Genomic DNA, 57,671 nt, shown 5'->3' with positions numbered 1-57,671 from the left:
GTAGAGGTTGTGCAGCTCGGCGCCCGAGCGCTCCAGGAACCGGTCCTGCAGGTCGCGGGGCAGCGCCTCGCCGCTGCAGATGACCCGGCGCAGCCCGGTGCACTGCGCCACGTCCGGCTCCCGCAGGAACACCTGCAGCATCGAGGGGACGAAGTGCAGGGTGGTGATGCCCTGGTCGCGGATCGTCTCGACGAGGTAGCGGCTGTCCCGGTGCCCGTCCGGCCGGGCCACGACCAGCGTGGCACCGGTCATGAGCGGCCAGAAGAACTCCCAGACCGAGACGTCGAAGGAGAAGGGGGTCTTCTGCAGGACGCGGTCGGCGGTGTCCAGGCCGTAGGCGTCCTGCATCCACAGCAGCCGGTTGCGGATCGCGGCGTGCACGTTCATCACGCCCTTCGGCCTTCCGGTCGACCCCGAGGTGTAGATGACGTAGGCGAGGTCCTCGCCGCCCACGGCGACGCCGGGATCGTGGTCCGGCTCGGCGCGCAGCTCCTGCTGGAGTTCCTCGACGCAGAGCGTCTCGGCGCGCACCGGCGGCAGCCGGTCCAGGACGGCGCGTTGGGTGAGCAGCACCGGGACGGCCGCGTCCTCGAGCATGTACCGCAGGCGTTCCCGCGGATAGCCGGGGTCGAGCGGGACGTAGGCCCCGCCGGNCTTGAGGATCGCGAGCAGGCCGACGACGAGTTCCGGGGACCGTTCCATGGCGACGCCCACCAGGACGTCGCGCCCCACTCCGAGCCGCCGCAGCCGGTGCGCCAGCCGGTTCGCGCGACGGTTCAGCTCCGCGTAGTCCAGGCTCTGTCCCTCGAAGACCAGGGCCGTTGCCCGTGGAGTTCTGCCGACCTGTTCCTCGAAGCACTCGTGGATCAGGCCCGCGCCGGGCCAGTCCCGCCCGGTGTCGTTGAGATGGACGAGAAGGTGCCGTCGCTCGTCGTCGTCCAGCAGCTCGAGGTCGTCGACGGGCGTCTGCGGACGGGCCGCCACCTGCTCCACGACGCGGCGCAGGTGCCCGGCCATCCGGACGATGGTGGCCTCGTCGAACAGATCGCGGTCGTACTCGAACCAACCGCGCAGACCGCCGGCGTTGTCGAAGAACTGCAGTTCCAGGTCGAAGCGGGCGCCCCGAGCCTGCAGCGGGACCCGGGCGAACTCGACCCCGGCGACGGCGAGCCGCGGCATCGGGTCGCTCTGGTACGACAGGCCCACCTGGAAGATCGGCGGCCTGCTCAGGTCCCGGGGCGGCCGCAGGTCCGACACGATCTTCTCGAACGGGATCGCCTGGTGGGCGTACGCGCCGAGGCAGGCGTCCCTGACCCGCTCCAGCGCTGCCACGAACGCCGGGTTCCCGCCCAGGTCCGCCCGGACCGGAAGGGTGTTCACGAAGAACCCGATCAGTGGCTCGACCTCCGCGCGTTCCCGGCCGGCCATCGGGACGCCGACGACGATGTCGTCCTGATCGCTGTAACGGTGCAGCAGGACCTGGAAACAGGCCAGGAGCACCATGTAGACGGTGGCGCCATGGCGTCTGCCGAGCTCGCCGAGCCCGCGCATCAGGGGTTCCGGCAGCTCGAAGGGCACCGACGCGCCGTCGAATCCCTGCACGGCGGGCCGCGGGCGGTCGGTCGCCAGCGCCAGGAAGTCCGGCGCGCCCGCCAGCTGACCACGCCAGTACTCCAGGTCGGCTTCCAGGTTCTCCGCGCGCGTCTCCTGCTGCTGCCAGACGGCGAAGTCCCCGTACTGGATCTCCAGGTCCACAAGCGGGGACGGACGGCCCGCGACGAACGCCGCGTAGAGCACGGACAGTTCGGACAGCAGAATGCCCACCGACCAGCCGTCGGCGACGAGATGGTGCAGCGCCGCCGCGAGCACGTACTCCTCGGGCCCGATCCGCAGCAGCCTCAGCCGCAACAGCGGTCCGGTGGCCAGATCGAACGGCCCGGCGAGCTCCTCGGCGATCCGCGCTTCCAGCGGATCGTCCCCCAGCTCCACCTCGGGCAGGTCGATGGACATCCGCGGGTGGACGATCTGCGCCGGCCTGCCGTCGCGCAGTCCGAACGTGGTCCGCAGGGCCTCGTGCCGCCGGACGGTCTCGGCCAGCGCGTCGCGCAGGGCCCGGACGTCGAGCGGGCCGCGGAGGTGCGCGGCGGCGGGGACGACGTAGGCGGGGTTGCCCGGCCTGATCTGTTCCAGGAACCAGATCCCCTGCTGCAGCACCGACAGCGGGAAGGTGTTCTCGGACCTTCCGCTCTGGGCGAGCAGTTCCTCGAACCGGGCCCGCTTCTCGGGCGACAGGGCGGCGAGCCGCTCGGAAAGCCCGGCCGCATCGGTCAGGTCCGCCAGGTCGGCCATGTCACCGCTCCCCGTCCGTCCCGGTGCCTGCCTCGCCCGCGGGCGTCTGCTCGAGCTGCGCCAGCAGGTCGCTCGCGAGGTCCTGGACCCGCCTGACCCGCCGGATGGCCGTGGTCGCACCGGCCACCGCGCCGTCCGGCCCGGCGGCAGCGTCCCCGGCGGGGGTGTCACCGGTGGCTGGGTCCGCGGCGGCTGCGTCCCCGGTGGGTGCGTCCCCGGTGGGTGCGTCCCCGGTGGGTGCATCGTCTGGGAGGGCGTCCACGATCCGCTCTGCCAGCGCCTGGACGGTCGCTCCCCGGAGGAAGACCGAGATCGGCAGGGAGACGCCGAGCCGTCCCTCCAGTTCGTTGCGCAGCTCCACCGCCATCAGGGAGTCCAGACCGAGTTCGATCAGCGGGCGGTCGAGCCCGACCGCCGACGGTTCCGACCGCAGCGTGACCGCGGTGGCCAGCAGGAGCCTGGTGGCCAGCGCGTCCGCTCGCTGCTGCGCCGGCAGCGCGAGCAGGTCCGCGCGTGCGGGCAGCCGCCGGCCGGGGGCTGCGGTCGCGGCGGCCGCCGGCGCCCCGGCCGGGGCGTCCAGCAGCTCGCTCAGCAAGGCCGACAGGGAGACCGCCTGGTAACGGTGGCCCCATTCCGACCAGTCGACCGGCACGACGGCGACCTGCGCCTCGTCATGTCCCGGCAGGTCATGGCCCAGCAGCCGGTGCAGGACGCGCAGCGCCTGGTCCGGCCGCAGGACACCCATGCCGCGGCTGTGGCCGGGCGTGGCCTGCGCTCCACGGGCGGCCATCCCGGTCCGCTCCCAGATCCCCCAGTTGATGCTGAGGCCGGGTCTACCGGCGTTGCGTCGCTGCAGCGCCAGCGCGTCCAGGAACGCGTTGGCGGCCGCGTAGGCGGCGACGAACGGAGAGCTGAGGATGGAGCTGGTCGAGGAGAACAGGACGAAGAAGTCCAGCGGCCGGTCCGCGAAGAGCCGGTCCAGCACCCAGGCGCCCATCGCCTTGGGCCGCAGGCACCACTCCAGGTCGTCCGGCTCCAGGTCGGTCAGGGGCGCGACGTCCCCGGCCCCGGCGGCGTGAACGACGCCGAGGATCGCCGGCCGGCACTCCCGCTCGTGACGTTCCAGAAAGGCGCGGGCCGCGGCCTCGTCCGACACGTCGAACGACTCGACGGTGACGCTCGCGCCCAGGGACTCCAGTTCGCGCACCGCCGCCACGCGGCGGCCCGGCTCGCCCGCCGGGTCGAGCCCGGCCCACTGCTCGCGCGGCGGGACCGGGGTACGCCCGACCAGGATCAGGCGGCGGGCTCCCCGGCGCGCCAGGGATCGCGCCACCTCGAGCCCGAGACCGCCGAAACCACCGGTGATGAGGTAGCTGCCCTCCCTGCGCAGGACGGCGGGCCGGGGCGGGGCCTGCGGCAGGCGGGTGTGGACGAGTCGCGCGACGTAGCGCCTCCCCTCCCGCAGGGCGATCTGGTCCTCGGCCCGGTGGTCGGCCGCTTCGAGCTCGGCCAGCAGCGATGCCGCGACCGCGGCGGGTTCGGCCGCCGGGTCCAGATCGATGAGCCCGCCCCAGACGGCGGCGGCCTCCTGCTGCAGGGACCGGCCCAGGCCCCACAGGGTCGCCTGACCGACCGCGAGCGGGGTCGTACCCGGCTCGGTCGGCTGGACCGCCCCCCGGGTCACCAGCCACAGCCGCGTCGGCATGGTGCTCCTGGCCTCGACGAGGGCCTGCACGACGCGTACCGCGCTCATGCAGCCGGCGTTCTGCGCGCGCAGCGCGGCCTCGACGGAGTCCGGCTCCGTCGCGGCGCCGGTGAGGCTCCACAGGTGCACTACCTGAAGCTCCTCGCCGACGTCCAGCCCCAGGTCGTCCACGAGCCTGACGAGGTCGGCGCGGTCGGCGAGGCGGACACCGGCCGAGGCCGTGCCGTCGAAGCGGTACTCGGCGGCCCGGACGACCCGCACGACGCGTGCACCGCGGTCGACGAGGGACGCGGTCACCTGGTCGCCGACCTCCCCGTCGTCGGCCAGCACCAGCCAGGTTCGCGGGACGTCCGGTGCGGCCGAGGCCGGGGCGGGCTCGGCGGGCCGCCAGGCGAGCCGGTAGAGCAGCTCGTCGTCCTCGAAGCCGGGCAGCTCCCCTTCGCCGGGCAGCTCCGTGTCACTGGACAGCTCCGTGTCACCGGGCGCAGCGTCGTCGTACTCCGACGGCGACGGCTCGTCGGCGGTGCGGCGGCGCGGCGGCGGGCCGCACCTCGTCCGGTCGAAGGGATAGGTGGGGACGGGGACCTTCGCGCGCGGCCAGCCGCGGTCGAAACCGCGCCAGTCGATGTCCGTACCGTGCGCGTAGAGCAGCGCGACGGTGGACAGCAGGACCTCCCAGTCGTCGTGCTGCGACCGCAGGCTGGGTGCGAGCAGGGCGTCCCGGCCGCCGGGCAGCCCGTCTTTGATCAGGCCCAGCAGGATGGGCGCCGGGCCGAGTTCGACGAAGGTGCGGTAGCCCCCGGCCAGCAGGGTGCCGATCCCCGCGGCGAAGCGCACCGGCTCGCGGGCGTGCCGGCACCAGTAGTCCGCGTCGGGTGCCTTGTCCCACGGCCACAGTGCCCCGTCCACGTTCGACACCAGGGGGATGCGGGGCGGGCTGAACCGCACCCGCTCGGCCGCCCGGCGCAGCGGTTCCAGGATGGGCTCGATCAGCGGGGAGTGCGACGAGGTCGTGATGTGCAGCCGCTTGGTCTCCACCCCGAGCCGCTCGAAGCTCGCGCACAGCGACGCAACGGCCTCACGGTCACCGGAGATCACAATGTTGGCCGGCCCGTTGACGGCCGCGATCGAGACCAGGCCCTCGTGGTCGGCGACCTCCATGGCGACGTCCAGCTCCGGTGCGAACACCGCGGCCATCGCGCCGCGGTCCGCCAGCGTGTTCATCAGCCGGGCGCGTTCGACCACCAGGGTCAGCGCGTCTTCCAGGGACATCGCGCCCGCGACGCAGGCGGCGACGTACTCCCCGAAGCTGTGGCCGAGCACCGCGACCGGCTCGACCCCCCACGACCGCCACATCTGCGCCATGGCGTACTCGACCGAGAACAGCGCCGGCTGGGCGTACGTCGTCACGTTGACCAGGTCCGACCCGGGGTCGCCAGGGTCGAGGAGGTCGGGGTGGAGGACGGCGAGCAGCGGCACCTGCAGCATCGGGCGCAGCAGCTCGTCGCAACGGTCGATCACCTCGCGGAACACCGGCTGCGCCTCGTAGAGCCCGCGGGCCATCCCGGCACGCTGCGGTCCCTGCCCGGTGAAAAGGAAGACGACGTCCGAGTCGCCCGCCTCGCCCACGGCGACCTCGTGATCGGGCCCGCCCCTGACGAAGTCGCCGAGGCGGTCCGCGATCTGCTGACGGGTCGCTCCTTCGACGGCGAGCCGGTGGCGGAAGTGAGTCCGGCCGGTGTTGGCGGAGTAGCACAGGTCCTCCACCGTCTCGGGGCCGTCCCCGTCGAGCCGCTCCTGGTACCGCCGGGCGAGTTCGGTCAGCGCGGTCTGGCTCTTCGCCGACAGCGCCAGGAGCGACCTGGGACGGTGACAGCCGGCAGCCGGTTCCCCGATCTCGCCGGCGGCGGCGGGCTCGGCGGCGGCGGGCTCGGCGGCGGCGGGCTCGGCCCGGGACGGGCCCTCCGCCACGATGAGGTGGGCGTTCGTCCCGCTGAACCCGAACGCGCTCACCCCGGCGATCCGCCGTCCCGCCGCAACCGGCCAGTCCGTCAGTTCTGCGGGCACCGCGAACGTCGTCCCGGCGAAGGACAGATGCGGATTGAGTCGTTCGAAGTGCACGTTGCGCGGGATGGCGCCCCGGCCGAGGGACAGCACCACCTTGATCAGCGCGGCGATCCCGGCGGCGGCCTCGGCGTGCCCGATGTTGGTCTTCGACGAGCCGAGGTAGACGGGCGTCCCGTCCGGCCGCCCGTAGACCTCGGCCAGCGCGTCCACCTCGATCGGGTCGCCGAGCCGGGTCCCGGTGCCGTGCGCCTCGATGTAGGAGACCTCGTGCGGCCCGACGCCGCTCGCGGCGAGGGCGCGGCGCAGGACGTCGCGCTGCGCGTCCCCGTTGGGCGCGGTGATCCCGGAGCTGCGCCCGTCCTGGTTCACGGCGCCGCCCCGGATCACGGCCAGGACCCGGTCGCCGTCCCGGACGGCGTCCGACAGCCGTTTCAGCACGACGACACCGCACCCCTCACCGCGCACGTAGCCGTTCGCGGCCGCGTCGAACGCCTTGCACCGGCCGTCCTCGGAGACCATTCCGGGAAACTGGGAGAAGGCGATGTTGGGCAGCGGCGAGATCACGGCGTTGACGCCNCCGCCCAACGCCAGGTCGCACTCGCCCGAGCGCAGGCCCTGGCAGGCATGGTGGACGGCGACGAGAGACGAGGAGCAGGCGGTGTCGATCGCCTCGCTGGGTCCCCTGAGATCCAGCGTGTAGGAGATCCGGCCGGTGACCATGCTGTGCGCGGTTCCGGTGCTGGCGTAGGCCGTGATGTCACGTGGCAGCCGGAAGGTCTCGGTGCCGAAATCGTTGCTGCAGACCCCCATGAACACGCCTGTGCGGCTGCCGGCCAGCTCACCCGGTGCCTGTCCGGCGTTCTCCAGCGCCTCCCAGGCGACCTCCAGAGACAGCCGCTGCTGGGGATCCATGGCGACGGCCTCGCGCCGGGAGATACCGAAGAACTCGTGGTCGAACTCGTCGATGCGATCGAGGAAGCCGCCCCACCTGGTGTTCATCCGGCCCGGCCGGCGAGGCTCCTTCGAGTAGAACGCATCGGCGTCCCACCGGTCCGGCGGGACCTCGCCGACCGCGTCGATCCCGTCGCGAAGAACCCCCCAGTAGGTCTCGGCGTCGACGGCCCCACCGGGGAACCGGCAGGCGAGGCCGATGATCGCGATGGGTTCGGCGTGACGCCGCTCGGCCGCCTCGAGCTCGGAGACCCGGCGTTGCAGCCGCCCCATCGTGCGGTAGGCACGCCGCAGCGTGTCGGCCGAGGAAGGCGCCTCGTTCACGGAGGTCATGATCATTTTCCTTCGTCGATCTGCGTGAGCTTGGCCAGCAGCAGCGCCTCGACGTCGCCGTCGGGGACGTCGTCGAGATCGGGGACACCGTCGAGATCGGGGACATCGTCGAGATCGGGCTCGTCGTAGAGAGCGAGCCCGGGGCCGGGGGCCCTTCCCGCGGTGGCGGGCGGGGCGGTGACCTCCGGTCCGGCCGCCAGGTCGATCTCCAGGCGGTCGGCCAGGAACGGCACCAGAGCGTCGATGGTCGGGAACCGCCAGGCGACGGTGGCGGGCAGCTCGATCTGCAGCGACGTCTCCAGCCGTCGGCGCAGTTCGAGCGACATCAGCGAGTCGAAGCCCATGGCCGCCAGCGGCGCGGTGACATCGACGCGCGCCGCGTCGAGCCTGAGCACCTGGGCCGCCACCTCGGTGCAGTGCGCCACGAGGACCGCGCGGCGGAATCGTCCGGGCGGAGCCGCCAGCAGCCTCCGGCGGATCTCGCCCGACCGCTGCGGGCCACCCGCCGTCCCGGCCGAGGCGCCGATGACGCCGGCGAGCAGACCTGGCAGCGAACCGTCCTCGGCGGCCGCCCGGAGCCGTCCGCGGTCCAACGGCAGGACGCAGACCTGGGGGACGGGGACGCCCAGCAGCCGGTCGAGGGCGTCGATGCCGTCCCGGGGGCTGATACTGAGCAGGCCCTGGCCCGCGAGCGCGCCGCCGCGGTCGGGTCGGGCCGCGAGCCCGATGTCCGACCAGGGACCCCAGTCGATGCTCAGCGCCGGCAGCCCCCGTGCGTGGCGGTACTGCGCGAGGGAGTCCAGGAAGGCGTTGGCCGCGGCGTAGTTGCCCTGGCCCGGCGAGCCGAGCAGCGCGGCGGCGGAGGAGAACAGGACGAAGAAGTCCAGGTCCCGGTCGGCGGTGAGGCGGTGCAGGTGCCAGGCGCCGGCCGCCTTCGCCGCCGTCACCGTGCGGAACCTCTCCCGGTCCAGGTGGATCAGCAGTCCGTCGTCGAGCACGCCGGCCGCGTGCACGACTCCGGCCGGCGGCGGCATCGAGGCGTCGATCTCCTTCAGGACCGCGGCGAGGTCGCCGGGGTCCGCGACGTCGACGGCGCGGGTCTCGACCGTGGCCCCCCGGGCGGCGAGGTCCTCGATCACCCGCTGGGCCGCCGCCGACGGCACGCTGCGGCCCAGCAGCATCAGCTGGCGGGCGCCCTGTGCCACCAGATACTTCGCGGTCTCCAGGCCGAGCGCCCCGAGCCCACCGGTGATCAGGTAGGTCGCGTCGCTGCGGATCGCGCGGCGGCCGGGCGGGACGGCGACCGTCTCGGTCCCCTCCGGGCGGAGCACGACCTTGCCGATGTGCCGGGCCTGCGCCATGTGGGCGAAGGCGTCCGGGGCCTGCGCATAGCCGAAGATGGTCACCGGGAGCGCGTCGAACTCGCCGCCCTCGAAGCCCCGGACGATCTCGGCGAGCAGTTCGGCGATCAGCTCCCGCTGCTCGGCGAAGGACCGTTCGAGGTCGAGGGCGAAGAAGAAACGGTTGTGGCGGAGCAGGCCGAGCCCCAGGTGGTTGTCCTGGTAGATGTCCTGCTTGCCGATCTCGACGAACCGGCCGTTCGGCGCGAGCAGACCCAGGCTTCGGGTCAGCGCCTCCCCGGTCAGCGAGTTGAGCACGACATCGACGCCCCGGCCGGCGGTCGCGTCCATGACCTCGTCGGCGAACCGGAGCGAGCGCGAGTCCATCACGTGCTCGACGCCGAGGGAACGCAGCAGCTCCCGTTTCTCCGGCGTGCCCGCCGTCGCGAGGACCTCCGCGCCGCGCCGCCGGGCCACCTGCAGGGCGGCCAGGCCGACGCCGCCGGTCGCCGAGTGGATGAGCACCTTCTCGCCCGCGCGGAGCCTGGCCAGATACTCCAGCCCGTAGACGGCGGTCAGGAAGGCGATCNGAATCGCGGCGGCCTCGGCGTCACGCAGGTCCGCCGGGCTGGGCGCCACCAGCTCGGCCCTGGTCGTCACGAAGGCCGCCATGCTGGACGGCGCGACCGCCATCACCCGGTCGCCGACCCGGCAGGTGCCGACGCCCTCCCCGACGGAGACCACCGTGCCCGCACACTCGCCGCCGAGCGGGGCGATGCCGGGTGGCACCCCGGGGCAGATGTCCATGGCCTTGAGGACGTCGTTGAAATTGAGACCGGCCGCGCTGACCTCGATCTCCACCTCCCCGGGGCCGGGCGGGGTGCGTTCGGACAGCGTGGGTCTCAGGCTGCCGAGAATCCCTGGGCGCGTCGCCAGAACCCGCAGGTTGGCGTCCCGGGCCGGGACATACGGCCGCTCCCGCCAGGTCAGGTCCGTCTCGGCCGGCGGGCTGGCGGGCCGCAGTTCCGGCGCGTACCGTCTGCCCGCGCGCAGCGCGAGCTGCCCGATGCCGTCCTGCCGCGACAGCTCGGCGAGCAGCGCGGTGGACTCGGCGGCGTCCGCCGCGCTGGCCGGATCCAGATCGACGATCAGGGGACGGAGCTCGCCGTGCTCCAGCGCGATCACCCTGGACAGGCCCCAGACCTGCGCCTGGCCGAGCGCCGCAGCCGCCTCCTCCCGTCCCACCCGCTGCGCCCCGCGCGTCACCACCACGAGCCGTGGCGCCGTCGCGCCGGGCCGGTCCTGCTGGACGAGCGCCTGCACGAGGTGCAGCAGCGAGATCGCCCTCGGCTCCTCGCCGCCCCGAGTCAGCGCCACGCCATCCAGTGCGCCGCCGCCAGCCAGCACGTCGCCGCCAGCCAGCACGTCGCCGCCCTCGGCGGGCGGGGCGTCGAGGCTCCACGCGTACAGCACTCCGGCGCAGGGCACCGGCCTGGTGCCGCGCAGGTCCGCGAGGAGGGCGGCGAAGTCCTCCGGGGCGAGCGGATCGATCTCGTACCGGTCGTCGGCCGGCCTGCGCCAGCCGTCGGCGGCGGTGACGGTCACGCACTCGACGCCGCGGGCACGCAGCGCGCCGCGAAGCGATTCGCCCGTTCCGGTCTCGTCGGTGAACAGCAGCCACCAGCCGGCCACGTCGGCTCCGGCGGGGTCGGCGAGGTCGGTGTTCTCAGGCAGCTCGCGCCAGCCGACCTCGAACAGCGCGTCACCGACCGGGTCCGGCGCGGCGCCGCCCAGCCGGCGCAGAGCGATCTCGTCGACCTTCCCCACCGGCTCGCCGGACTCGCCGAAGAGCGCGACGCTGCCGCGCAGCTCGCCCGCGCCGGTCTGCGGCCCGTCCGCGCAGACCGTGGCATGCGCCCAGCGGGGAACCGTACGTTCGGCGTAGAGGGTGACCTGGCCGGCGGCGACCGGCAGGTAGGTGGCCTCGTCCGGCTGCGCCCCGACCGTGGCCGCCAGGACCTGCAGGCAACTGTCGAGCAGCGCGGGGTGCACCAGGTACGGATCGGGGTCCGCGGCCAGGTCGGCCAGGTCGGCCAGGTCCCGCAAGCGCGCGACAGCCTCCCGTTCCCCCTGCCACATCTGTTGGATCCCCTGGAACGCCGGGCCGTACTGCAGGCCGGCCCGGTTCAGCGCCGCGTAGTGCTCGTCGCAGTCCACCGGCCGCGTGCAGCGCCGCCGGATCTCCGCCGGCGTCTCCTGCGGCCGGCCGGCGGACGCGGCCGGGCCGCTGCCGCCGTCCGGGCCGCTGCCGCCGTCCGGGTCGCGGTATCTGCCGTCGGCGACCTGAGTCCAGTCGGTGTCACCGGGTCCGCCGCCACGGGTGAAGATCTGGAACGTGCCCGCGGTGGCGGCCTGCGGAAAGAGCACGAGCTGGAGCGTCGCCTCCGCGGCGGTCTCGGGGACCACCGTCATCCGCTCGAACCTGACGTCCGCCAGGACCGTCCGGCTCTGCGCGAGCACCTCCCTCGATGCCGCCAGCGCCGCGTCCAGCAGCATCGCGGCGGGCAGGACGACGCTTCCCGCCACGCGGTGGTCGGCGAGGTAGGGGAACCCGGCCAGGTCGACGGTCGCGGACCAGTGGTGGGCACCCGCCCCGGTGGCGGACCGCAGGTGCGTTTCGAGCACCGGGTGGCCGGCGTGCGCGGAACGGCGCCGGCGACGGCGCCCGTCGTCGAACCAGTACCGCTCCCGCTGCCATGCATAGGTCGGAAGGGTGACCATCGGCGCCGCCGCGCCATGGATTCTCCTCCAGTCGACCGGGAATCCCGCCGTGTAGAGCCGGCCGAGTTCGGCGAGCATGCTCTCGCGGCCCGGGGTGCCGGGCCGCAGCGACGCCGCCACCACGCCGTCCGCCCGCTGGTGCGACATGCGCTCGGACACCGCGGCGCCGAGCATCGGCTGCGGGGAGATCTCCACGAACACGTCGTGACCGACGTCCACCAGGCCGGTGATCGCGCGGTCGAACAGCACCGGGCGGCGCAGGTTCGCCGCCCAGTACCCGGCGTCGAGTTCGGTGCCTCCGACGCGCTCCCCGGTGACGGTCGAGATCATCGGGATCGCGGCCGGAACGGCTTCGAGGCCCGCCAGCAGGCGCCGGAACTCGTCCGCCAGCGGATCCATCAGCGGGCAGTGTGAGGCGAAGTCGACCGCTTCGAGAACCCGGCAGAACACGCCGGCCGCGTCGAGGGCCGCCGCCGTCCTCTCGACCGCAGTGGCCTCCCCGGACAGCACCGTGGAGTCCGGCCCGTTGCTCGAGGCCACCCACACCGGTCCCGAGTCCAGCTCGGCGAGCAACCGTCGCGCCTCGGTGTCGGAGACCCCGGCCATGGCCATCCGGCCCCGGCCGGCCGCGCCGCGCAGCACCTCACCACGGCGCAGCGTGATCCGCAGAGCGTCGGTGAGGGTCAGCACCCCGGCGACATGGGCGGCCGCGATCTCGCCGACACTGTGGCCGACGACCGCGGCCGGCTCGACGCCCCACGACCNCCACAGCGCCGCCAGCCCCACCTGGACGGCGCACAGCGCCGGCTGGCCGACGGCCGCGTCACCGAGCCGGGACTGTCCGGCGCCGGCCGTCAGCTGTTCGAGCAGGGACCAGTCCGTGTACGGCCGAAGGGCCGCGTCACAGCGTTCCAGCACCTCGCGGAAGACGGGTTCGCCGTCGAGGAGGTCGGGGGCCAGCGGCCACCAGCGGGGGCCCTGGCCGGAGAACACGAACACCGGCTTCGGGTTGCCGCCGACGTGCCGTCCGCCCCACGACAGGCCGGGCCGCTGCGCACCGTCCCGGAACGCGGCGAGGGCCTCGCCCAGGTGCGCCCACGTCGTGCCGACGCCGGCCATCCGGAACTCGTGGTGCGATCGCCGTAGGGCCGCGGCCGAGCAGAAGGCTGGCAGGGAAAGGCCCTCGTCCCGCCGGGCGATCAGTTCTTCGTACCGTCCGGCGAGTTCCCGCAGCGCCTGCGCACTGCGGGCCGAGACGGTCAGCACCTGCGGCTGGCTGTCCGCCGACCGCTCGTCCGGGACGGCGGCCGCAGCCTGGGCAGGTTCGGGCCTCGGTGCCTGCTCGACCACGACGTGCGCGTTGGTGCCGCCGAAACCGAAGGAGCTCACGCCGGCCAGGGCCGGGTCCGGTGACGGCCACGGCCGTATCGTGTCGGCCACTCGCAGGCCCAGGTCGTCGAAGGGGATGTGCGGGTTCGGCCGCTCGTAGTGCAGGCTCGGCGGGACGGTCCGCTCCCGGACCATCAGCGCTACCTTGATCAGCCCCGCGACGCCGGCCGCCGCCTCCAGATGCCCGAGGTTCGTCTTGGCCGACCCGATGAGGCAGGGCAGACCCGGGTCGCGGTCGGCGCGCAGGACCGCGGAGAGCGCCTTGGCCTCGATGGGGTCGCCGAGCAGCGTCCCGGTGCCGTGCGCCTCGACATAGTGCACCCGCCCGGGCGCCACCCCGGCGTCGGCGTAGGCGGCGCGCAGCACCGCCTCCTGGGCCTGGGGGTTGGGCGCCATGATGCCGTTGCTGCGGCCGTCCTGGTTGACGGCGCCGCCGCGGACGACCGCGTAGATCCGGTCCCCCTCCGCGATCGCCCGGCGCAGCGGCTTGAGGACGACGATGCCCGCGCCTTCCGAGCGCACGTAGCCGTCGGCTCGCTCGTCGAAGGCCTTGCACCGGCCGTCGGCCGCCATGGCGCCGGCCTTGCTGAAATTGATGGCGATCGCCGGTGACAGGATGGCGTTCACCCCGCCGGCGAGTGCCAGCGAGCACTCCCCCCTCGCCAGGCTCGCGCACGCCTGCAGGACGGCGACGAGAGAGGAGGAGCAGGCGGTGTCGACGGCCAGGCTCGGCCCGCGCAGGTCGAACAGATACGACAACCGGTTCGCCGCGATGCTCAGCGCGCTTCCCGTGCCCGCATGGGCATCGATCCCCGCCAGATCATCGAACTGGAGCCGCCCGTAGTCGTTCGTCGCGACGCCGACGAAGACCCCGGTCGAGGAGCCTGCCAGCTGGTCGGCGACGACGCCTGCGTCCTCCAGGGCCTCCCAGGCGACCTCGGCCAGCAGCCGTTGCTGCGGGTCCATCCGCGCCGCCTCCTGCGGGGAGATCCCGAAGAAGTGCGGGTCGAACCGGTCGATGCCGTCGACGAAACCGCCCCAGCGCGTGGTGATCTTCTCGAAGGCCGTCGCGTCCCATCGGTCCGCGGGGACCTCGGTCACCGCGTCTCGTCCCTCGCGCAGCAGCCGCCAGAAGGATTCGGGGCCGTCAGCGCCGCCGGGGAAGCGGCAACCGATCCCGACGATCGCGATCGGCTCCCGGGACACGCCCCAGCGCGCGCGGGCGTCGCCCGCGTCGTCCGCCGGGTCCGTCTCGCCCGCCGGGTCTGCCGGGTCCGTCTCGCCCGCCGGGTCCGCCGTGGGGACGTGCTCGTCGGCTCCCCCTGCCGGGGCGGTGAGAGAGCCGACGTGGTCCGCCAGCGCGGCGATCGTCGGATGCTCCCACGCGAGGGTCGCCTCCAGGTCAGCCCCGAGCAGGTCCTCGAGTCCACCGAGCAAACCGATCAGATCCGCCGAGTCCAGGCCGAAGTCCACCATGGGGACGTTCGCGTCCACCGACTCGGGCGGCCGTTGAAGGCGATCGGCGATCTCGTCGGTCAGCCACCGTACGATCTGCGCCTTGTGAGCCGCGCCGCCGGCCGCGCCGGGCATCGCCTCGCTCTTTCCGCCGTCAGGCATCAACGGTCCCGGGAGGAGCCGGCTCCACCAGCTCGATAAGCACGCCGCCGACATCCTTCGGGAACACGAAATTCACCCGTGCGCCCGCCGTGCCGCGCCGGGGCGTGTTGTAGAGCAACCGGACGCCCCGCGAACGCAGCTCGGCGCTTGCCGCCTCGATGTCGTCGACTGTGTACGCGACCTGCTGAATACCAGGTCCGGAGCGGTCCAGGAACCGCGCGATCGTCGAATCCGGCGATAGCGGGGCGAGAAGCTGCACGCACCCGTCCGTCGGGCCGGGGCCGACCGCCAGCATCGCTTCGCGCACGCCCTGCTCGGGGTTGTCCTCAATGTGCAGACAACGCATGCCGAAAACGCGCTCGTACAATTCGATGGACTCGTCGAGGTCGGCGACCGCCACACCGACGTGGTCGATGCGGCGCAGACCTATTCCCTTCACCCGGGCTCCGTTCATATCCGAGACGGCGGAATGGACATCGACAGAGGGCGCGTTTTCCGCTGCCGCGCCCTCGACGTCAGGGAGTCGTGCCCTCGGCGGCCGCCAGCGCCTTCTCACCGCTCCGGTCGTCGCCGGGCGCCCGCAGCGCGCGCAGCGCCGGGTCGATCTGCTCGTGCAGCGCCGGCAGCGCGCCCGGTGTCATGAAGAGGGTTCTCATCAGCCGACGCTGCACCTTGCCGCTGGTCGTGCGCCGAACCTTGCCGCGGCCGGTCAGCAGCACGCTCGGCGCCGCGATCTCGAAGGAGCGGGAGACCGCCACCCGGATCCGGGCCGCCAGCTCCGGCAGCGTGGTCTCGCCCAGCAGGCTGCTCTGGACCTCGTGGACGACCACGATGTGCTCAAAACCGAGGTCGACGGAGAAGACCGCTCCGGTGCCCCCGCCCCCGGCGAGAGCGGGATGCAGCTCGCGAACAACGTGTTCGATGTCCTGCGGATAGATGTTGCGGCCGTTGATGATCAGCACGTCCTTGAGCCGGCCGGTCACGAACAGCTCTCCGTCGAGGGAGAACCCGAGATCACCGGTCCGCAGGAAGGGGCCCGTGCCGTCCGAGGTGTGGGCGCCGAACGTCTCCGCCGTCTCCTGCGGACGGTTCCAGTAGCCGGCCGCGACGCTGCCGCCGCGGATCCAGATCTCGCCGATCCGTCCCTCTCCCAGAACCGTCCGATCCTCGGGATCAACGATCCGCAGGTCCAGCGTCCCGGGTCGGCCGCTGCTCACCAGGCGCTGAAAGCCCGCCGCGGTCGCGGGAACCGCCTCGTTGCGCTCCAGCGCCCGAGCGTCGAACGCACGGACGACCGGCGCATCGTCCGGGCCGCCGCCGGATGCGATCAGCGTCACTTCCGCCATGCCGTAGCAGGGCGCGAAGCTCTTCGCCCGGAAACCCGCTCGGCTGAATCGCTCCGCGAACCGGTCCAGGGTCTCGGCACGGACCGGCTCCGCCCCGTTCAGCGTGCTGACGAGTGCGGACAGGTCGAGCGTCTCGATATGTTCGTCCCGAACCTTGCGCGCGCACATGTCGTAGGCGAAGTTCGGCGCGCAGGTCATTGTGGCCCGATACCGACTCAGCATGTCCATCCACCGCCAGGGGCGCTTCAGGAAGGCGATCGGCGAGAGAAAGACGGACTTCCCGCCGAGGTACAGCGGATGCAGGAGCATGCCGATCAGCCCCATGTCGTGGAAGTGCGGCAGCCAGCTGCTGAGGATCGTGTCGGGACCGGTCGCGTTGATCCGCTGGATCTCCGCCTGGTTGTGCAGCAGATTGCCGTGCGTCACCATCACCCCCTTCGGCTCGCTGGTGGACCCGGAGGTGTACTGCAGGAAGGCGAGGGACTCCGCGGACAATTCGGGCATCGACCAGCCCGCCGCGTCGCCCGACAGACCGGCGTCCGTCGCCGCGCAGGTCACCTGGTCGGCGAAACCCGCCTGGCGCAACTGTGCCTCGATCGTTTCCACGAGGTCGGAGGTGGTAAGCAAGTAACCGACGCCGGCATCGGCGACCATCCCCGTCACCCGGGTGAAGCTCCGCGGGTCAGCGGGAACCGGTGCCGGGACGGCCACGACACCGGCGTAAAGGCAGCCGAAGAACGCCTCCAGGAAATCTATTCCCGGCGGGTAGAGAAGCAGCACCGGACGATGTCCGCCCGTACCGTCCCCGGCCTGCGCGGCCTGCTCGGCCTGCGCGTTCAGCCAGGTGGCCAATTTTCTGGCACGCAGATCCAGATCGCGATAGGTACGGGAGTCGGGCTCCCCGCTCGCGTCGTCGCGGACGAAGACCACCGCCTGCCTGTCGCCGTGTTTTTCGACGTTTCGGCGAAAGTGCTCGGTGAAACTCATCTCGGCAGCAACCTCTCGGCTACTCGGAGGTGGATGACGCTACGGCCAACGGCCTGCGGAGACGCCAGCGTAGAACCCCGAAACAGCGACGTCAACGGGCATTAATGCCTGTACCCCCAATTTTCACGTTGCTTTACCGAAAATCGGTTGACTATTCGCTTTGTTCGGCCACGTCCCAGCACGCGCCCGTGCTACAGTCGCCTGTTTGCTGGGATGGTGACCGGACGACAAAGACGTATCGCCCGGTACGGTGTGGGCGGCTGCGTCTACTTGTCGGTAGACATATAGAAATGTCCGCGATCCGGACATCTGGCACGTTTCGTGCCGCATCCGGCGTGATTGGTGCTGGATGTGGTCGCCGAGCCGAACACGGCCGGCCCGCCGGCCCGCGCTCGGCGTGCGATACAGGAGAACACGCTGGTCAAGCTGCTCGGCGCCGCCTGCCCGGAGATCCGCTTGGTGCCCCGCCGCCGCAACCGCGGTTGACAGCAATCGTTCGGCCGGCCGCGGGCGAGGCGTTGGATTCCTGGGTCGACCGGGCCGTCGCCGACTTCGGCGGGTCGACCGGGAACGCGGCGCGCTGGCTGGGTTGGAGCAGCGGGTCGGGTCTGGCAGGAGCAGTCCGCGCCCCCGGTTCTACGGGGTGACGTTGGCCACGACCAGTGTTGCTGGGAGATGACTGCCGCAACCGGGCTGACCGCGTAGCAGGCTGCGGACTCCGCCAGGTCCGCCGGGCGCTCGGACGTTCCTACCGGCTACCGGCTACCGGCTACCGAAGAACAGATCCATCGGCGCGGTCGCGTGGTCAACGAGGCTGCCGCCATAGGTAGGACTCCCATATGTGCGGCCCCAGACCGAGACGGAGAAGGACTTCTGCGCAAATGATTTCGCCAACGCTATGAACAACCGAATAGAATTGCCATTCAATTTTCCCTCGACGCTGCCACCCAATTCGGAGTATCCGTAGGGTGTCGTGCGACTTGGGCCATCTAGAGAGATAGCAGCACCTTGCTGCGTCCGGATGTCAAGCGTGTACGGTAGACCCCCATCCGGACTGCCGAGTTCCAGCGCGATCAGAGCGGGCGTCGGCGGTTCCAGATAGCGGAGTTCCGCTTCGATCGTCCAGTGCGAATACCGAAAACAAGCGGAAATCAGGTTCGTAGGAACAACTCCTGGCAGCTTATCGGCACACCTCCAGGAACTCGGTGAGCCTGGCCGAACGAATTGGTTGATGTAATCCGCAAGCGTATTCAGCTCCGCGGCACGGGTCCCACCAAGGTGCGCTAGCTGCGTTTGTACACGCTTCAAACATTCTTGTTCGTAAGCCCCGCCGGGCGTGCCGACGTTCACCTCGCTCACGTTCGCGGGTTCCCCCGGCGGCGACATGACCGACGCTCGTCCGGCCGGGATTGACTGGCCGTCGCGCGTGCGAAGTACGAGGTCGAAGTCGTACAGCCAGTGCTCCGTCTCGCCAAGCTCTTGCGGGCCGAGCGTAATAGTCATCCGATCCAACGCCTTGGGCTTCACCTCAAAATTCATTGGTCGAGCGACCGAGAAAGGCACCTTCTGCACCTGGCTCGGCACCTTGATTGAATAGCTGCCGGAGATCGTCACAGGACCTCCCGACTGGCGACAGTCCGCCACTCGCTGTTGATAGTGGAAAGTAAGCGTTGCAGAGGTGATGAGTGCCGGGAAATCACCCATGTTCTCAAGCGTGAGATCTATCGTCGATGACTTGATCGAAGTTCCTGCGGCGGGAGTTGGATCTCCTCCGCTGAGGACGTCAGCGTCCACGGAAGTCGGATCAGCCAACGAGAATCCTACGACTCGAAGGTCGGCAGGTGCTGGAACCGCTTGCGTGCGGACTACATCCTCACCGTGAGGCAAGATCGTTATCAGAGTCAGCACCAGCGCCAAGACCGCACATATGCCCCCCACCACCGTCCAAAACCGGGCGGAGCCTTCGCTGACGATCCGCCGAAGTGCGGACAAGGCGGGCCGCCCGTCGCCCGACGGCTCGTCCGGAACGGGATCCGCATCACCCGACGGCTCGTCCGGAACGGGATCCGCATCACCCGACGGCTCGTCCGGAACGGGGTCCGCATCACCGGTGGGCACATCTTCAGAGCCGTCCCGCATGCGCGTGATCGTAGCCCCTCTGATCATCTCCTCTCTCGCTGGGTTCAGACGCCCTCCGCTGACCTGAAGAGACGGGCACTGAGGGCCGCTTATCGACGACCCGTCTCCTGGAAGCGACAAGAGTGTCCTGCAACCCGGGTCCCGCGGTGCGTGGGCACACGGTGGAGATCTCTGGCGTGAAGTCGCAGGTCGTGGGCTTGCCAGTCGAGGAAAACGAACTCGCGGAGCCGAAGCATGGTAGCGCGACTGGTCCGGCCGTTGGGGTTCTGCCTAGTGTTACGTGGTTTGGAATGGTCAGGTATCTGCCGTTCACGCAGCGGCGGAACGGCCGATGGCTCCGTGGTGCGCTACGACGTGGCCCGCGCCCACGCGCAGCGCCGCGCCCCGGGTGACGCCATGGCCGCGCTGCTGAAGGCGGAGCAGGTGCCCCCCGAACAGATCTATGATCACCCGCGGGTTCGGACCCTCGTCCACGATCTTCTTCAGAAGCTTAGTCTGCGCTCCGACCAGACGCTTCGCGCCCTGGCGAGGCGATGCGGAATACCGACCGGCCGGAGAGACCCATAGCGAAAGTGCTGAACAATCCCTGAGGTGCGACCCACATTCCGCCCCGCGGAAAACGAGTCACCGTCAGGAACGCGACCAAGTCCGAATCCGCCCACACCGGCCAGCGGCCCCCGACCAGCCGAGCACCCAGGCCACGCGGGAGGTTCAGGGGCTCGGCCCGCCGGCAGACATAACGAGTCGAACGCTGGCTCGGCCGGTGACCGAGTCGATCACCGGCCGAGCGCAGGGTTCTGCTCTGCTTGCGTGCGCTACTTCTGAGGGTTCGCCTACGTCTGGTCGGGCTTCGGGGCCAGTGTGGGCGTGGGGGTCGGTATGGGGGTTGAGGCCGGGGTCGGGGTCGGGATCGGGGTGGCGGTCAAGATCGACGCCGGAGCCGCGATACCGGGAGAAGTCCAGGTGATCGTGACCTCACCGTTGCCGTCGTTGACTGTGCCCGCGTTGACCCCGGTGGTCAGGACGGGGTTCTCGATGGTCGACGCGGCAAACGAGCTCCCGCCCGCGCCACCGCCACCGGCGCCACCGTAGCCGCCGAAGGTGCCGCCGCCACCGGAGCCGCCGCCACCACCGAAGTAGCCGCCGCCCGCGCCGCCGCCCGCGCCACCACCGGACGTGGTGGCGGTCGGGTCCAGGCAGGGCGGGGTGTGCGCTCCGGTGCAGGGCAGGTTCCCGGCACCGCCGGCACCGGACGTGCTTTCAGTACCGTCCCCGCCGCAGCGCGGATCGGTCAGCGGGTCGGTGCTCGGGGGATTCCCAGCACCGTGCCGGCACGCGTTCAGCCCTCCGGCGCCTCCGGTGGTCTGGGTGCCGCCCTTGCCCGGGAGTCCGGCATTACCGCCATCGACGGTCGACCCGCCGTCGGCGCCGACGTCACCGCCGCCGGCACCCCCGGCTCCGCCGAGCGCGTTGCCCTGCCCACCGACGCCGCCGCCGCCGCCTCCGCCGGCACCGACCAGCACCCGGGTGGACTGGTCGCACTTCCGTGCGACACATCCCGCCGCGGCCACGCGGACGTCGGAGGAACCGCCGCCGCCGGAGCCGTTACCACCGTTGAACGCTGTTCCGCCGTTCGCACCGGAGCCATCACCAGGCCCGCCTCGCACGCCGGCGTCGGACCCGCCGAACCCGCCGAGTGCTCCCGATCCGCCGGACGGGCCATTGCTCATTCCGCCCGAGCGCGAGGCCCCGGTTCCGTTGGCGCCCTTGGCCGCCACGTCCACCTGCAGGACCTGGTTGTCCTTCAGCCCCGTCAGTGTCCCGGACGCCTGGCCACCGCCGCCTCCGGGACGCCCGGTGATGTCCCCTGNCGGGGACGGGTGCGCCGCGTCACCAGCGATGAAGTAGTGCCCGCCCTGGGCGCCGGTCACCACGACCTCGACCGAGCTCACTCCCGCGGGCACCGTGAAGGTGTCCGATCCGCTGGTGTGATACGTGCAGGTCATCGTCGTCGTCCCGGACAGCGCACCGGTCGTCCCGCACACCGGCGGGGGCGGTACGGCCTTCGGTGGTGCGCTGATCGCGATCCCCACCGGCCGGTCACCGACGGGGATCGGGGTGCCGGCGGTGTTGCTGGCCACGTCGATCGGCGTCACCGTGTCGCTGTCGCGGTTGACCGCATAGGCGGCCACGCCGTCCGGCGTGACCGCGATGTAGAACGGTTCGAGGCCGCCGGTGGAGATGGGAGTGCCGGGGGTGTTGGTGGCCACATTGATCGGCGTTACCACGGCGTCACGCTCATTGGTGACGTACACGGTTCGGCCATCGGGCGTGATCGCGATCCCGACCGGGCGGTCGCTGACCGGAATCGGTGTGCCGGGGGTGTTGGTGGCCACATTGATCGGCGTCACGGTGGCGCTGGCAGCGTCGGCGTTGTCCGTGACGTACACGGTCTTGCCGTCGGGCGTGATCGCAATTCCCTGCGGGTTGTTCCCGGCCGGGATCGGTGTGCCGGGAGTATTGGTGGCCACATCGATCGGCGTCACCGTGTTACTTGCGGCGTTGGTGACGTAGGCGGTCCTGCCATCGGGGGTGATCGCGACGTAGTGTGCGTCGTCCCCGACCGGGATGTGGGCACCGGGAGTATTGGTGGCCACATCGATCGGCGTCACGTCGTCGCTGGCGTTGTCCACCACGTAAGCGGTCCGGCCGTCGGGAGTCACTGCGACCCCGAACGGGAACTGACCGACCGGGATCGGGGCACCAGGGGTGTTGGTGGCCACATCGATCGGCGTCACCGTGTTGTCGGCCCGGTTCGTCACATAGACGGTCCTGCCATCAGGTGTGACCGTAAGCCCTCTGGGGCTTGCACCCACCCGGATCGGGGCACCGGCCGTATTGGTCGTCACGTCGATCGGGGTGACCGTGTTCCCGAAATTGTTGATCACATAGGCGTTGGCTGCTGCCGGCTTCGGAGCAGGGCCTGGCGGTGCGCTCGGACTCGATGTGGGGCTCGGTGTGGGTGTCGGAGTGGGTGTCGATGTCGGAGGCGTGGACGGCTGCGTGGGCTTGGGGTCCTTCGAGGAACCCCACGTGATGACGACCTCGCCGTCGCCCTTGTTGACGGTCCCGGCGTTGACACCAGCGGTCAGGGCGACAGAGCTCACCGTGGGGGCGGCGAAGGAGCTTCCCCCGCCCCCACCGGCACCTGCCCCGCCGCCACCGATCGTGAGGCCACCGCCTCCCGAGCCGCCACCACCGCCGAAGTACCCACCACCACCGCCGCCACCGGCGCCACCGCCCGCATCCTGATCATCGGGGTTCCGGCAGGGCGGGTTGTGCACACCCAGGCAGGCCTGGTTTCCCACGCCCCCGGCGCCGCCTGCCCCGGAGCGGCCATCGGTGCCATCACCGCCGAAGCGCGGATCGTTGAGATCGGGCGGAGGCGGAGTCGCGTGCCGCCCGGCGTTGAGCCCCCCGGTCCCACCTGCGGTCGGGGTTCCACCGCCCCCAGGAGTCCCCGGGTGGCCACCATCGACGACGGCACCACCGGCCGCGCCGGCAGTACCGCCACCGGCGCCGCCGGCACCGCCCAGCGCGTAGCCCTGGCCACCAGTGCCGCCGCCTCCGCCGCCGCCCGCACCGACCAGTACCCGGTCCGCCAGAGCGCACGTCAACGTCGCGCAGCCAGCAGCCGCGATCCGTACATCCGAGGAACCGCCGCCACCGGCGCCGTTGCCACCGTTGAGGGGCGCGGTCCCACCATCAGCCCCGGCGGCGTCCCCCTTACCGCCTGTCACACCGCCGTTGGAGCCGCCGAAGCCCCCCACGGCGCCCTGTCCCCCGGAGGGTCCGTTGTTCTTTCCGCCAGACCGGCTCGCCGCCGTGCCGTCAGTACCCTTACCGGCGACATCGACCTGCAGAACCTGACCTGAGGACAGATCCGCTATCACGCCGTACGCCTGGCCGCCGCCCCCACCCGGACGGCCGGTGATATCACCCACCGGCGAGCCGCCATGGCTGGCGTCACCGGCAACAAAGTAATGCCCGCCCTGGGCGCCGACCACCGTGATCTCGACCCATTTTGCGCCGTTGGGCACGGTGAAGGTGTCCGACCCGACCGTGCTGTAGGTACAGGTCTTCTTGTCGAGGACGCCTGAGCTCCCACAGGCCTTTTCCGGAGAGGCGCCCGACGAGGGCGCCGCTGGCAGGCAACCGGTCAGCCCCATACTCAGCACAACGCCTAGCACCGAAACAGACCACGCGAATACACGACGATTACGTATGACGATCAGCCCCCTCTGGCGGCCTATTCGTGAACCAAACAAAAACCCCAAGACCAAACACCCTCTTGGCTATGCTCCCCGGAACGGGGGTTCCGGGGTCCCGAACCGCTTCTTGCCAGGTCGGGGTTGATGTGCCGGCGAAGCGGCGAGCCATGATATTGACCGCCACAACGTGGATCATTTCTTTGGAGCGGTGGGCAGGGTTTCGTGGTCGCGCGGCGGCGATAGGAAATCAACCGGCCGAAGGTCCGTTCCACAGTCCACGCAGAATCGTGGGGTCGCCCAGCACCGCGGGCCCCCGCGTTTCCTGCCCACGATCTTCTTCACCGCACCCGGCTGTCTACCCGCACAGTTTCGTGGTCCCGGCGCGCGGCACCGGGACCACCTGTCCGCTGTGGGTGTTACAGAAACCGCGTTTCGTCAGGTGACGAAACGTCGGGCGGGCCCTGCTCGGTGCCGCGGTCGCCCGCGGACCGGGGTTACAGGTGTCCTCAGATTCCGTCGTTGGCGCACAGCGCCCAGACGTCGGAGTAGGTGCTCGGCGAGCTGGTACCCCCGGTATGGGTGAAGGCAGTCCAGTACGCCGCCGTGGTGGTCCCGTCACTGACCGGGTTGCCGCTCGAGTCGCTGGGGAAACTTCCGTTAAGGTGGTCGCCGCCTGAGCCCGGTCCGGTGAAGTCGGTCGTCGTCACGCTGCCTCCGCTGATGGCGGCGCCCCCGCTGATCAGTTTCCCGTCCCCGCTGGGGCAGTTGACTGTCTTCTTCTGACCTGTGTTCCCCGTGGTCGGGCCGCTCGCCTCGCTGAAGTGGACTTTGACGGTGACGCCGCTGATGTTGATGCTGTTTCCGCTGCAGATCGCGTAGGCGTAGGTCTCGTTGGTGCTGTTGGTGCCGTTGGCCCACCCGACGGCGGTCCAGGCGTTCGGGTTGGTCTCGCCGTCGGCCGCGGCTTTCTGGCCGTAGTCATGTGCGGAGTTGTTGAAGGTGGGGAAGCTGGCGATCGGCTTGAAGTTGCCGACACTGGCCGGGGTGGCGCGCGCGCCGCCGCCGAGCAGGACCGTGTTCGCCGGACAGATCGCGGTGACCAGGCCCACCGTCGACCCGGTGGTGGGTGCGTTGGTCTTGTTCATGACTACCTGGGTGTGGTTGATCAGGTTGCTGGTGAAGCACACCGCGAAGGGGGTGGTGGAGAAGGAACTGTCGGCCTGGCCGCCGCTTCCGCCGATTCCGAGCCAGTGCNTCACGTCGGTGCCGACAACCCCGGTGGAACCGGTGTATTCGGTGGTGCCGTCGGGGCTGGGCGAGGTGCCCATCACATGGTTGCCGTTGCCGGTGCCGGTGGCCTGGTTGATCCCACCGCCGGAGATCAGGCCGCTACTGCAGTCCGCGTGGGTCGAGATCTCGGAGTTGGGGTTTGCGGGACCACTGGTAGCCCCGGGTGATTTCACCGTGACGCCCACGGTGTTGGCGTATGCCGCAGCCGGGAAGGCCACCGCAAGCGCGGTGCCCAGGAGCAGTGCCGTTCCCGCTGTGCGCGTACGCACGGACAGATGTGATCTCACGTCAACCTTCGCGTCAGGGGTGCGCGATGCGGGCAGCTGTGCCCGTCCGCACCGGGGATGACAACTTCCGCACATGTAACGCAGGGTGTGCGACGCTGCACAAGACCCGCAGATGCGGAGCTATCGGCGACTATAGACCGCTTCTACGCGAAACTTACGGTCCCTCGCGCCGATTTGAAGCGAGGAAGGTGCGGGACGCTGATCAATTGTCCAAATTATCTGTTTCGTCCCTTTTAAGGGGCGGCGTGGACGCGGCTTCCACGCAGGGGAGCTGGGCGTATGCGCGGCGCGTAGGGGATGGTGGCGCGATCGGCGGAGGCTCCTCACGAGCTGGTCCGGGTGCCGGCGCGGCAGATGCGGCAGATGCGGCTGCCCTTCCGCACCCTTTCAGCTGCCGAGCAGCGCGAGATCCCCTTCCGGCGCAGGCATCTGGACGGGCGGTGTTGCGTCCCGAAGAAGCGAGGAAGCGAGACATGCCACCGGCCACGGTGGCCGCCGGTCAGACAGCAGTTGCGAGTTCGGTGAACGCGGCGGCCGGCCACAGCCTCGGGGTGGTTTCGACGGCTCGCAGTGGCCGCGACGGTTGTTGTGACTGGCGGTGGTTTGTTGTGATCGATACTTCATGATCCATCTGGGCGACGCGAATGACGCACTCGACCGCGCCGCCCGGACCGACACCACCGGCCTCTCCCCGGAACGCCACGCCCGCTTCCTGGTCGGCATGGCCCACGCCCACGCCCACGCCCAGCGTCGCGCCCGGGGTGACGCCTTGGCGAGTTGATGTGGAATACCAGCCTGAGCGACCCATACAGAAAGTACTGAACAATCCCTGAGGTGCGACCCACATTCCGCCCCGCGGAGAACGAGTCGCCGTCAGAAACGCGCCCAAGGCCGAATCCACCCACACCGGCCAGCGTCCCCCAACCAGCCGAGAATCCCAGGCCACGTGGGGGGGTCGGGGGGGCTCGGCCCCCCCGGCAGACATAACGAGATCCCACCGGCGAAACCGCCCCCAGGGCGGTGAGCAGGCAGGATCAGGATCGAGTGGGCAGGGGCGGGGTCGAACCGCCGACCTTCCGCTTTTCAGGCGGACGCTCGTACCGACTGAGCTACCTGCCCCGGGCTGTGCGGGATCGTAGGAGCCGAAACGTGCTTCCGGTCATACGAACGCGGTCCCGACGGGATTCGAACCCGCGACCTCCGCCTTGACAGGGCGGCGTGAACTCCAGACTTCACCACGGGACCATGCTCTTACAGCGATCTTCAGTTGTCGTCCTGGCGGCCCGTGAGGTGCGGTCCGTCAGGATCTGGAGGTCATGCTACACGACCGCAGGCCGAGCGGAACCGGTGGGGGCGGTGGATTCTTGCCCAACGCTCCCAGCACCCGAGCACTCGCCGGGCGCTACCTGAGCACGACGCGCCGGGCGGGCGTGGCAGACAGTCGCGGGGTGGGCGCGGCGAAGAGTCGCCGGACGGGCACGGCAGACAGCCGCCGGACGCGAGCGATCGAGTACTCCGGCCGGCAGGCACCACACGGACGGGTTCGCCGGGGTGCCCGTTCGGGCCATGATCGGGCCGGGGAGAGCCACCAGGAGAGGCGATGGAGTGTCCTCTGCGCCGGGTGGCAGGTCGTCCACCGCCGCCGGGCCGATGACCCCGGATCTGGTGTTTAACCGCAGGTGGATCCCCGGCACCCCGGCCGCGCGGAAGGGCGTGGGCACCCCCGTTCGGGCTACCCAAAGCGGCCGGCGCGTTCCGGAGGGCACTCCCGGGCGTGTCCCAGCACGCATATCCTTGGACATCCAAGCGTGTACGACGGCAGCTTGGGCGAGATGCCCGTTCCGCTCGCCGGCCCCGTCGACCGGAGCCGGCCCGGTTCGGTGCGGCGCCATCCCGTCGCGTCATGCCACATCCTGGGGAGGAGGCCGACGGCGATGCCCTCCACGGACAGGCTCGTGGAGTCGGCGCGCGGCCCGGCCATCAGTGTCAGGCATCCCCCGCGAGGTGACGCCCGTGGCAAGCTCGCGGCGCAGGTCGCCTGGCGGATCGAGGACGACATCGTCCGTGNGGGCTGGCCGGTCGGCGCGGTCATCGGCTCCGAGCCAACGCTGATCGAGCGCTACAAGGTGAGTCGGGCGGTGTTCCGGGAGGCCGTACGGATCGTCGAGCACCACCAGGTGGCGACGATGCGCCGGGGGCCGTCCGGCGGTCTCATCGTCCGCGCGCCGGACGAGGTGGCGGTGACGACCGCGCTCGGCGTCTACCTGGAGTACGTCGGAGTCACGATCGAGTCGATCCTGCGGGCGCGGTTCATCATGGAGTCGCTGGCCGCCACGCTCGCCCCGGCGCGGATCACCGAGGACGGCATCCGCACCCTGCGCGAGATCATCTCCCGGCGGGAGGAGGCGGACCCGACCGAGTTCGGCTCCCACCACCAGCTTCACCACGCGATCGCGGCGGCCACCGGCAACCCGGTGCTGGTGCTGTTTGTCGACGTGCTCAACTCGCTGACCTTCCGCTACGCCGCCCACCAGTACGCCACGACCCGCAGCAGCGCCTCACCGGCGCGGCGCGCCCAGGTCGCCGAGGAGGTGCACCGCAACCACGCCGCGATCGCCGAGGCCGTGATCGGCGGGGACGCCGCCCGCGCCCAGCACCTCGCGGCGGTGCACCTGGAGGCCATGTACGAGTGGATGACCGCGCCGACCGCTGCCGACGGCTCGGACCGGGCCGGATACGAGGGCACGGCCGCAAGCGAGCGCACAGCCATGAGCGAGCGCACAGCCATAAGCGAGGGCACAGTCGCCGGTGAGGGCCCAGTCGCGCGGGCGGGCGGGCGGCGGATCCGGCCCCGCGCGCCGGGCCTGGGATCGGGCCCGGGCGGGACGATGCCAGCGGGCAAGCTCGCCGAGACGGTCGCGGGGCGCATCCGCGACGACGTGGCGCGCGACGGCGTTCCCGTGGGGGTGGTCATCGGTTCGGAGAGCGAGCTGCTGGCCCGTTACGGGGTGAGCCGGGCGGTGCTGCGCGAGGCCGTCCGGCTGCTCGAATACCACTCGGTGGCACAGATGCGGCGCGGCCCCGGCGGCGGCCTGGTCGTCACCGAGCCCGACCCGGCGGCGACCGTCGAGGCGACCGCGCTGTATCTGGAGTACAGCCAGGCCAGCGTCGACGATCTGCGGATCGTGCGCGACGCGCTGGAGCTGAGCTGCGTCGACATCCTCATCGAACGCCGCGGGCCCGAGCTCACCGCCCGGCTCTCCGCGCTGCTTGACGCCGATGCCGGCGAGACGCCGGGCCCCGTCGACGCCGGGCATCACCTGCACATGGAGCTGGCCCGGCTGACCGGCAACGAGGCGCTGGCGTCGTTCGTCCGGGTGCTGACGGCGATCTGGCGGCGGCACGTCGACAGTTCCCGCCCCACCCCCGCGGTCGGCGGCGGCGAACCGGCGGCCGACGGGTGCGGTCAGCCCGTGTGTGAAGCCAGGACAGCGCACCGGGCGATCATCGACGCCATCATCGCCGGCGACCGCGGGCTCGCCCGGCACCGGATGCGGCGACACCTGGAAGCCCTCAGCGACTGGTCGCGCTGAGCCGCCCTCGCTTCCGGGCCGCCCTCGCTTCCGGGCCGCCCGATGGTGGCAGGGCTTTGTGACCGACGTTATGGGGCTCCTGGCGTGGCAGCGCGAAACGGACTCGTTGAGTCCACGTAGTATGTGGACTCACCAAGTCCGTTTTCCGCCCTTCTTCCGCCGGTGACGTCGACGCGCCGGACCCGCATGCGGAGCACCCAAGGAGCACCATGAGCGTGGTTGAACCGCGCCCGAAGCCCGGGCGCACCCTGACCGTCCTCCTGCTGGCCGCGATGTCGTTCGCCCTGGCGCAGACGACCGTGGCCCCGGCGATCCCGGACATGGCTCGCGAGCTGGACTCGTCCGTCAGCAACGTCACCTGGACGATGAGCGGCTACCTGGTGGCCGCCGCCGTGCTGACGCCGATCATCGGCCGGCTCGGCGACATGTTCGGCAAACGGCGGATGCTCGTGGTGTCCCTGGCGATCTTCGCGCTCGGCGGGGNGATCGCGGCGCTGGCGACCCAGCTTCCCCTGGTGATCGTCGGACGGATCCTGCAGGGCGCCGGCGGCGGCATCTTCCCGTTGTGCTTCGGCATCATCCGCGACGAGTTCCCGGTGGAGAAGCGCTCGGTGTCGATCGGGCTGATCTCCGCGATCACCGGTCTCGGCGGCGGGCTCGGCCTGGTCCTCGGCGGACTGTTCGTCGACCACGCCACCTACCACTGGATCTTCTGGAGCGGCGCGGCGATGGCCGCCCTGGCCGCCGTCGGTTCCCAGCTACTGATCCCCGAATCGCCCACCCGCGTCCCCGGCCGCATCGACGTGATCGGCACGCTGCTGCTCAGCGTCGGCCTTGCGCTGCCGCTGCTGGCCATCAGCCAGGGTAAGAGCTGGGGCTGGACGAGCCCGACGACCCTCGGCATGATCATCGGCGGCGTCATCGTGCTCGCCGGGCTGCTCGCCTTCGAGCGGCGCCAGGCCGAGCCGCTCATCGACGTGGCCATCCTCGCCCGGCGCTCGGTGCTCACCACCAACATCTCGACCCTGCTGGTCGGGTTCGGGATGTTCGGCGCCTTCCTGCTCATCCCCCAACTGGCCCAGACGCCGAAGGCCAGCGGCTACGGCTTCGGCGCGAGCGCCACGACCGCCGGCCTGCTGATGGTGCCCGGCGCCCTGATGATGCTGGTCACCGGCCCGCTGGCCACGGTCATCAGCCAGCGCTTCGGCGGTCGGGCGGCGCTGTTCACCGGCAGTCTGCTCGCCACGGTCGGGCTGGTCCTGCTCGCCGGCGTCCCGGGCTCCGAGGGCACGCTGATCGTGGAGTGCATCGTCCTGTTCGGCGGGATCGGGATGGTCTTCGCGGCCATCCCGAACCTCATCGTCGACGCCGTCCCCGCCGAGAAGACCGGCGAGGCCACCGGGGTGAACACCCTGCTGCGCTCGGTCGGCGCGTCGCTGGGCTCGCAGATCTGCGCCAGCATCCTCGTCTCCCAGGCCGACGCCACCGGGCTGCCGACCTCCGACGCCTACCAGACGGCGTTCGCGGTCTCGGCAGTCGTCGCCCTCGTCGCCGGCCTCGCCGCGCTCACCCTGCCCGGCCTGCGTCACGGCCGGCACGACGCGCGGTCCACCGCCGCCGTCGCGTCCACCCCGCAGATCTCGACGATCCCGGCCCAGTCCGGCGCCACCGCCGGCGCCACCACCGGCGGCTGACCTCCGCCCATAACGGCTTGCCCGTCCGGGCCCGACCGCTTCCCGCGGCCGGGCCCGTAGCGGCGTCGTGTGCTCCAATGGTGCCGTGACGACGTCCGAGATGCGCAGGTCGGACGCGCGGCGTAACCATGAGCGGGTTGTCCGGGCCGCGGTCGAGGTGTTCTCGGAGTTAGGACTGTCGGCGACCGTGCCGGACGTGGCCGCCCGCGCCGGCGTCGGTAAGGCGACCGTCTACCGCAACTTCCCCAGCCGCGACGAGCTGCTGACCGCCGTCGTCGAACGCCAGCTTCGGTGGTTCGACACGATCGCCACGACCGCGCTACACGACCCCGACCCGGCAGCCGGCTTCGAGATGTTGATCATGAGCTGGTTCGACCGGATCGTCGCGAACCGGCTGGTCCAGGACGTGATGCGGATGCGGACCCTGGCCAGCGCGGAGATCCAGATCGACCGCATCACCACCCTCGTCGACCAGGTGGTCGTCCGTGCGCAGCGGGCCGGCGCGGTGCGCCTCGACGTCACCCCCGCCGACCTTCGCACGATGATGAGCGGCTGCGCCCAGCGCCTGGTCGAGACCGGTCAGCAGGACATCGACAGCCGGCTGCGGTTCACCCGCCTCATCCTCGACGCCTTCCGCCCGCCGGCCACTCCGGCCACTCCGGCCACTCCGGCCGCGCCGGCCGCCTGAGCAGGGGGCGGGCGTGGGGGGTCTGGTCGCCGAACTCACGGCGGTTCGGCACGGGCAGAGCGTTGCGAACGTCGCCTTCCCGGCGGCGCGGGCGGCGGGGCGGCTCGACGCGGGCGTGTCGGGGCGCGACGCCGACGTCGAGCTGACGGCGCTGGGACGCGCGCAGGCCGCGGCGCTCGGCCGGGCACTGGCCGCCGACCCGCCGATCATCCAGCCGCCCGAGATCGTCGTCTGCTCCCCCTACCTGCGGGCCCGCCGCACCTACGGGATCGCCGCCGAGGCGGCGGCGCGCGGGGGCCTGGCGCTGCCCGAGCCGGTGATCGACGACCGGCTAGTCGACCGGCTGATGGGCCGGTTCGAGCTGATGACCAGGGCGGCGATCGAGGCCCGTTTTCCCGCGGAGACCGAACGCCGGCGCGCGGCCGGGCAGTGGGACTACCGCCCGCCGGGCGGGGAGAACTTCCCCGACATCGCCCGCCGGCTGGGTTCGCTGCTGGCCGACCTGCACCGCGACCACGCCGACCGGCGGGTCCTCATCGTCGCCCACGACGCCGTGGTGGTCATGCTGCGCCAGCTCGTCGAGGGGCTCTCCTACGAGGAGCTGGGCCGGATCGCCGCCGAGGGTGGGATCCGTAACGCCGGGATCACCCGTTTCACCCGCGACGGCGATCAGCTCACGCTCGCCGAGTTCAACACGGCGACGCACCTCGCGGGCGTGCGCGCAGACGGGGCGGGCTGACCGGCAGCGCGGCAGGTCAGCGTCGCTCGCGGCGCCAGACGACCTTGAGCCCGGACCAGTTCTCGTCGAGCGCGGCGACCTTGGTGTCGACCAGACCGCGCGNCAGTGCGACCTCGCGGATGAGGTTCTCGCTGACGTCGCTGCGATGACCGGCGGCCCGCCGAGGCCAGGCGATCCACAGCGCGCCCGCGGGCCGGATCGCCTCGGCGAACGCCGCCACGGCTGCGTGGACGTCGACCTCCCGCCGGCAGAACGCGACGCACACGTCGATCGCCGCCAGGCCGTCGGTGCCGTCGGTGCCGTCGGCGGGCAGACCGGCGAGGTGCTCCGGCTCGACACCCTCGGGCAGCTCCGGCACCGCCCACCCGGGCGGCGCGGCGAGGATCACGAGCCGGTGTCCCGCTTTCACCCCCAGTTTGCGAGCCAGCGGCGTCCCGGAGTAGCCCGCCCGTCCGGCGCTGCCCGACCCCATCGCGCGCTCCCTCCCGTCGGCGTCACGCATCAAGAAACACCACGTCGAGATCACGCCGGCAACCGGCCGGAGAACCGGGCGCCGACCTGCGACTACCCGAGCTGTCGCCAAGCGATCACGCGGGCACGGTATCGTCGTTGTCAGGTCGAGAGGCGCTGCAACGGACCCAGGTCCGCCACGCTCGACCCGAACCGGTCACCAAGGGCGCCTCCCACGACAGGGAGGTGTCTCATGGCTGGAACCGCTTCCGTCGGTGAGGTGGCGGGTCGCCCCGGTACCCGCGACAGCGCGGCCGCGCTGCGGGAGCTGCTCGCGAAGCGAGTGGTCGTCCTGGACGGCGCCTGGGGCACGATGCTGCAGAACGCCGGGCTCACCCCGGCGGACTACCAGCTCGACTCGCTGCGTGACCACCCCAAGGACGTGACCGGCGACCCGGACCTGCTGAACCTGACCCGGCCGGACGTCATCCTCGACGTGCACCGGCAGTACCTGGCCGCGGGCGCGGACATCACCACCACGAACACCTTCACCGCGACGAGCATCGGCCAGGCCGACTACGGTCTGGAGTCGCTGGTGCGGGAGATGAACCTGCGCGGCGCGCAGTTGGCCCGACAGGCCGCGGACGAGGCGGGTGGGCGGTTCGTCGCCGGCTCCATCGGCCCGCTCAACGTCACGCTGTCGCTGTCCCCGCGGGTGGAGGACCCGGCGTACCGGGCGGTGACCTTCGACCAGGTCCGCGCCGCCTACGCCGAGCAGATCCAGGCCCTCGCCGATGGCGGGGTCGACCTGCTGCTCATCGAAACGATCTTCGACACGTTGAACGCGAAGGCCGCGATCGCCGCGGCCCGCGAGGTCGCGCCGCAGCTGCCGCTGTGGATCTCGGTGACGATCGTCGACCTGTCCGGGCGGACCCTGTCGGGGCAGACGGTCGAGGCGTTCTGGAGCTCCATCGCCCACGCGAACCCGCTGGTCGTCGGCGTGAACTGCTCGCTGGGCGCCGAGGAGATGCGCCCGCACGTCGAGGCCCTGTCCCGCATCGCCGGCACCTACACCGCCTGCCACCCGAACGCCGGGCTGCCCAACGCCTTCGGCGGCTACGACCAGACCCCGGCCGAGGCCGGCCGGCTGATCGGCGAGTTCGCCGCCGCCGGGATGGTCAACATCGTCGGTGGCTGCTGCGGGACGACGCCGGCCCACATCGCCCGGATCGCCGCCGCCGTGCAGGGCACGGCGCCGCGGCAGGTGCCGATGCCCACGCCACGGACCCGGTTCAGCGGCCTGGAGCCGTTCGAGATCGGCGAGGACACCGGCTTCGTCATGATCGGCGAGCGGACCAACGTCACCGGTTCGGCGCGTTTCCGTCGCCTCATCGAGGCCGACGACTACCAGGCCGCGGTCGACGTCGCCCTGGAGCAGGTGCGCGGCGGGGCGAACCTGCTCGACGTCAACATGGACGCCGACCTGCTCGACAGCGAGCAGGCGATGACGACGTTCCTGAACCTGCTGGCCACCGAGCCGGAGGCCGCCCGCCTGCCGATCATGATCGACAGCTCACGGTGGAGCGTGCTGGAGGCCGGGCTGCGCTGCGTGCAGGGCAAGGGCGTGGTCAACTCGATCAGCCTCAAGGAGGGCGAGGAGGTCTTCCTCGACCACGCCCGGCGCATCCGCGACTTCGGCGCCGGCGTCGTCGTCATGGCCTTCGACGAGCAGGGCCAGGCCGACACCACCGAGCGCAAGGTGGCGATCTGCGGGCGCGCCTACGACCTGCTCACACAGAAGCTCGGGTTCCCCGCCACCGACATCATCTTCGACCCGAACGTGCTCGCCGTGGCCACCGGCATCGCCGAGCACAACGGCTACGCCAAGGCGTTCATCGACGCACTTCCGCTGATCAAGCAGCGCTGCCCGGGAGTGCGGATCAGCGGCGGCATCTCGAACCTGTCGTTCTCCTTCCGCGGCAACGACGTCGTCCGCGAGGCGATGCACTCGGCGTTCCTGCTCCACGCGGTGCGCGCCGGGCTCGACATGGGCATCGTCAACGCCGGCCAGCTCGCCGTCTACGCCGACATTCCCGCCGAGCTGCTCGAACTCGTCGAGGACGTGCTGTTCGACCGGCGCGAGGATGCCACCGACCGGCTCGTCGCCTTCGCCGAGACGGTCAACGGCAAGGGCACGCAGCGGGTCGTCGACCTGTCCTGGCGCGAGGCGCCGGTCGCGCAGCGGCTCTCGCACGCGCTCGTGCACGGCATCGTCGACTTCATCGAGGCGGACACCGAGGAGGCGCGGGCACAGGCGGCGCGCCCCCTCGACGTGATCGAGGGCCCGCTGATGGACGGCATGAAGATCGTCGGCGACCTGTTCGGCTCGGGGAAGATGTTCCTGCCGCAGGTGGTCAAGAGCGCGCGGGTGATGAAGCGCTCGGTGGCCTACCTGGAGCCGTACATGGAGGCCGAGAAGGCGCAGGCCGCCCTCGCCGGCGACGCCCCCGCGGCCCGTAGCGGCAACGGCAAGGTCGTGCTCGCCACCGTCAAGGGCGACGTCCACGACATCGGCAAGAACATCGTCGGCGTCGTGCTCGGCTGCAACAACTACGAGGTGATCGACCTCGGCGTCATGGTCCCCGCCAAGGTCATCCTCGACACCGCCATCGCCGAGGGCGCGGACGCGATCGGCCTGTCCGGCCTCATCACGCCGTCGCTGGACGAGATGGTCGCGGTCGGCGCCGAGATGCAGCGCCGCGGGCTGACCCTGCCGCTGCTCATCGGCGGCGCCACCACCTCGCGCCAGCACACCGCGGTGCGCATCGCCCCGGCCTACGAGGCCACCACCGTCCACGTGCTCGATGCCTCCCGCGTCGTCGGGGTGGTCTCGGATCTGCTCGACACCGAGCGGGCCGAGCAGCTCGACACCCGCAACCGGGCCGAGCAGGCCAAGCTGCGCGAGCAGCACGAGAACCGCCGGGCGCAGCCGCTGCTCGGCCTGGAGCAGGCGCGGGCCAACCGCGAGCAGGTGTCCTTCGACGAGCTGCCCGTCCCCGCCTTCACCGGGCTGCGGGTCGTCACGCCGGACCTCACCGCGCTGCGCGAGATGATCGACTGGCAGTTCTTCTTCCTCGCCTGGGAGCTGAAGGGCAAGTTCCCCGCGATCCTCGACCAGCCGGTCGCCCGCGAGCTGTACGACGAGGCGAACGTGTTGCTCGACCAGATCATCAAGGATGGCAGCCTGCAGGCGAAGGGCGTCTACGGCTTCTGGCCCGCCTTCGCCGACGGCGACGACCTGGTGATCGAAGCCGGCGCGGTCGCGGGCGCCCGCGACGGCCGGCTGCGGCTGCCGATGCTGCGCCAGCAGACGGCGAAGCCCGCCGGCCGGCCCAACCGCAGCCTCGCCGACTACGTCGCGCCCGCCGGCGACCACCTCGGCGGCTTCGCCGTGGCCGTCCACGGCGCGGACACGCTCGCCGCCGAGTTCGAGGCGCGTCAGGACGACTATCGGTCGATCATGACGAAGGCCCTCGCGGACCGGCTCGCGGAGGCGTTCGCCGAGTACATCCACCTGGCCGCGCGCCGCGAGTGGTTCGAGCCGGACGCGGAGCCGAGCCTGGAGGACCTGCACGCGGAGCGCTTCCGCGGCATCCGCCCGGCGCTCGGCTACCCGGCCAGCCCCGACCACAGCGAGAAGCAGGCGCTGTTCGACCTGCTCGACGCCGGTCAGGTCGGCCTGGGCCTGACCGAGTCGTTCGCGATGACCCCGGCGTCCGCCGTCAGCGGGCTCATCTTCGCCCATCCGGAGTCGAAGTACTTCACCGTGGGACGCATCGGCCGGGACCAGGTCACCGACTACGCCCGCCGGCGCGGCCTCGGCGTCGGCGACGTCGAGCGCTGGCTGCGCCCCAACCTGGCCTACGACCCCGCGTAACAACCGGCCGCAACCCGGCCTCTCAACCTGCCCCTCGGCTCGGCGGAACGGCATCGCCGGGCCGAGGGAGCACAGCCGCGACGGATTATCCGCGGCTGCCGCGGCAAAGCGGCCCTTACGCGCCTGACCGGCCGAACACCCGCGACCGAACCGCGATTCCACACGTTCGGGTGTTTTATGTTTACCGGTAAGCCCGGGTTCTTATACGTTCCGTTTCGCGTCAGGAAAGATCGGCCGTGCTGCCACAAAAGGTTGCCGCCGAATCCCGTACGTACCCGGAATATGTGGAGGACCTGCCATTATGGCCGATCACGTCTCGTCCACGATCGTCATCAAGGCGCAGCCCGCGGCGGTACTGGCCGTCATCGCCGACATCAGCCGGTACCCCGACTGGTCGGAGCCGATCAAGTCCGCGGAGGTCATCGAGACCACGCCGGCCGGCCTGCCGGCGAAGGCCCGTTTCCAGGCAAAGACGACCTTCGGCAAGGAGGACTACGCCCTCGTCTACGACTGGGCGGGCCCGAACTCCGTCACCTGGACGATGCTCGAGTCGGACCGGGTGCGCACGCTGGACGGCAGCTACACGCTGACCGACCTCGGCGACGGTAGCACCGAGGTGACCTACGACCTGACGGTCGAGCTGAAGGTGCCGATCCCCGGCCTGCTGCGCCGCAAGGCGGAGGACAAGCTGGTCGAGTCCGCCCTGTACGACCTGAAGACCCAGGTCGAGCGCTAGTCCCGGCGGCGGGTCGCGGCCCCGGTGGCCGGTCGACCCGTCGATGAGGTGAGAAGTGTGACCCCCGGTGCCGTGGTGGCATCGGGGCCATCCCGACCGGGCATGTCCCGACGGTGCGCCGCCTCGACGTCTCCGCCGCGGCCGTGCGGCGTGTGCGGACGTGGATCGTCCTGGCGCTGGCCGGCGCGCTGCTGTGCTGGCCGGTGGCGGTCGTGGCGCTGACGACGAACCTGACGGTCCAGCGCGCCGGCTACTACCGGCAGGCCGTCGACGAGACCGACCTCTACCGCCGGCTCTACGACGAGGTGCTGGCCGACCCGGCCCTGGCCGGCGTCACCCGGGACCTGCTCGCCGGGCTGCCCGTCCCGCCGGACGTCGTCGTCGACAACCTACGGCTGGTCGCGCCGGCCCCGGCGGTGCGCGGCGCCGTGAACAGCCTCAGCGCGCAGATTTCGGGCTATCTCGCCGGCCAGCGCCCGGCGCTGACGCTCAGCGTCGACCTGCGCCCGACGTTCGCGGCCATCGCGAAGCTTGCCACCATCTACCTGGCCGGGCAGGTGTCGGGCACGCCGACCTTCCAGGCTCACGACGTCGCCGCCGTCACGCAGGTGCTGGTCGGCGGCCTCGACCAGATGGCACAGGGACGCCGGCCCGCCGGCATCCCGACGATGGACCTGACGGACGCGCAGGCCGACCAGATCGGCTCGGTGCTGCTGGCCCGGCTCCCCGCCGCCGAGCGGGCCCGGGTCGACGACCAGGTCATCGGGCTGCTGCGGCAGGGAAAGGTGCCCGCCGCGCTCGCCGTGGTCGGGCCCCTGCTGTTCCAGGGCGACGAGGCGGCCCTGGCCGACCTGCGCCGGCGGCTGGCCGGCGACCGGCTCGACCTGGGCACCCCGCTGGCCCGCGCGCACGAGTCGGCCGGCGTGGGGCTGCTGCACGTGCTCCACGACCTGGGCCGGTACGGCACGGTCACGCTGGGGGCGTTGTTCGCGGCCATGGCCGTGCTGGCGGTCCTGCTCGCCGCGCGGCACGCCCGCTGCGGGCGCGGCGACACGATCCTGCTGGTAGCCGGGGGAATGGTGGCCGGCGGGGCCGCCGCGCTGCTGCTCGGGCTGCTGCTGCCCACCCTGGTCGGCGACCCGACGGCGGGCGTGGTCGGCGCCAACCCGACCCTGCCCCTGCGGGTGCGGGATCTGCTGCACGACCTGCAGGGAAACATGATCGGCCGGATCCGCACCGTGTGGGGCCAGGTGGCCGCGGGGGTGGCGCTGGCGGGATGCCTGCTCGGTCTCGTCGGCCTGCTCGTGCGGCGCCGGCGTCGGCCGTTCACCCGGCGCCGCTCGGTGATCATGGCGCTGTCCGCGGCGGTGCTGCTGAGCTGCTCGTGGCTGGCGACGCCGGCGCGGTTCGGCGGGGAGGCGGCGAGCTGCAACGGCAGCCGGGGCCTGTGCGGGCTGCGCTACGACGAGGCGGTCTACGCCGCCAGCCACAACGCGATGGCCTCCAGCGCCGCCGATTTCGTCGGCGCGACGCAGGATCCGGACCTCGTCGGTCAGCTCGACACCGGCGTGCGGGCGCTGCTGCTCGACGTGCAGCACTGGACGACGCCGACGCAGGTGGAGACGTTCCTGGCGGGCCTGCGCCCGCGGGAACGCGACGCGCTGGCGCCGCTGGCCCGGGGGGCCCGCTCCGCCCGGCCCGGCCTGTGGCTGTGCCACAGCGTGTGCCAGTTCGGCTCGGTGAACTTCGAGGAGGCCCTGCGCTCGGTCGACGACTGGCTGGCGCGCAACCCGTCCGAGGTCGTGACGTTGATCCTGCAGGACTCGGTGCCGCCCGGGGAGGTGATCGCCGCCTTCCGCCGGGTCGGGCTGCTGCACCGGATCGTGACGCCGCCCGCGGACCCGCACGGGCGCTGGCCGACGCTGGGGCATCTGGTGGCGGCCGACCGCCGGCTGGTGGTCTTCGCGGAGAACGCCGACGTCCCGAAGAGCTGGTATCGGCGGTTCTTCCGGTATGGGGCGGACACGCCGTTCGACGTGCCCTCCCCGGCGGGGTTCACCTGCCGCGTCGGGCGTGGTTCGCGCACCGCGTCGATGCTGCTCGTCAACCACTGGGTGGAGGGCGACGATCCGGGCCGGACCTACGCCGACGCGGTCAACCGGGAACCCGCCCTGCTCGCCCACCTGCGCCGCTGCGAACGGGCCGGCCTCACCCCGACGTTCCTCGCGACCGACTTCACCACCATCGGTGATCTCGTTCCGACGGTGGCAGCGCTGAATGCCCGGCGCAGCCACTCCCCCCGCTGACCGTCCTCTTTTCCGCCGGCTCGACCGAGAGAACATTTATCAACGGTTTCCGGAGGCTCGCCACACTTCTCCCAATGTACGACGGCGGGCGATGGTGCGTACCCGGTCAACCGGTTTATCGCGACGCTCCCGGGTATTCGGAGATGGCAAAGCTCCCGACTACGGCCACNGGCGCCCCGGACGGAAAGAAGGTCCCGAGATCTCGTCGACCCCACGCCGATCCACGCACGGCGGCCCGTCGACGCCGCGGGCGGAGCCGAAATCCCGGGCGCATCGGCCCAGTTCGCCCGCGGCGCCTGGCGCCGCCTCCGGTACGGCCAGGTCGTGGCTGACCCTCGCCGTGCTGGCCGCGCTCGCGGTCGCGGTGATCCTCGGTGGCCGGTCGGGCGGCGGCGGCCCCCGGCAACCCGCCCTGGTGGTCGGCGACTCCATGGTCACCGTCGCCGCCAGGTCCACCGACACGGCCCCGGTCCGTCTCGTCGGCTACTCGGGACTCGCTCCCAGCGTCTACGCCGACGCCACCTCGCCGTTGATCTCCGATGATCTGGCGGCGGCGGGCCGGCCGCGAACCGTGGTGCTGAACTGGAACGGCAACAACCCCGGCAACCTCGTCGGCACCCAGCTCGTCGCCGCCTACCGCGCCGAGCTGACCGAGCAGATCCGCTGGTACCTGCGCCACGGGGTGACCCGGATCGTGCTGGCGGCGGCCGTGCCGTCCTCGTTCAACAGCACGTCCGGCCAGGTCGACTGGACGACGCCGGCCTCCCGCCTCCACGGCTGGATGCTGGGCAGCGCGCGGTTCAACGACCTGTACCGCGAGCTCGCCGACGAGTTCCCGGGTCGGGTGCGCTACTCGGAGCGGGCGGCGCGGGCGATCCATCCGACGATGGCCTTCAACACCGAGCTCGACGGCCACCGGTGCATCGTGGACTTCGTCCATCCCGCGCCGTACTGCGCGCAGCGGTACGCCCGGGCGCTCGCCTCCCTGGCCGCCGGGCACTGAGCCGTCCGCCACCGGGCACCCAGCCATCACCGACACCGAGCCGCCTCAGGCCTCCTCGAGCAGGCTCTGGCCGAGGTAGCCGCCGGCTGGCGGCGCCGGCGGGACGGCGAACAGCGCGCTGGCCGTGTGCCGGATGAACGTGTTCAGCGCGTCGGAGGCCGCGAGGGTGCGCTGCACCGGGACGAACGCCGTGCGCGGATCGGCCTGGAACGCCAGGAAGAACAGCCCGGAGTCCGGCTCGCCGGTGGCGTCCAGGCCGTCGTCGTAGGAGTAGCCGCGGCGGAACATGGCGATGCCGCCGTGGAACTGCGGATTGGACAGGCGGATGTGGGCGTTCTCGGCGATCAGGAGCCGGCCGTCCGGGCCGCGGGCGGCGAAGTCCGACGCCGTGTCCTCGCCGCCCCCGGTGGCCGCGGGCGGTGCGGACAGGGGCGCCCCGTCGTCGATCCGGCGCCCGACGACCTCGCCGCGGGCGTCCTCGGTCAGCCGCTCCCAGCTCTCCAGCAGCATCCGGATCCGCCGGCACACCAGGTAGGTCCCGCCGCGCATCCAGGCCGGGCCCCCGGCGGCCCACACGGCGAGGTCGAACTGTGCCGAGCCCGGCCGCGGGTTGTTTGTGCCGTCGAGCTGCCCCATCAGGTTGCGCGGGGTGGCTGTCGGGTCGGCGGCGGCCGCCGCGGTGCGCCGGAAACCGCGCTGCACCCAGCGGGGCCGGACCAGGTCGGCGGCGAGCCGGCCGAGCTGCCGGGCCGCGGCGAACGCGACCATCGGATCCTCGGCGCAGACCTGGACGGCGAGGTCCCCACCCCCGCGGGTCGCCTCCAGCCGGTCGCCGGGCAGCGCCGGGATGTCCGCGAGCGGCCCGGGGAGGCGCGCGTCGAGGCCCGCCCGGCGCAGCGCCGCGGCCCCGATCCCCACCGTCACCGTCAGCCCCGCCGACCCCAGGCCCGCCGCCTCCCTGCCCACCCCCGCCACACCGATCTGGACCGCGCCGCTCTGGGACGCGCCGCTCTGGGACGCGCCACTCTGGGACGCGCCGCGCATCAGCGTCCGGCCGCCGTCCGTCCACGCCCGCAGCACCGTGCCGAGGGCCGCCCGGGCCGCCGCCGGATCGGCCGCCGTCAGGTCGTAGGCGGTGAACACCAGGTGGGCGGGCGCGCGCTCGGCGATGCCCGGTTGGTGGACGCCGTCGCCCGTCACGGGGGCCAGTGCCGCCCGGCGGGCCGCCTCGACCGGATCGGCCCGCTCGGGAAGCAGCCGCTGCGTCCCCATGGTCACGCCGGTGCCGGCCCCCGCACCCAGGCCGAACAGCCCGGCGCCGGCGAGCACCCGACGCCGGTGCAGCCCGGATTGGCGATCCACGGCCGGAGCGGCCGGAGAGGCCGGGGCGGCCGGGGCGGCGGGCGACGAACCCGGCGCCGGCCGGTTCGACGTCTCCCCGCCGTTCACGCGGCGCTCCCCAACAGCAGCGGCAGGTCGTGGGCGTTGTCGCGGAGGGGAACTCCGTCGGGCATGGGAACTCCAGGTGTGAGGGCGCGGCGGCCGGTACCCGCGCCCATACGGTCGGCACGGTCCGGGACGCAGGTGCGGGGATGCCTCGGGGAGCGCCGGGGTCGCCTCGGCGCTCGGGGTGCCACTGGCCGCACCACCCACTCCGTCACATTCTGCGATCATCTGCGCACCGAATCATGCCGAGGGGTGGGTACGCTTGTAGGCCGCAGAACCGTGCCGAAGCCTCGGCACGATCTGACCTCGATCTGGCCGGAAACCGCGGCGGCAGTGGACAGGTGGCAGCGATCGGGCGGCAGTAGACGGGTGGCAGCGATCGGGCGGCAGTGGTCGGGCGGCAGTGGTCGGGCAGCGCGGACACAACTGGCGGGGCCGGCTACACAGGGTCACGNGGGGTTCGGAGCCACTCGCCCTGGCTCAGGAGCGCCGGGGTGACCGGACGGCGGGTTCGGGCCGGGTCAGCAGACCTGCGGAGGGCCTCGGCGAACGACGCTGTGGCGCAGCCCGGCCGGGCACGGCCAGCCGGCGGACGCCATCGCCGAGCGCGGCTGGCGGCGGCCGGTGGCGACCGGAGCAGGGGCGGCCGGCGGTCCGAGCAGTCGGCACAGGCCGCGGGCCAGCACTCCCACCAGGGCACCGGCGACGCCCAGGGCCGCGTCTACCCGTCGCAGCCACCAGGCGGTCAGCCCCGCCACCAGCAGGTGCGCGCCGGACATCAGCAGCAGCCCACCGCCGTGCGCCATGGCGGGCATCAGCGCCGGATGAGGCGCCGCACCGCCGACGGTCGCGAGCAGGCCCTCACGGCGCAGCAGCGTCGCGGCCGCCGCGGCGTGCGCGCCGGGCGCCGCGCACAGCAGCCGGGACAGGTCCGGACCCGAGGCTGCGCCCGGCCAGGCCCCGAAGGCGGCGTGCAGCCCTGCCTGGGTGGCCGCCATCAGGCCGACGACGAGCAGCAGCGAGGGAGCCGGACCGGCGCAGACGCCGGTGACCACCGTCACGGCGACGAGACCGGCGAGCAGCACCCACAGGGGTGGGACCGCGCCGTGGGCAGCAACGTGCGCGACCACACTCAGGGCGACGCACATCGCGCCGAACACGCCGGCCCGCAGGCCACGCGCGACCGGTCCGGCGGACGCCTCCACGCCGCGACAGTCTAGGTGATCCCCACCCAGGGTTCTACAACCCGTCGAAGATCAGAACGCGACGTGAGGTGAGTCCAGGCGCCGGTCAGCGGCCCTCGACGTCGCCCGCACCGGGCTCGGCCAGCCCGGCGTAGGCATCGGGGCGGCGGGTGGTGAGGAACGGGAACAGCGCCAGCCAGTCGCGGCGCTGGTCCAGGTCGAGGTCGGCGACCAGCACCGCCGGGACGTCGCGCGGCGCCCGAACCAGCACCCTGCCGTAGGGATCGCTGATGAACGAGCTGCCGTAGAAGGTCAGGGCACCCTCCGTCCCGATCCGGTTGATTGCCACCATGAACGTGCCGTTGGCGATCCCGTTGCCGACGATCACGTTGTGCCACAGCGGTTCGGTGTCGAAGCCGGGATGATCGGGCTCGGAGCCGATCGCCGTCGGGTACACCAGGACGTCGGCGCCGGCGAGCGAGTACGCCCGGGCCAGTTCCGGGAACCACTGGTCCCAGCAGGTGGGGAAGCCGAAGCGCCCCTGATGCAGCTCGACGACCGGGAAGCTGTCGGCCCCGGCCGGCCCGGGCCGGAAGTACCGGTCCTCGTGGTAGCCGGCGGTGACCGGGATGTGCATCTTGCGGGTGCGGGCGAGCAACGCGCCGTCCGGGCCGACGACGATGGCGGTGTTGAAGCCCAGCCCGTCGGGCCCGTCCGCCCGCTCGTAGAGCGACATGTGCACGGCCACGCCGAGCTCGGCGGCCAGACCGGCGGCGAGCGTACGCGTCGGCCCGTCGTCGACGCTCTCGGCCAGCGCCGCAGGCCCGCCGCCGCTCCTCGCGGGCCGCCCGTCCGACCCTCGCTCAGCCGGCACTCGCCCGTCCGGCGGCTGGGCTTCCGGCGGCCGGCCGGCCGGCGGCTGGGCTTCCGGCGGTAGGTCGGCAAAGTAGCGCGACAGCGTCAGTTCCTGAAAACAGACGAGCTGGGCGCCGAGCTCGGCCGCCGCTACCGCGCCCGCCCGCAGGGCGGCGGCGTGCTCGGCCGGGTCGGGATGCCAGCGGTGCTGCACCGCGGCGATCCGCAGCGGCGCGCGCGTCGGCGGCGCCACCCGGGCCGGCGAGGCGGGCGCCCCGATGCTGGTGATCGTCAGCATCCCCCGATGCTCTCACGCCCGGCACGCCCCCACCGGTCCCCCGCCCCGCGCCCCGCCGCGCCGTGCCCCGCCGCGCCCGACGGTCGGCGGGTCGCGGGCATCGGGCCTGCGATGATGACCACCATGACCGCCGCTCCCGCCGCCCGCCGGATGCCGGCCGAGTGGGAGCCGCATACCCGGACCTGGATGGCGTTCCCGCCCCCGAACGACACCTTCGGCGCGGAGGGCTCACCCGGCCTCGCCGCGGCGCGCTCCGCCTGGGCCCGCGTGGCGACGACGATCAGCCGCTACGAGCCGGTCACCCTGATAGCCGGCCCGGGTCAGGGCACGACCGCGGCCCGGCAGGTCCCGCCCGCCGTGACGGTGATCGAGCTCGCGCTGGACGACGCCTGGCTGCGCGACAGCGGCCCGACGTTCACGATCGACGGCGGCGGGCACCTGGGCGCCGTCGACTGGGTCTTCAACGGCTGGGGCGCCCAGGACTGGGCGAACTGGGACGCGGACCGGCTGCTGGCCACGGCCGTCGCCGCGCGGGCCGGCGCGGCGGTGCGCCACTCGGCGTTGACGAACGAGGGCGGCGGGATCGCCGTGGACGGCGCCGGCACCGTCCTGCTGACCGAGACGGTCCAGCTCGACCCGCACCGCAACCCGGGCTGGGACCGCGCCCGGGTGGAGGCGGAGCTGCACGCCCAGCTCGGCACGACCCACGCGATCTGGCTGCCGCGGGGCGTCGCCCGTGACTACGACCGGTTCGGCACCCGCGGGCACGTCGACGTCGTCGCCGCGTTCGTCCGGCCCGGCCTCGTCGCCGTGCACAGCCAGCCCGACCCGGCACATCCCGACCATGAGACGACCCGGGAGCTGGCCGCGCTGCTGCGGGCCAGCCACGACGCCGCCGGCCGCCCGCTGGAGATCGTCCAGATCGCGGCGCCCACCGTGCTGGAGGTCGACGGGGGCCCGGCCGGCTACTCCTACCTCAACTACTACGTCGCCAACGGCCTGGTCGTCGCCGGCGTCTTCGACGACCCCCGCGACGCCGACGCCCTCGACCTGCTCACCCGGCTGTACCCCACCCGCCGGGTCGAACCGGTGGACGCTCGGGTGATCTTCGGCAACGGCGGCGGAATCCACTGCATCACCCAGCAGCAACCTCAGGTCATCCGCTGACCCGACCGCCGCCGAACCACCCCGCGGCCCGCTGCGACGCGGACGAACCCGCGCCGGCGCCGACGAACCCGCGCCCGACTTATTGACATCCGTTTTCGGAATCGTTTTCATCAGGGGCATCCGCTCTGCGAAGTGAGGGTCCCTTGCCCGTCATCCGTCTCCCCACCCGGCTCGCGGCCGGGGTCGCCGGCCTGGCCCTGCTCGCGGCCCTCCTGGCGGGCTGCGGCTCGTCCTCTGCCGCCGGCGGCGCCGCCGGGCGGCTGCCGGTCGTCGCCACGACCAGCCAGGTCGCCGACTTCACCCGGGTCCTCGGCGGGGACCGGGTGCGCGTCGCCCAGTTGCTGAAACCCAACGTCGACCCGCACGACTACGAGCCCACCCCGGCCGACATCGAGGCAGTCGGCAACGCCAAGGTGCTGGTCGAGAACGGCGTCGGGCTGGAGAGCTGGCTCAACGACGCCGTCGGCGCCGCCGGCTTCGACGGCATCCGGGTCGACGCGAGCCGCGGCGTGACCATCCGGGCCGGCAACGGCGACGAGGAGGAGAGGGCGGGCGACCCGCACATCTGGCACAACCCGCTCAATGCCAAGATCATGGTCGCGGACATCGAACACGGGCTGGCGCGGGCCGATCCCGCGAACGCCGGCTACTTTCACACCAATCGGATCGCCTACGACCGCAGGCTCGATGCCCTCGACGGCGACATCCGCCGCCAGATCGCCACGATCCCGCCCACCGATCGCAAGCTGGTCACCAACCACGACGCCTTCGGCTACTACCTCGACCGCTACGGTCTCACCTTCGTCGGCTCGATCATCCCGAGCTTCGACACTGCCGCGGAGCTGTCCGGCAGCAACATCAGGAAGATCGTCGCCAAGATCCGCCAGACCGGCACCAAGGCCGTCTTCTCCGAGTCGTCGCTGCCGCCGCGGACGGCGCGGACGATCGCGGCCGAGGCCGGCGTGCGGGTCGAGGCCGGGGAGGACTCGCTCTACGGCGACACCCTCGGCCCCGCCGGCTCCGCCGGCGCCACCTACCTGCAGATGGAGGAGCACAACACCCGCACGATCGTCGCCGCGCTGCGCTGAGACGCCAACGTGCTCGCCCGCCTACCCGAAGATGACAGTTACGTCACGGTAGAGTCGCCATCGGCATGGGCGCAGCCGCGCTGACGTGATCGGACGAGGCCGGGGGCCCGACTCGACGTGGATGAGGACCTGAGGCTCGGCACGGACCACGCGACCGGCACGGACCACACGACCGGCACGGGCGAGGCGGTGCCACAGCCGCGGCACCGCGACCACTACCCCGCGCACCGTGACCTCCACGCCGGGCACCGCGACCTCCACGCCGAATACCCGGACCGCCCCGAGTACCTCGACCGCCCCGGGTACCTCGACCGCCCCGGGTACCTCGACCGCCCCGAGTATCTCGACCGCCCCGAGTACCTGGACCTCTCCCAGCTGCTCGACCGCCCCGAATACCACCTCGAACGCCTCGACGATCTGACCCAGCGCAGCGATGGTGTCGCCGCCCGTGAGCTGACTCGCGAGGAACCCCCGCAGCAACCCGCGGCGGCACCGTCGCGGTCCCGCAGCCGGATCAACGCGCTGTGGACGGTCGGCGACCAGGTGGTGTCGAGCGGCACCAACGCGGCGATCAACTTCATCATCGCCCGCCGGGTGGATTCGAGCGAGTTCGGCGCGTTCGCGATCGCCTACACGATCTTCGCGATGGTCGTCGGGCTGTCCCGGGCAGCCGGAACGGCGCCGCTGGGGATCAGCTACGCCGACGTCCCGGCGTCGACGTTCCGCTCGGCGGTGCGGGCCGCGGCCGGCACCGCGCTGGCGCTCGGCGCCGTCGTCGGCGTGGGTCTGCTCGTCGTCGGCGTCGCCCTGCGCGGCACGGTGGGGCTGAACCTGGTCGCGATGGGCGTGGTCATGCCGGCGCTGCTCGTGCAGGACGCCTGGCGCTACGCCTCCTTCGCCCAGGGCCGCCCCCTGCTCGCCGTCGGCAACGACCTCGTCTGGGCGGCGGGGCTGGCCATCGGCGTCGGCCTGCTCGCCGCCGGTTCGGACACCGGCGGTGGGGCTGTGGCGATGGTCCTGGTCTGGGGGGCGGCGGCCGCCCTCGCCGCGCTGGTCGGCGTCGCGCAGCACCACGCCTGGCCCGATCCGAAGCGCGCGCTGGCCTGGTTCACCGGCCACCGCGAGACGACCGGCTTCATGACCGCGGAGTTCATCTCGCTGCAGGGCGCCCAACAGACGTCCACTCTGATCATCGGGGCGGTCGGTTCCACGTCGCTCGTCGGTGCCCTGCGCGGGTTGCAGACCCTGCTGGCCCCCACGACGAACCTGGCCGTCGCGCTGATGAGCTTCGCCATCCCCGAGTTCGCACGGCGCAAGCACATGCCCCCCAGCCGGGTCATCCGCGGCGCCTACCTGGTCTCCGGGCTCGTGGTCGTGTCCAGCTCGCTGTGGGGGTTGGCGTTCATGCTGCTGCCCGCCGACTTCGGCGCGGCCCTGCTTGGCGACACCTGGGGCCAGACCCGCGACCTGCTGCTGCTCGCCGTCGTCGCGCAGGTGGGCCCGGGACTCGCGGTCGGCCCGGCGGCGGTGCTCTACGCCTTCGGCAAGACCCGGCTCACCTTCTGGATCAACCTGTTCTTCGTGCCGTTCCTGCTGGCCTGCCCGGTCACCGGCCTTCTGGTCGGCGGCGCCAGGGGGGTCGTCGTCGGCAACATCATCGTGTTCTGGGCGACGATCCCACCCTGGCTGTACCACCTGCACCGCCAGGTCCGCACCGCCGGCCGCGCCGACGACGCGGTGACCGCACCACGGTGACGCCACCGTAGTGACGGAGCCGCCCCTGCTCTCCGCCTCTCGCTGCGCCCGCCGCGGGTCAGACGGGCACGTCGGCCGTCGCCGCCACGCCGAACTGGACCGAGCGCATCGAGTTGCCGTACCAGAAGCCGTGATGCGGGAAGATCACCGGCCCGGGGGTGTCGAGGGCGGCGCCCAGGGCCACGAACAGCGGGACGAAGTGTTCCTGGCTCGGCAGGGCCCGACGCACCCCGGGCGCGCGGTCGCGGTAGTGCACCAGGGCGTCGAGGTCGCCGCGTGCGAGCGCGTCGGCCACCCAGGCGTCGAAGGCGGCCACGTCGGGGTGGGGGCTGCTGTCCGGGTTCGACAGGTCGGCGTGGCCGGTGGAGTGGGTGAGCAGGCCAGTGGCGAAGATCAGCACGCCGTCGTCCCGCAGCGGCGCCAGCCGCCGGCCGAGCTCCAGCAGGCCGGCCGGGTCCTCCGTGGGCAGCGAGATCTGCAGCACGGGGACGTCCGCGTCCGGATACATGTAGATCAGTGGGATGAAGGCCCCGTGGTCGAGCCCGCGGTCGGGCTGCGCGACGAGCGGCTGGCCGGGCCCGAGCAGGCGGGCGACCTCGGCCACGAGGTCGGGGGCCCCGGGGGCCGGGTAGCTCAGCCGGTAGAAGCGCTCGGGGAAGCCGTAGAAGTCGTAGTACAGCGGGACGGGCGTGGTCGTCGCCCCGTACGCGATCGGGTTCTGCTCCCAGTGCGCGGAGATCACCAGGATCGCCCGGGGGCGTGGCAGCGCCCGGCCCCACGCCGCGAGCTCGGCGGTCCAGTGCGGATGGTCGATCAGCGGCGGGGCGCCCTGGGTGGCGTAGATCGCGGGCATGCGCACGCCGCCGGCGGCGGACTCGAGCGGGGAGGAAGCAGACGTGGTCGACACTGGCTCGTGCTCCTTGTCTTCATGAACTTGCCGCCATGAAACAGACCTTCAGCGTACGGAGGCACAGCACGGCTGGTCAGCGAACTGGCACGTGTCCCGCGTCGCTCGCGCGCCATGCCATGACAGCAGATCTTGCTAGCATGAGTCGCATGAGCCGGACGATCACATTGCGTCTGTCGGACGAGGCCTACGAGTCGGTCCGGCGCTACGCCGAGGCCGACCGCACCTCGATGAACGCGTGGATCGAGGGCGTGCTCGACGCAGAGGACATGCGCCGGCGCTGCGCCGCGCACGGGGCCTGGCTGCGGGCCGACCCGGCCGTGGCGCAGGCGGCCCTGGCCTTCGGGGAGGCCAACCAGCAGGACCTCGCGGCGACCGGACATCCCGGCCTGACCGACACCGCCCCGTGAGAGCACCACGCCGTGGGGAGATCTGGACCGCGAACACCGGCCCGACGCCCCAGGCCGTGCTGGTGCTCAGTTCCACCGTCTACAACGAGATCGTCGACGAGCCGACCGTGCTGGTTGCCCTGGTCGTGGAGCACGCGACCGGCGAGGGGTTCTGCGTCGACCTCGGCGGCGGCCTGTGGGCCGTGATGGGTCTGGTCACGTTCGTCGCGAAGGCCGGTCTCGTCGCCTGCCTGCGCTCGGTCGACACCCAGGCGCTGACCAGCGCCAACACCATGCTGTTCAAGATCCTGGCAACACCCGAACGTTGAGGCGGCGGCGCTCCCGTCCGCGGCCGGGCTCAACGCCGCTCGGCCGCGGACGGGGCCGGGTTCGCGCCGTCGAGCTCAGCCAGCAGGTCGGCGAGCTGGCGGGCGTTACGCTGCGCGTAGTCGGCGCAGCAGTTGTTCATGAGCACCTGGGTGCGGGCGGCGGCGTCCGCCAGCCGGCGCAGTTTCGGTGCCCATTCCCGCAGCTCCTCCTCGCTGTAGCGGTAGCCGAAGCGCTCATGGATGTCGCGGCTCGTCCACTTCTCGCTGTGCCCGTGGAAGCGGACGACCGCGAGATCCGCGGTCGCGGCGAGCACCGGCGGAACCGAGCTCGGGTGGCCCTGGGGCATGTCGACGCAGACGTAGGGAAGCGCGTAGGAGGTGAGGAAGTCGAGGGTCTCGTCGCGGTTTCGCCCGTCCATCCAGGTGTGGTTCCGGAACTCGACGCAGATCCGCATCGGCCGACACCGCTGCTGGCATTCCAGGATGTACCGCTTGTTCGCGGTGCTGATCGGGAACCACTGGGGAAACTGGAACAGCACGGCGCCGAGCTTGCCCGCCTCGGTCAGCGGATCCAGCGCGCCGAGGAAACGCTCCCACACCTGATCGACGACCGCGGTGTCGACGTCCTTCAGGTACAGGTTCTTCCGCTCCGCCGGGACCAGGCCCCGCAGATCGGAGTACAGCGCACCGGGACGGGTCGGATGCCCCGTCAGCAGCGAGAACGCCTTGATGTTGAAGGTGAACCCGGGCGGGGTCCGGGCCGCCCACATCCGCACGGTCTGCTCCGCGGGCGGGGCGTAGTAGGTGGCGTCGACCTCGACGAGCGGGAACTGCCGGGCGTAGTAGCGCAACCGCTGCTCGGCGGTGGTGACCTCCGGCGGGTACCACCCCGACCGCAACAGCGTCGGATCCGTCCAGGACGCCGTCCCGATCAGGACATCACCCATGCCCGCCACCTCGCCCGCGCCGCTCGACTGCCACGGCGGATACCTGCCCCGCGAGCGGTCACCGACGCCGATCGGTCCGACGCCAGGTCTGGCTCTGAGCCTCGGCCTCAGCCGGAGCCGGAGCCGCTGCCGGGGCCGTCGGGACGTCCGGACCCACAGCTTCCGAAGGAAGCCCTCCGGCGACCTCGGCGGGCTCGATGTGGCTGTGGGCGGCGAGCCAGGCCGCCGCGAGGACCGTGAGCACGAACCCCGTCGCCGCGATCCCGCCACTGCCCGACCTGGCGTGGTCGCCCAGCAGGGTCAGTCCGATGATCGCGGGAGCGACGGTCTCCGCCGTCGCCTGCCCCGCCATGGCGAGCGTGACCGAGCCCCGCTGCAGCGCCGCGGCGAACGCGACCATGCCGACCACCCCGTAGACCAGCAGCGCCCAGGACAGCGGATCCGCGACGACACCGACGAGGGTGTGGTCGGCCTCCAACGCGCGCGCACACAGCGCCGTCCCGCCGAACGCCAGGCCGGACAGGCCGCCGAGGGCGAGGACGGCGCGGCCCTCCGACAGCGCCCGGCCAGCCCAGAAACAGCCCAGGGCCGTCGGCAGGATGCCGAGCGCGATCAGGACGGCGGCCGTCGACCCCACCGGCCGCGGTTTCCCCGGCGCGGCGGTGGCCGCGAGCAGCACCACCCCGAGCCCAAGGGCGACCAGCGCGACCGCCTGGGCCCGGTCCACCCGAACCCGCAGGAAGATCCTGGCCAGCACCGCCGTCACGCCGACGCTGGCCACCAGGATGGCCTGGACGGCGAACAACGGCAGCGAACGCACCGCGACCAGCGAGAGCAACCAGCCGACCAGGTCCAGCCCCATCCCGACGAGATAGGGAGCCTGCGTCGCAAGCCGCACCAGCAGGCGGGGATCCAGGACGTCGGCGGTCGTCGCGGTCCGGCGTGCGCCGACGCTCTGCAGGATCGAACCGACCCCATAGCAGACGGCGCACGCGAAAGCCGACAGATACNCCACGAGCACCCACTCAGCCTAGGGCGCGCTCCCGTCAGGGGACGAGGTCCGCCAGGTCGTCGAGCCGGAGCACGACCGCGGCCACCATGGCACTGGTGACCTCCGGCGCCTCCACCACCTCGTCCACCACCGCGCGGACCCGGCTGACGCCACCGCTGCGGGCGGCCCGCTTGACCGCCGTGTCCAGATCGCCGCCCGCTCTCGCCAACAGCGCCTCGACCAGCCGGGCATGGCTGCTGGCAAGCTTCGACCGCAGCGACGCCTTCGCCATCGTCTCCCAGTAGGAGTCCCCGGGTCGGTCGACGATACGGGTGGTCAGCCGGCCCAGCCCGAGCCGAACGCCGAGGTCGAAGTACTCGGTCAGCACCTCGGTCACCGCGATGTCGTGCTGCAGCGCCACGTCGACGATGTCGAGGGCGTTGACCATCACCTTCAGTCTCGCGACCTGCTCCGCCGCGCGCAGCGGCAGGCCGGCGCCGAGCAGCCGGCGCCGCACGGTCTCGATGGCGTCGAGTTCCTCCCGGGCGCCCAGGCGGCGCAGCGTCTCCGGCAGTGCCATCGCCACCTCGCTGACGCCGTCGTAGTAGCGCATGGTCTCGGCGGTCAGGTCCAGCGGCCTCGGTCGCCGCCGCAGCAGCCACTGGGCCGCGTACTCCTGCAGCATGCGACACCGCAGCAGTGCCTCGACGGCGGCGTCGACCCGGTCGCCGCCGGGCACGTCGCCACGGCGGCGGCCCCGGCAGGGCGTTCCCGCGGCCGGCTGGTGATGGCCGTCGACCGCCTCCCAGACCCACGCCAGCCCGAACAGGTCCCGGGTGATGAGGAAGGCACGGACACCGTCAACCGGCGGCGCACCGGTCAGTTCCTCCAGCCGGAACAGGAAGCCGGCGCCGACCCGGTCGACGAGATCGTTGGCGAGCTGGGAGGCGGCGATCGCCCGCCACAGCGGATGCCGGTCAAACCGCGGGCCGATCAGGGGACGGAGCGTGGCCGGCAGGTAGGCGTCCAGCGTCTCGGCGGTCGCCGGCTCGGCCAGCAGGTCCGACCCGACGAGCTCGCCGAAGACCTCGCGTTTGCCGTAGGCGTGCAGGATTGCGATCTCGGGACGGGTCAGCACCGGGCCCCTGCCCATCCGTGCGCGCATCACCTCCTGATCCGGGACGGGGTCGACGGACGGGTCGAGGATGCCCGCGGAGACGAGGTGACCGGTGAGCCGAGCCATGCCCTCGACCGACACGGCGGCCTGCCGTTCGGAGACGCTCAGCGACAGCACCTGCCGGGCAGAGTCGGCGAGGACCAGCTGCACGACCTCGCCCGTGGCCGCCGCCAGCAGATCGTCCCGCCCAGACGGGTCCACCGGAGCAGTGCCCGGAGAGCTCCCACCGATCGGACCAGGCACGCGGCCGGCGGCAGCAAGACCGATCTTGAGGTTCACCTCGCGGTCCGAGCAGTCGACGCCGGCCGAGTTGTCGATAAAGTCGGTGTTGCACCGGCCGCCCGCCAGGCAGTACTCGACCCTGGCCGCCTCCGTCAGGCCGAGGTTGCCACCCTCGGCCACGACTCTCACACGCAGTTCGGACGCGTCGACCCGGCAGCGGTCGCGCGCCTTGTCGCCGACCGCGTGATGGTCCTCGCGCGATGCCTTGACCCAGGTGCCGATTCCGCCGTTCCACAGCAGGTCGACCGGCGCACGCAGGATCGACCGGATCAGCTCGTCCACGGTCAGGCATTCGGCGTCCACCCGGAGCCGTGCACGGATCTGCGGGGACAGCGGGACCCGTCGGGCCGACAGCGGAAACACTCCTCCACCGGCGGACAGCACCGACCGGTCGTAGTCGTCCCAGCTGCTGGTGGGCAGCGCCGCAAGCCGCCGCCGCTCCGCATACGAGCGGTCCGGGTCGGGGTCGGGGTCGAGGAAGAGGTGTCGGTGGTCGAATGCGGCGACGAGGCGCAGCTGGTCCGACTGCAGCAGCCCGTTGCCGAACACGTCCCCCGACATGTCCCCGATACCGACGACGGTGATCGGTTCACCGTCGGCGTCCACCCCCAGCTCGGCAAAGTGGCGCCGCACCGACTCCCAGACACCCCGGGCGGTGATCCCCAGCGCCTTGTGGTCGTAGCCGGTCCGGCCGCCAGAGGCGAAGGCGTCGCCGAGCCAGTAGCCGGATTCGACAGCGATCGCGTTCGCCAGGTCGGAGAACCGGGCCGTGCCCTTGTCCGCCGCGACGACGAGATAGCTGTCCTCGCCGTCATGGCACACCAGCCCGGGCCGGCGGACGGTGACCCCGTCGACCCGGTTGTCGGTCAATGCCAGCAACGCGCGGATGAAGACCGCGTAGCAGGCGCGGCCCTCGGCCTCCCGCCGCCGCGGGTCGTCCGGGGGGCGCCGCAGGACATAGCCGCCCTTGGCCCCGTCGGGCACGATCAGCGCGTTCTTGACCCGTTGTGCCTTCATCAGCCCGGCGATCTCGGCACGCAGGTCCTCAGTACGGTCGGACCAGCGGATCCCGCCGCGGGCGACCAGCCCGGCGCGCAGGTGCAGGGCGTCGAAGCGCGCCGTGCTCACGAAGACCTCGGCCGCGGGAAGGGGACGCGGCAACCACCGCAGCCGGCCTGGGTCGAGCTTCACCGCGAGCGCCTCGCCCGGCAGGTAGTAGGTGGTGCGCACGACGGCGAGGACAACGTCGCGCAGGCGGGTGAGCAGCAGGTCCTCATCGACGCCGGCGACCGTGTCCAGGTCGCGGTCAAGGCTGGCAGCCAGTTCCGCGGCACCGTCCGGGTCTTCGGCACCGGGACGCATCCGAGCATGGAACAGCGCGACGAGGTCCCGTGCGAAGGACGCGCCCGCGGTCAGCAGCCGATGCCCGTACGCCTCGCTCAGCGGCAGCCCGGCGTGCAGCAGGTAGCGCAGCAGGGCGCGCAGCAGCGCAACCTCGCCGGCGGCCAGCCCCGCGGTCAGCACCAGCCGGTCGAGTGGGTCGCTGTCCGCCTGCCCCGCCCAGATCGCCCTCAGNGTCTCGCCCAGCTCGCCGACCTGCGCCAACGCCTGGGTGGCCAGCTCGGGGGGGCCGAGAATCCGATACTCGTCGACGCTGACGGTATCGCCGGTTGCGCACCCATCGCCCGGGCCGGCTGACTCAAGAGGATGTTGGTCCTCGGCTCGCAGGCCGAGATTGGCGAGCATCGGGACGACGTCGGCCAGCGGCGGGCCGGCGCCGCGCCAGGCCAGCCACAGTGAAAGCGGGCAGTTGTCGTCGACCCGCCGCACCGCCAACCCCGGCGCGCCCTGCGTGGCCAGGGCGGCGCGCGCCTCGTCGGCCGCGGCAGGACGGCCCGAGGCAGGGTCACTGGCCGCTCTGGCCGCTCTGGCCGCTGATCCGATCGAGGCGCTCATCGCATCTCCCTGACGGCCACGGATCGACCACACAGATAACAACTCGCTGTTACTGTTCCCAGCCACAGCATGGTGATTCGCCCGCCTACCAGGCCACCGCGCCGTCCTGGTCGAAGAACGTTCCCGAGGCCGCGTCCGCGGGCAGGGTCGCGGCCCGGACGACGACCTCCGACGCCTGCTCCGCGGTCAGCGGAGCCTGCTCTCTGTTGATGGGCGTCAGGTCGGTCTGCACGAAACCGGGACAGACGGAGGTGACCTTGATGGGGGTGCCGGCGAGCTTCTTGGCCAGGGCGATCGTGACGCTGTTCAGCGCCGCCTTGGAGCTCTGGTAGGCCGGCACGACCGTGGAGTAGTACGGCGATTCGGGACTGGCCTGGTCGTTGAGCGAACCCATCGTCGTGGAGACGTTGACGATCCGTCCGGCCGGGCTCCTGCGCAGCAGGGGCAGGAACGCCTCGGTGACCGCGACCGGGCCGAAGACGTTGGTGGCGTACGTGTCCTTGAACAGCCCGAGGGAGGCGAACTCGTGCTGTTCACCGTCGGTGGCCTCGGGCAGGATTCCGGCGTTGTTGACCAGGATGTCCAGCCCGCCGTCCAGTTCCAGCACCCGGTTCGCGGCCGCCTCGACGCTGTCGGGCGACGTGACATCGAGCGTCAGTCCTTCGGCGTCGTACCCCTTCGACCTCAGGTCAGCCGCGGCCTTGTCGGCCGAGGCCTGGTCGCGAGCGGTGACGATGACCCGGTGGCCGAGGCGGCCGAGGGCCTGCGCGGTGGCGAAGCCCAGGCCCCGGCTGCTTCCCGTGACGAGTGCGACAGACATACGTGTCCAATCCGATTTTCGGCTCGCCGCCGTGGCGTCGGCAGCGAGAGCGCCGGTGCGTCTCTCACCCGGAAGACGCCGGGACCGCCCGGAACGTGAGGTACCGGTCGCACTCCGGCACCCCGGCACCCCGGCACTCCGGCACTCCGGCACTCCGGCACTCCGGCACTCCGGGGGATCCTCGGCCGGCGGCTCGCCGTCGTCAGATCGCTCCTTCGAGCCGCAGGAGGGTCCGCTTGGCGTCGTCGCCCCCGACGTACCTGCCAATCCCACCGTCGCTGCGCACCACGCGATGGCACGGGACGACGACGGGCAGCGGATTCGTCGCGCAGGCCGTGCCGACAGCCCGGACCGCGCGCGGACTTCCGGCCAGCGCGGCCACCGCCGCGTAGCTCGCCGTGCCGCCGTACGGGATCTCCCGCAGGTGCTCCAACACCGTGAGCCGGAACCTGGACGCAAGCCGCAGGTCGAGATCCACGTCAAAGCGGGACCGGACCCGGGAGAAGTAGTCGTCGAGCTGCCCGGCGACGGCGTCGAGCTGGCTACCTGCCTTCAGCAGGCGAGGACTGATCCGCTCGGCGAGGGTCGCCAGGACGGTGTCGTGGCCCTCCACCTCGTACGCCACCCGCACCAGCCCCCGGCGGGTCGCGGCGAGCAGGAGCCGCCCGACCGGCGCATCCACGGTGCGGTACACCACGTCGAGCAGGCCGTCTCGCTCCGCCTCGGCCAGCAGCCGCAGACGCAGCCGGCTCAGATCCACCTCGGCGCCAAGCACGGTGGCGAACGGGTCCGACTCCGGATTGTCCTGGCCAGTCATCTCGACCGTTCCTCCTGCGCCGAAGGGGCGAGCATGCTCCGGAGCGACGCGATGCCGTCGGCGCCAGCCCGCCGCGCGGATGCCGGGTTGCCGCCGAGGAGCCGGGCAACCTCGGTGTACGGGAGGCCGGCCAGGAAGTGGTAGGCGACGGTCTCCCGTTGCTTCTGGGGAAGTCGCCGCAGGACGTCCCACAGGTCGAGGCCGGCGTCGTGTTCCTCCCACCTGATCGTCTCCGGGAGACGCTCCGTCGGCGCCGGACGCCGCGACTGGGCGCGAAGCTGATCGATCGCCTTGTTCCGGGCGATCGTCACCAGCCACGCCTCGACGTTGCTGTCCGGCGCCAGCTCCGGGTAGGCCCGCAGCGCGGCGAGAAACGTCTCCGACCAGGCGTCGTCGGCCAGCGTCGGTCCGACGACGGCCCAGCAGACCCGCAGCACCATCGGCCCGTAGCGTTCGACGACGACCTCGAACGGTTCTCGCCCCATGCCAGGAGAACGCCTCACCCGGCCCAAGTGTGAGCCGACGACGCGATGTGCTGGACGGAATGGTCGTCGTAATCCCCCGCGCCCCCGCGGCACAACCGGTACGCGATCGCCTCGTTGGTGCGGCAGGATAATTGCCCGCCCCTTGGGGTCGCCCAGGCCGCCGCGGTGAGCCATCATGGAGAAAGCTGTGGTCGAGTCGGTGCGATGACATCGGTAGGGAGGTTGACCATGGACGCGGCGATGCCGCCCTACCCTGAGCCGCACGAGTGGGTCGATGAGCCCGATGCGAACACCAGGCGCGCGATCGACGAGGCCCACGAGGACATCTCGGCGGGCCGTACGGTCTTCTGCCTGTCCGACGCCGCGTTCGATGCCTTCTTGGACGAGCTGGACCAGCTAGTACTACAGCGACAGTGGTCGGTGTGTGATCTCTTGCTTCGAGTGCGGCGTGGTGTGGACGGAAGAGCGGCCACCGTGTGTTTCTCCATGTTTTNTGAGAACAAAGNGAGAGACCGCGGTGGCCGCGGCTCAGAGTGTATCCGAGGTGGATGTAGCGATGTGGGAGGCGGGGCTGGAGGAGCTGTTCGGCCGGGTGGAAGGCTGTTTCCGGTCTGATCAGCCCCGGGCGCAGGCGCGGGCGTATGTGGCGGGGTTGTTGTCTCGGACCGAGCGGAAGAACGGGTGGACGCTGGCGGAGTTCAGCCGTGAGTCCGGGCCGCAGAAGATGCAGCGGTTGTTGAACGAGTACGCGTGGGACGCCGACGGGGTACGCGACGTGGT

33 protein-coding genes, 2 tRNA genes, 7 pseudogenes and 1 riboswitch (1 of these 43 running past the window's edge) are annotated in these 57,671 nt (G+C 71.9%); of the genes and pseudogenes, 17 read left to right on the top strand and 25 right to left on the bottom strand.

Going from position 1 to position 57,671, the window contains the following annotated elements; genetic code table 11:
* From UK82_RS43130 to UK82_RS22975, 9 genes and pseudogenes are all read right to left on the bottom strand, one after another.
* Positions 1-653, bottom strand: a pseudogene (locus tag UK82_RS43130) (amino acid adenylation domain-containing protein) (its annotated part extends 1,014 nt beyond the left edge of the window); the annotation flags it as partial.
* Position 654: 1 nt separating this feature from the next.
* Positions 655-2,349: condensation domain-containing protein (locus UK82_RS39690; protein ID WP_236706328.1), on the bottom strand; the 1,695-nt coding region annotated here is incomplete at its 3' end.
* 1 nt (position 2,350) lies between these two features.
* Positions 2,351-6,697, bottom strand: a pseudogene (locus UK82_RS43125) (type I polyketide synthase); the annotation flags it as partial.
* Between the two features lies 1 nt (position 6,698).
* On the bottom strand, positions 6,699-7,345 hold a 647-nt coding region (locus UK82_RS43120), incomplete at its 3' end, for a polyketide synthase (protein WP_396230622.1).
* 62 nt (positions 7,346-7,407) lie between these two features.
* On the bottom strand, positions 7,408-9,270 hold the full coding sequence (locus UK82_RS43115; RefSeq protein WP_396230621.1) for a type I polyketide synthase: 1,863 nt from the start codon (positions 9,268-9,270) through the stop codon (positions 7,408-7,410).
* Positions 9,271-9,335: 65 nt separating this feature from the next.
* Positions 9,336-12,290 (bottom strand): annotated as a pseudogene (locus tag UK82_RS43110) (acyltransferase domain-containing protein); the annotation flags it as partial.
* A 1-nt stretch (position 12,291) separates the two neighbouring features.
* Positions 12,292-14,532 (bottom strand): type I polyketide synthase (locus UK82_RS39685; protein ID WP_236706327.1); only part of this gene is annotated, 2,241 nt, incomplete at its 3' end.
* Complete coding sequence (gene mce, locus UK82_RS22980) at positions 14,525-14,986, bottom strand: methylmalonyl-CoA epimerase (protein WP_055409215.1); 462 nt, start codon at positions 14,984-14,986, stop codon at positions 14,525-14,527. The genes UK82_RS39685 and mce, both read right to left, overlap by 8 nt.
* Before the next feature lie 61 nt (positions 14,987-15,047).
* Entirely contained in the window at positions 15,048-16,865 is a 1,818-nt protein-coding gene (locus UK82_RS22975; protein WP_055409213.1) for a fatty acyl-AMP ligase, read from the bottom strand.
* A 342-nt stretch (positions 16,866-17,207) separates the two neighbouring features.
* Here UK82_RS22975 and UK82_RS33745 point away from each other — a divergent pair, with 342 nt between their 5' ends.
* A complete protein-coding gene (locus tag UK82_RS33745; RefSeq protein ID WP_157871712.1) occupies positions 17,208-17,351 on the top strand; it encodes a hypothetical protein in 144 nt (47 codons plus the stop codon).
* A 276-nt stretch (positions 17,352-17,627) separates the two neighbouring features.
* Here UK82_RS33745 and UK82_RS33065 read toward each other — a convergent pair whose 3' ends face one another.
* On the bottom strand, positions 17,628-19,004 hold the full coding sequence (locus UK82_RS33065) for a hypothetical protein (protein WP_152989988.1): 1,377 nt from the start codon (positions 19,002-19,004) through the stop codon (positions 17,628-17,630).
* A 1,871-nt stretch (positions 19,005-20,875) separates the two neighbouring features.
* The coding region (locus UK82_RS39680; RefSeq protein WP_255354339.1) for a beta-propeller fold lactonase family protein at positions 20,876-21,880 on the bottom strand (1,005 nt) is incomplete at its 3' end.
* A gap of 648 nt (positions 21,881-22,528) precedes the next feature.
* On the opposite strand from UK82_RS39680, the gene UK82_RS39675 reads away from it, so the two are divergent.
* Positions 22,529-22,939 carry a hypothetical protein gene (locus tag UK82_RS39675; RefSeq protein ID WP_236706324.1) on the top strand — a complete coding sequence of 137 codons (411 nt, stop codon included), beginning with the start codon at positions 22,529-22,531 and terminating at the stop codon, positions 22,937-22,939.
* Between the two features lie 1,591 nt (positions 22,940-24,530).
* Here the strand turns inward: UK82_RS39675 and UK82_RS43105 are convergent.
* Positions 24,531-24,852: pseudogene (locus UK82_RS43105) on the bottom strand (hypothetical protein); the annotation flags it as partial.
* A 622-nt stretch (positions 24,853-25,474) separates the two neighbouring features.
* Here UK82_RS43105 and UK82_RS33740 point away from each other — a divergent pair.
* On the top strand, positions 25,475-25,633 hold the full coding sequence (locus UK82_RS33740; RefSeq protein WP_161849156.1) for a hypothetical protein: 159 nt from the start codon (positions 25,475-25,477) through the stop codon (positions 25,631-25,633).
* 264 nt (positions 25,634-25,897) lie between these two features.
* Here the strand turns inward: UK82_RS33740 and UK82_RS22960 are convergent.
* Together UK82_RS22960 and UK82_RS22955 are read right to left on the bottom strand one after the other, a co-directional pair.
* A tRNA-Phe gene (locus UK82_RS22960) sits at positions 25,898-25,971 on the bottom strand.
* Between the two features lie 51 nt (positions 25,972-26,022).
* A tRNA-Asp gene (locus tag UK82_RS22955) sits at positions 26,023-26,097 on the bottom strand.
* A 941-nt stretch (positions 26,098-27,038) separates the two neighbouring features.
* On the opposite strand from UK82_RS22955, the gene UK82_RS22950 reads away from it, so the two are divergent.
* The 5 genes and pseudogenes from UK82_RS22950 (at position 27,039) to UK82_RS22935 (ending at position 31,566) form a co-directional block, all read left to right on the top strand.
* The gene (locus UK82_RS22950; protein ID WP_313949828.1) at positions 27,039-28,445 is read left to right on the top strand and encodes an FCD domain-containing protein; all 1,407 of its coding nucleotides are present in this window, start codon (positions 27,039-27,041) and stop codon (positions 28,443-28,445) included.
* 209 nt (positions 28,446-28,654) lie between these two features.
* Positions 28,655-28,928 (top strand): annotated as a pseudogene (locus UK82_RS39670) (MFS transporter); the annotation flags it as partial.
* Between the two features lies 1 nt (position 28,929).
* A partial coding sequence (locus tag UK82_RS22945; RefSeq protein WP_236706322.1) for an MFS transporter occupies positions 28,930-30,139 on the top strand: 1,210 nt, incomplete at its 5' end.
* A gap of 85 nt (positions 30,140-30,224) precedes the next feature.
* Positions 30,225-30,827 carry a TetR/AcrR family transcriptional regulator gene (locus UK82_RS22940; RefSeq protein ID WP_236706321.1) on the top strand — a complete coding sequence of 201 codons (603 nt, stop codon included), beginning with the start codon at positions 30,225-30,227 and terminating at the stop codon, positions 30,825-30,827.
* A gap of 22 nt (positions 30,828-30,849) precedes the next feature.
* Entirely contained in the window at positions 30,850-31,566 is a 717-nt protein-coding gene (locus tag UK82_RS22935) for a histidine phosphatase family protein (RefSeq protein WP_055409250.1), read from the top strand.
* 16 nt (positions 31,567-31,582) lie between these two features.
* On the opposite strand, the pseudogene UK82_RS43100 reads toward UK82_RS22935, so the two are convergent.
* Positions 31,583-31,668, bottom strand: a pseudogene (locus tag UK82_RS43100) (DUF3052 domain-containing protein); the annotation flags it as partial.
* A 1-nt stretch (position 31,669) separates the two neighbouring features.
* The coding region (locus UK82_RS22930; RefSeq protein WP_236706320.1) for a DUF3052 domain-containing protein at positions 31,670-32,038 on the bottom strand (369 nt) is incomplete at its 3' end.
* Between the two features lie 141 nt (positions 32,039-32,179).
* Positions 32,180-32,255, top strand: a riboswitch (S-adenosyl-L-homocysteine riboswitch).
* 14 nt (positions 32,256-32,269) lie between these two features.
* Between UK82_RS22930 and metH the strand changes: the two genes are divergently transcribed.
* From metH to UK82_RS22915, 3 genes are all read left to right on the top strand, one after another.
* Positions 32,270-35,953: a methionine synthase gene (gene metH, locus UK82_RS22925; protein WP_044885272.1), complete on the top strand. Its 3,684-nt coding sequence runs from the start codon at positions 32,270-32,272 to the stop codon at positions 35,951-35,953.
* Positions 35,954-36,254: 301 nt separating this feature from the next.
* Positions 36,255-36,689 carry an SRPBCC family protein gene (locus UK82_RS22920; RefSeq protein ID WP_044885271.1) on the top strand — a complete coding sequence of 145 codons (435 nt, stop codon included), beginning with the start codon at positions 36,255-36,257 and terminating at the stop codon, positions 36,687-36,689.
* A 113-nt stretch (positions 36,690-36,802) separates the two neighbouring features.
* Positions 36,803-38,995, top strand: a complete 2,193-nt coding sequence (locus UK82_RS22915) for a PI-PLC domain-containing protein (RefSeq protein ID WP_044885270.1) — start codon at positions 36,803-36,805, stop codon at positions 38,993-38,995.
* A gap of 1,048 nt (positions 38,996-40,043) precedes the next feature.
* Here UK82_RS22915 and UK82_RS22905 read toward each other — a convergent pair.
* From UK82_RS22905 to UK82_RS22895, 3 genes are all read right to left on the bottom strand, one after another.
* Positions 40,044-41,447 (bottom strand): Dyp-type peroxidase, encoded by a 1,404-nt coding sequence (locus UK82_RS22905; protein ID WP_083507309.1) that lies wholly within the window; start codon positions 41,445-41,447, stop codon positions 40,044-40,046.
* 518 nt (positions 41,448-41,965) lie between these two features.
* Positions 41,966-42,649, bottom strand: coding sequence for a hypothetical protein (locus tag UK82_RS22900; protein WP_044885269.1), 684 nt, complete (start codon positions 42,647-42,649; stop codon positions 41,966-41,968).
* Positions 42,650-42,734: 85 nt separating this feature from the next.
* Entirely contained in the window at positions 42,735-43,781 is a 1,047-nt protein-coding gene (locus UK82_RS22895) for a nitrilase-related carbon-nitrogen hydrolase (protein ID WP_055409202.1), read from the bottom strand.
* A gap of 123 nt (positions 43,782-43,904) precedes the next feature.
* Between UK82_RS22895 and UK82_RS22890 the strand changes: the two genes are divergently transcribed.
* From UK82_RS22890 to UK82_RS22880, 3 genes are all read left to right on the top strand, one after another.
* A complete protein-coding gene (locus UK82_RS22890; protein WP_055409248.1) occupies positions 43,905-44,948 on the top strand; it encodes an agmatine/peptidylarginine deiminase in 1,044 nt (347 codons plus the stop codon).
* 143 nt (positions 44,949-45,091) lie between these two features.
* The gene (locus UK82_RS22885) at positions 45,092-46,036 is read left to right on the top strand and encodes a metal ABC transporter substrate-binding protein (protein WP_044885267.1); all 945 of its coding nucleotides are present in this window, start codon (positions 45,092-45,094) and stop codon (positions 46,034-46,036) included.
* A gap of 117 nt (positions 46,037-46,153) precedes the next feature.
* On the top strand, positions 46,154-47,791 hold the full coding sequence (locus UK82_RS22880; RefSeq protein ID WP_055409200.1) for a hypothetical protein: 1,638 nt from the start codon (positions 46,154-46,156) through the stop codon (positions 47,789-47,791).
* A 58-nt stretch (positions 47,792-47,849) separates the two neighbouring features.
* Here UK82_RS22880 and UK82_RS22875 read toward each other — a convergent pair whose 3' ends face one another.
* The gene (locus tag UK82_RS22875) at positions 47,850-48,644 is read right to left on the bottom strand and encodes a dioxygenase (protein ID WP_044885304.1); all 795 of its coding nucleotides are present in this window, start codon (positions 48,642-48,644) and stop codon (positions 47,850-47,852) included.
* Positions 48,645-48,847: 203 nt separating this feature from the next.
* On the opposite strand from UK82_RS22875, the gene UK82_RS22870 reads away from it, so the two are divergent.
* Both UK82_RS22870 and UK82_RS22865 read left to right on the top strand, forming a co-directional pair.
* Positions 48,848-49,108: a hypothetical protein gene (locus UK82_RS22870; RefSeq protein WP_044885265.1), complete on the top strand. Its 261-nt coding sequence runs from the start codon at positions 48,848-48,850 to the stop codon at positions 49,106-49,108.
* Positions 49,105-49,416: a MazF family transcriptional regulator gene (locus UK82_RS22865; protein ID WP_041938628.1), complete on the top strand. Its 312-nt coding sequence runs from the start codon at positions 49,105-49,107 to the stop codon at positions 49,414-49,416. The genes UK82_RS22870 and UK82_RS22865 overlap by 4 nt, the downstream gene beginning before the upstream one ends.
* 29 nt (positions 49,417-49,445) lie before the next feature.
* On the opposite strand, the gene UK82_RS22860 is transcribed toward UK82_RS22865, so the two are convergent.
* The 5 genes from UK82_RS22860 to UK82_RS22835 form a co-directional block, all read right to left on the bottom strand.
* Complete coding sequence (locus UK82_RS22860; RefSeq protein ID WP_044885264.1) at positions 49,446-50,363, bottom strand: DUF72 domain-containing protein; 918 nt, start codon at positions 50,361-50,363, stop codon at positions 49,446-49,448.
* A 1,046-nt stretch (positions 50,364-51,409) separates the two neighbouring features.
* A complete protein-coding gene (locus UK82_RS22850; RefSeq protein WP_396230620.1) occupies positions 51,410-54,379 on the bottom strand; it encodes an NAD-glutamate dehydrogenase domain-containing protein in 2,970 nt (989 codons plus the stop codon).
* 475 nt (positions 54,380-54,854) lie between these two features.
* Positions 54,855-55,589, bottom strand: a complete 735-nt coding sequence (locus UK82_RS22845; RefSeq protein WP_055409196.1) for an SDR family oxidoreductase — start codon at positions 55,587-55,589, stop codon at positions 54,855-54,857.
* A gap of 202 nt (positions 55,590-55,791) precedes the next feature.
* Positions 55,792-56,406, bottom strand: a complete 615-nt coding sequence (locus UK82_RS22840) for a methylated-DNA--[protein]-cysteine S-methyltransferase (RefSeq protein ID WP_044885261.1) — start codon at positions 56,404-56,406, stop codon at positions 55,792-55,794.
* The gene (locus UK82_RS22835) at positions 56,403-56,891 is read right to left on the bottom strand and encodes an RNA polymerase sigma factor (RefSeq protein ID WP_055409194.1); all 489 of its coding nucleotides are present in this window, start codon (positions 56,889-56,891) and stop codon (positions 56,403-56,405) included. The genes UK82_RS22840 and UK82_RS22835 overlap by 4 nt, the downstream gene beginning before the upstream one ends.
* A 556-nt stretch (positions 56,892-57,447) precedes the next feature.
* Here UK82_RS22835 and UK82_RS22830 point away from each other — a divergent pair.
* A pseudogene (locus tag UK82_RS22830) lies at positions 57,448-57,671 on the top strand (IS701 family transposase); the annotation flags it as partial.

The organism is Frankia sp. ACN1ag (genome assembly GCF_001414035.1).
In the GTDB taxonomy this organism is placed as follows: domain Bacteria; phylum Actinomycetota; class Actinomycetes; order Frankiales; family Frankiaceae; genus Frankia; species Frankia torreyi.
The sequence above is the reverse complement of the archived record's forward strand: the minus strand, read 5'-3'. Positions and strand labels throughout refer to the sequence as shown.

What these genes read in the sequence shown, in the direction of transcription:
- UK82_RS22845 (WP_055409196.1), bottom strand. Translation starts at nt 55,589, where the DNA reads ATGTCTGTCGCACTCGTCACGGGAAGCAGCCGGGGCCTGGGCTTCGCC.
- UK82_RS22890 (WP_055409248.1), top strand. Translation starts at nt 43,905, where the DNA reads ATGACCGCCGCTCCCGCCGCCCGCCGGATGCCGGCCGAGTGGGAGCCG.
- UK82_RS22875 (WP_044885304.1), bottom strand. Translation starts at nt 48,644, where the DNA reads ATGCCCGCGATCTACGCCACCCAGGGCGCCCCGCCGCTGATCGACCAT.
- UK82_RS22895 (WP_055409202.1), bottom strand. Translation starts at nt 43,781, where the DNA reads ATGCTGACGATCACCAGCATCGGGGCGCCCGCCTCGCCGGCCCGGGTG.
- mce (WP_055409215.1), bottom strand. Translation starts at nt 14,986, where the DNA reads ATGAACGGAGCCCGGGTGAAGGGAATAGGTCTGCGCCGCATCGACCAC.
- UK82_RS33740 (WP_161849156.1), top strand. Translation starts at nt 25,475, where the DNA reads ATGATCCATCTGGGCGACGCGAATGACGCACTCGACCGCGCCGCCCGG.
- UK82_RS33065 (WP_152989988.1), bottom strand. Translation starts at nt 19,004, where the DNA reads ATGCGGGACGGCTCTGAAGATGTGCCCACCGGTGATGCGGACCCCGTT.
- UK82_RS22835 (WP_055409194.1), bottom strand. Translation starts at nt 56,891, where the DNA reads ATGGGGCGAGAACCGTTCGAGGTCGTCGTCGAACGCTACGGGCCGATG.
- UK82_RS22920 (WP_044885271.1), top strand. Translation starts at nt 36,255, where the DNA reads ATGGCCGATCACGTCTCGTCCACGATCGTCATCAAGGCGCAGCCCGCG.
- UK82_RS22870 (WP_044885265.1), top strand. Translation starts at nt 48,848, where the DNA reads ATGAGCCGGACGATCACATTGCGTCTGTCGGACGAGGCCTACGAGTCG.
- UK82_RS22840 (WP_044885261.1), bottom strand. Translation starts at nt 56,406, where the DNA reads ATGACTGGCCAGGACAATCCGGAGTCGGACCCGTTCGCCACCGTGCTT.
- UK82_RS22860 (WP_044885264.1), bottom strand. Translation starts at nt 50,363, where the DNA reads ATGGGTGATGTCCTGATCGGGACGGCGTCCTGGACGGATCCGACGCTG.
- UK82_RS22975 (WP_055409213.1), bottom strand. Translation starts at nt 16,865, where the DNA reads ATGAGTTTCACCGAGCACTTTCGCCGAAACGTCGAAAAACACGGCGAC.
- metH (WP_044885272.1), top strand. Translation starts at nt 32,270, where the DNA reads ATGGCTGGAACCGCTTCCGTCGGTGAGGTGGCGGGTCGCCCCGGTACC.
- UK82_RS22950 (WP_313949828.1), top strand. Translation starts at nt 27,039, where the DNA reads ATGCGCCGGGGGCCGTCCGGCGGTCTCATCGTCCGCGCGCCGGACGAG.